Source organism: Streptomyces sp. NPDC013187 (assembly GCF_042899705.1).
Classification (GTDB): Bacteria; Actinomycetota; Actinomycetes; order Streptomycetales; family Streptomycetaceae; genus Streptomyces; species Streptomyces hawaiiensis_A.
This window is the reverse complement of record NZ_JBIBAF010000012.1, coordinates 247,956-292,059: the sequence shown is the minus strand read 5'-3', so window position 1 is coordinate 292,059 and position 44,104 is coordinate 247,956. Positions and strand designations below refer to the sequence as shown.

Here is a 44,104-nt window from a genome sequence, read left to right as displayed (position 1 = left end):
CTCCGCCTTGCATCTGCACGCACCACGCCCCGCTCGGGTCGGCCGAGAGGCGCTGTCACTCCCGGCCGACCCGATCCAAACGACAGGCCCTAGCGCCGGTGGGTTCCGATGGTGACGACTCCCTTCGTAGGGGCGCCGGCCTTGTTGTCGTAGAGGACGTCGCCGGTGGACTTCTTCCAGATCTTGATGCGGAAGGTGTCCGGGCCGTCGGTGGCGGTGACTCTGAAGGTGTAGCCGCTCTTCCCGCCGACCGTGCCGGTGCCCTGGTAGACGGCCCGGGAGCCACTCACCACGAGCCAGTCGGAGCCGGTGGAGCGGAAGGTGAGCTTGGCCTGACCGAAGACGAACGTGGCCTTGCCTGCCGGGACGGTGGCTCCCTTCCGGTACTGGGCGGCCACGGTGAACGCCGCCTTCCCGGTCAGCCCCGGCCCGGCCGGGTAGGCACCGGCCGGCGAGGTGATCGTGCCGGCGCCGGCCACGGGACCGGCCGCCCGGTCGTAGACGATCAGTTCCGGGAGTGTGGTGCCGTCCGTGCCGCCGTCGTCGTCGGTGACCGTGACGACCGGGCGGTGGATGCCCGCCTTGTCGTAGACGTGTGCGGCCCGGCAGCCGGAGTCGGTGACCGTGCCGGTCGTCGGCCGGCTGCCGTCCTTCCAGTCGACCTCGCAGGTGTGGCGGTCGCTCGTCCCCGCGTCGCCGAAGGACGCGGTGACGGCGGCGGCCTTGCCCACCGACAGGGGCGAGCCGGGGCCCTTGGCGGAAGTGATCGACGGGTCGGCATTGGAGACCTTGACGGTCGCGGTGTCGCTGCCGCGCCCGCCGGTCAGGGTGACCTGGAAGGTGCCGTCGTCGGTGCAGGTGAGGGTCGTGCGGGCCGCGGCGGGGTCCTTGACCGTGCACGGGGCGCCGTCCTGGACGGTCCACTTCGGGTTGCCCGCCCCGGAGACGCTGCCCGCGAGTGTGATCGCCTCGCCCTCGGTGCCGGTGGCGTCCGGACCGGCGTGGGCGACGGTGACCGGGTCGATGCCGCTCAGGGTCGGGACGACCTTCTCGATCAGGCCGTCGGAGCCGAACTCCAGCTTGTCGATGGTGGTTTCGCGGTGGGTGCCGTCACCCCCGGGGATGGCGAAGCGGTGGTAGGCGATGTACCAGTCGTCGGTGCCCGGGACGTGGACGACGGAGTGGTGGCCCGGGCCCTTGATGCCCAGGGACAGGTCCTTCTCCAGGATGACGCCCTGCTTGGTCCACGGGCCGGTGGGCGAGGGGCCGGTCGCGTAGGCGACGCGGTAGTTCTCGTCCCGGGTGTCGTTCTCCGACCACATGAAGTAGTACGTGCCCTTGCGCTTGATGACGAAGGTGCCCTCGTTGTAGCCGCTCGGGGTGATGTCCTCGACCTTCGCGGTGTCGATGGAGGTCATGTCGTCGCCCAGCGGGACGACGTAGGCGCGGCCGTTGCCCCAGTAGAGGTACTGCTTGCCGTCGTCGTCGGTGAAGACCGCCGGGTCGATCATCTGGCCGCGGAAGTCACCGGCCTTCAGCAGCGGCTTGCCCAGGGCGTCCTTGAACGGCCCGGTGGGCGAGTCGGACACCGCGACGCCGATGTTCGCGTCGGCGCAGAAGTAGAAGTAGTACTTCCCGTCCTTCTCGGTCATGGCCGGTGCCCAGGCCCTGCTGTCCGCCCAGCCGACGTCCGGCCCCAGGTCGAGGATGACGCCGTGGTCCTTCCAGTGGACCAGGTCCTTCGAGGACCAGGCCTTGAACTGTGTGCCGCTCCAGCCCTCGAAGCCGTCGGTCGTCGGGTAGAGGTAGAAGGTGTCGCCGAAGCGCACGATGTTCGGGTCGGCGTTCAGACCCGGCAGGACCGGGGTCTTCATGATCAGCGCCGAGACCTTCCAGGTGCGCTTCTTGCCGTCCGATCCGGTGACCTCGTACGTCACCGGCTTGGTGAAGTCGTGCACGCTGCCGGAGGCGGGGCTGATGGTCGCGCCCTCGGCGAGCGTGAACTCCGGTGCCAGGGCGGTGAGATCGGTGCCCGCCTTCATCGGCAGGGTGATCGTGCCGGCCGCGTTGTCGACGAGCGCGTCGACCTTGAGCGCCGGGTGCGTCACCTTGGCGACGCCCGCGGTGTTGCCGCTGAGTCGCATGACCTCGGTGCCGGTGAGGGCACGGTCGTAGATACGGAAGTCGTCGACCTCGCCGCCGAAGTAGGGGTCGGCCGCGTACAGGGAGCGGCCGATGTAGCCGCTGTGGTCCTTGGCCGCGTCGTACAGTTCGGACGGTTTGATGGTGGTCGTGGTGCGGGCCGCCTCGATGCCGTCGGCGTAGAGGATCATCGTGCCGGTGGCACCGTCCAGCGTCACCGTGACGTGGCGCCATTGGCCGGGCGTGAGCTGCGAGCCGGCCGTCAGCTTCGACTCCGCCGACCAACTCGCCTTGGTGATGGCCGAGTAGAGGCTGGAGCCGCCGTTGGACGGGGTGGCGAACAGGTACTTGTCGCTGTCGGGTCCGAGCCCGAACAGCCACTGGAAGCTGCTGCCGCCCTTCCACTTGGCGTACGTCGACACCGTCACGCTGCCGGCGTTCTTCAGCACGCCGTTCGGGATCTTCACGTAGGGCGAGTCGGAGCCGCCGGACATCTTGAACGAGCCGCCGTCGACACCGGTGCCGAAGTCGGGCGTGCGGACGTACGTGCCGTGGTGGCCGTGCCCGCTGGAGTCGCGGGCGATGCTGCCGCCCGTCTCGTCGAAGTCGTAGTGCAGCAGGAGGTCGGCCGGGACGTCCGGTCCTTCCTCGGACACGGTGACCTCGGCCCGGACCGGGATCGCGGCGCCGCCGGGCAGGCTGCCGGTGACGGTGAAGGTGCCGGGCTGGGCGTACTTGGACGCCGGGACGTCCTCCCAGTCGACGGAGACGGGCCGCTTGACGCCGTCGGCGTACTCGGCGATCACCGTGGCCGGCAGGACCGGGGCGTCACCGACCCGGGTCTTCACCGACACGTCCTCGACGCTCTTCACGATCTGGTCGGGCTGGTAGGCGCGCAGCAGCCGGTCGTACTCGGCCTGGGTCACCGGCAGCACGGTGCCGTGGCGGGGCTTGGCGGGCAGGTCGTAGCCGGTGGAGGGGGTCCAGGTGCCGGAGTCGAGGTCGGTCGTCTCGAAGGGGATGTAGCCGCGGCCGCCGAACTCGTCCAGGAACGCGTACCACTTGTCCTCGGTGTTGGACTTGAACACCAGCGGTCCCTCGGCGGCGTTCATCGCGCCCTTGCCGATGCCCTCGGCGACCGGGGTCCAGGACGGGTCGAGGATCGAGTCGCTCTTCTCCTGGAAGATGAACTTGCTGTTGGGGGTGGAGGAGCTGTTGTTCCGCTCGTCCTTGGAGAGGCGGTAGTACGTGCCGTCGTGGCGGATCATCGTGGAGTCGATGACCGAGTAGCCGCGGTCGATCCAGACCTTGGGCTCGCTGAAGGTGTGGAAGTCGCGGGTGGTGGCGTACATCATGCGGTTGTACGTGTCGCCGGAGTGGTCGGCGTTGTCGTACAGCTTCGACGCCCAGAAGACGACGTACTCGCCGCGCTCGGCGTCGTAGAACGCCTCCGGCGCCCAGGTGTTGCCCGCGCTGTCGGGTGAGACCTTGACCAGGCGCTGGTTCGTCCAGTGCACCAGGTCCGTGGACTCCCAGACCATGATGGACTTGCTGCCGGTGCGCTGGGAGGCGTCCCAGTCGCCGTTGCCGTAGATCCGGAGGTCGGTGGCGATCTGGTAGAACTTGTCGCCCTCCGGGGAGCGGATGATGAACGGGTCGCGCAGGCCCTTCTCGCCCAGCGTGGAGGTGAGGACCGGCTTGCCGTCGTTCAGCTCGCGCCAGTGCAGCGGGTCGTCGCCCTTGCTGAGGGCTGCGTAGAGCTGTTCGCCGTCCGAGGTGCCCTCGCCGGTGAAGTAGCTGAACATATAGCCTTTGAGGGCCGCTTCGGCGGGCAGTTCCGGCACCTTGGCCGTCATGACGCGGGTCGCCTTCGCCTCGCCCTTGGTGACGGTGGCGGTCAGCTCGACGGTGGTGGCGCCGTCGCCGTGCGCGGGGCGGTGGACCTCGCCGCCCGCGGAGACGACGTCCGGCTTCGCGGAGGACCAGGTGACGGTCGTGGCGTACTTGCCGCTCTTGGGCAGGGTGAGGTTGCCGCGGGCGTCGTCGAGGTTGTGGACCGTGAGCGCCTCGGCGGCCTCCCGGGTGGCGGCGGCGTCGTCGAGCGCGGGCCGGACCGTGACGTCGAAGGTCTTGGTGCCGGTCACGGTGCCCTTCTTCAGGGTCGCCGTGAGGGTGGCGCGGCCGTCCGGTGAGCCTGCCTCGGGGCGGGTCACCTTGCCGGTGCCGGACACCACGGTCGGGTTGTCGCTGGTCCAGGTGATGGAGGAGCCGCCGGCCGGGCCGGTCTTCGGCAGGTCCAGGTCGGAGGTGACGCCGCTGGTGTCGCCGAGGCTCAAGGCCTCCTTGTCGGCGGCGACGCCCTGCGTGGCGACGGGGAGGGAGAGCTGCTCGGCCTCCGAGCCGTCCAGGGCCCGGTCGTACACACGGAAGTCGCGGATCCGGCCCTTGAAGAGCTTGTCGCCGTCGTAGACGGACTTGCCGATGTAGTTGGCCTTGGTGATGCCGGATCCGATGGCGCCGGGTGTGGTGGTGACCGAGGTGTTGCGGCCCACCTCGACGCCGTCCTCGTAGAGCACGCCCGTGGAGCCGGTCTGGGCGTAGGTGACGTGCTTCCACACTCCGCGGGTCAGGTTGTGGGAGTCGGAGGGCTTGGTGGTCTGCTCGGTCGACCAGTTGCCCGTCGCGACGGAGGTGCGGAAGGAGTTGCCCGTGGTGAACAGGTAGCCGTTGCCGCTGCCCGCGCTGGTGTTGCCGAAGCCGTAGAGGAAGTAGGGCGTGCTCTGGGCGGGGTCGATCAGTACGTCCATGGAGACGGTGATCGCGTTCATGCCCTTCATGACGTCGTCCGGCACCTTGATGTAGGTGTCCGACCCGTTGAAGGCGAGCCCCTGGCCGGACGCCGACCAGTCGGCGGTGCCGCTGACCGTGCCGTCGCGGCCGTTGCCGGAGGCGTCGGTCACGGTGGAGCCGGTACCGGCGTCGAGCTTGTACCACAGGGCCAGGCCCTCGGTGAGGTCCGCCGCTTCGGGCGCCGGTGCCTCCGGGGCCGCCTGGGCGGAGACGGCGGGGCCGGCGAGGGCGAGCAGCATCGACGCGGCGGTCAGTCCGGCGAGGGGTCCCGCCCAACGTCTCGCTCGGCTGCGAAGTCGTGCGACGTGCGTCATGTCTTGTGGGGTCCTCTGCTGAGGCATGGCTGATGACGGGCAGGGCGGAGCGGTGAGCACGGAGATGACGAGGCGACGGCAACTCTGTGCCGCGAGCCTGGTGTTACACGCAGGTGAACGCGTGTTGCGTGAGTCTCAGCCGACGGCCGGGGCAGCGTCAAGAGGTTCCGAACAATGTCCGACAGGTCGAACAGCTCTCCCGGAGGGACTCACCGTCGGCCACGGCGGCCGGCGCGGCGTTGTCAGTGGCGGGTGGCAGCATCGGGCCCATGACGGACACCACGGCATTCGACTGGCGGTCGTTCCTGCTCAGGTGGAGTGGGGAGTGGGCGGATTCCCTGCCGGAGGACGAGACGCGGGGAGCCGACGACGAGGCGGCGCGGCAGGCACGGTGGCTTGGGTTCCCACCCGCGTCCGAGGAGCGGATCGCCGTCATGGAGAAGCGCCTGGGCCGGCGGATGCCTCCGTCGTACCGGGAGTTCCTCGCGGTCACCGACGGGTGGCGGCACGCGGGCGGGTTCGTGTGGCTGCTGGCGGGGACCGAGTCCGCGCACTGGCACGCCAACGCGTCCGGACTCGCGTACATGTTCGACGAGTATCTGGATGAGGGTGCCGGGCCCGAGGAGCGGCTCGAGGCCGACATCTGGCGGCGCGGGCTGCAGCTCGACGTCGAGTCCGACGCCACCTACGTCCTCATGGACCCCGAGGACGTGGACGAGCACGGCGAGTGGGCCGTGTACACATGGGCGAGCTGGCGTGCCATGCCGCCCGAGCGGCACGCGAGCTTCGCCGCCTTCATGCGGGACGTGTACCGGGAGTTCCACAGCCTGCGGTCGCACGGGGGCGCGGAGGAGCCGGTGTTCGTGAACGACACGACACGCACGCTGGACGCGCGACTGGAGGAAGCCCGGATCGAGGCGCTGGGCGGCGGCTGGGAGCGGGCTGTGACGACACTGGACGAGGCCAAGGGGTACGGCAGACCGCGGGCCGCCGGGCTGGGCGACCAGATCCGCCGCCTGCTCGGGCAGACCTACATGGTCGACTTCGACGGCCTGGCGACGGATCCGCGGTATGCGTCCGAGCTACTGCCGGCACTGATCGCGGAGCACGCGGCGCACTCCCACCGGGGCGACGCCGGCCTGACGTTCGCTCTGCGGGGCGCCGACGAGGAGTTGCTGTCACTGGCTTACGCGATGCTCGACCGGATGCGCGGCGGCACGTACCGATACACGGCGCCCGGACCGTTCGGGGAGGCGGTCGAGCGGGCCCGCGAGTCGGCGCGGTGGGGAGACACCGACGGGGCGTGGCGGACCCTGATCGACGCGATGCCCCTGTGGGAGCCGCTGGGACCGGATCACCTCGCGCCCCTGGGCTGGGTGGCCGACCCCGTGCTGGGGCCGCTGCTGACCCCGGAGCGGGGCCGGGAGCTGCTGTCCACGCCGAGGGGCGGGCAGTCGGGTGACACGCCGAGTCCGTCGGCCGGGCTGGACCCGGGCGGCCTGGCGTGGCTCGCGGATCCCGACCCCGGCAACAACCGCACGTCCTACCGGTTCGTCCTGGTGGAGGGGGTGGAGCCCGAGGAGTTGCCCGGACGTCTCGCGAAACAGGACGGGGACGGGGACGGGGACGGCAGCGTGCTGAGCGCGCCCATGACCTGCTGGGAGGCACGCCAGGCGTGGCTGCACGACCGCAGGGAGTTCTCCTCCTACGACGACAGGGCTCTCATGGCGATCGGCCGGGCCGGCGCCGGTTGGAGCTTCGCCTTCGACGGCGACCCGGCCCCGTTCGACCGCCGGCGGTTCGTCTCCCCGGCCGTGGCCGCCGCCGCGGGAACCCGCGCTGTGGTGGTGTGGAGCGGCCTGAGGACAAGGCACGGGGAGCCGTTCTTCCACCTTTCGGTGGCGCGGGACGGCGCCGAGCAGTACTCCTTCACGTACGCGGACGGAGAGGTCCGGTCGAGCGGGAGGATACCGGCGGCGCTGGACCCGAGCCGGTTCTTCGGTGACCCCGAGGGCGGGGCCGGAGTGGAGCGGTCGCTGCTGGAGGCGGTGGCCGAGGAGTTCGGCGCCCGTCTGCCGCGCCATGCCCTCGTGAACGGACGGCTGCACACGTTCGTCACCCGTTCGTGGACGCGACCGCCCCGGGACGGAGAGACATACTCGGTGATCCGGGTGGGCTGAGGAGACGCTTCACCGGCAGCATCCGGCGAGAGGGCGGCTGCCGAGGGCGCTCAGTCGTCGCCCCTCGTGGCCACAACGGCCCAGACGCGGTGCGGGACTTGGATCACCTTCCCGGGGAACCGCTCGCCCAGCACACTGCCGAGGGCGTCGTCGAAGCGTTCCACCTCGTCCGGCGGCAGGCTGGCGCCGACCCCGGCACTGGCCCGGATCCGGCCCCGCTACGCCTCGGGCGGGTACGGCACGGCCAGATCGAAGGAGAAGGTCTCGATGCCGGTGAAGCCCGCGGTGGCCAGGTCGGTCAGCCAGCGCGGGTACAGGCCGGTGCCGCCGCCCAACGTCCAGGCCGGGTTGAAGGACAGGATCAGCTCCTCGGTCGCCTCGACCACGTTGCCCGGCAGGGGCAGCCAGTCGAAGTGGGCGATGACCGCCCGGCCACCGGGACGCAGCAGCCGCGTGATCTCGGCCGCGGCCTTCGGCGCGTCGAACCAGTGCCAGCACTGGCCGGCCGCCACCACGTCGTACGACGCGTCCGGCAGCCCCGTCGACTCCGCCGTGCCCACCCGGTAGTCGGTGTGCACCCCCGCTTCCCCGTCGAGCTCCCGGGCCTGTTCGAGCAGCGGTGCCGCCGGGTCCACCCCGGTCACCCGAGCCCCCGCCTGCGCGAACAGCCGGGCCAGGGCACCGGTGCCGGTGCCGATGTCGAGTACGTCCTTGCCGGGGAAGGCGATGCCGTGCCGGTACAGGTGCGTGATGATCTGCGGTGGGAATCCGGCGCGGTGGCGGCCGTAGTCCTGTGCGGTGAGCCCGAAGTCAGGACGGGAACTGCTGGTCATGGCGGGCTCCTGCAAGGCTGTGCGTCGACGGGCGCCGCCCACCCTGTCATCCCCGACCGGTGGTCGAGAAGAGAAGAGGAGATCGCCGAGGACCGGCGGGCGGACCTGTCTCTCCCCTCGATCCGCCGCCGCCCGCCTTCGCTCTTCGACCTGCCCGGAGCGGGCGGCGGGCCCGGCGCGGGCGGGCGGGCGGGCGGGCGAAGGGGCCAACGCGGTGTTCCTCCGGCTGTGTCGGGCGCCCGGGTCGCAGCGGTTCGGCCATGCTGGGGCAGGTCGCGTCCCCTCTCCACGACAAGGAGCCCCGTATGCCCACGGATCCGCTCGGACGTTTCCTGGCAGCTCTGGCCCCGGAGCACCGCGAAGCGGTCGGTGCCAGGCCACGCCAGGAGCAGGAACGCCTCGCCGCGGCCTGGGAACGGGAACTGGAAGCGGACGACGAGCTCGACACCCTCGACGAACTGTCGCCGGCGGCGGCGGAGGCCGAGGCAGCCCGCCGCGTCCTGGAACGCGGGAGCGACTAGAGCGCACAGGTACGGGGCGCCCGGCGGCCCGCACCGGCGGAATCTCTTCCACGAAGCGCGAGGAGCCCGCTCGCGGACCGTCGCCGCCCTGCGAGAGGCAGCCGGACACGACGGCTTCCGCGGCGCGTGCGGTGGGCGTCGCGCCGGGCAGGTACCGGCCTTCGGGGGAATTCCGGGTCCGCTCCGCGGTTCGGCGGCCGGTGGGTGGTACGGGCATGAGATGTCGACGCCCTCCGATCCACCCGACTCGTCGCTGCCGCGCCTGGACGACGCCGGGTCGCGCGTGCCGGGCGTGCTGCGGACCGCGGCCGCGTACGCGTGGCGGCTCATCGCGGTCGGCATCGTCGTCCGGGTCGCCTTCTCCGTGCTCGGGCAGTTCCACCGGGTCGCCGTCGCCGTCTTCCTCGGCCTCGTCATCACGGCGGTGCTCCGTCCGGCGGCCGGTCTGCTGGCCCGTTTCATGCCCCGGCCGCTCGCGGTGGCCGCCGCGCTCATCGGCGGCATCGTCCTGGTCCTCGGGGCGCTGGCCCTGGTGGGTGAGACCGTCGCGGACCAGCGGACCGGCCTGGAGAAGGAGTTCGTGGCGGGGATCGACCGGATCGAACGACGACTGGAGGAGCCACCCTTCAGGCTTCCCGCGGACGCGTTCGACGATCTCCAGTCCCGCATCGGCAAACTCCTGTCGGACCACCGTTCCACCCTCATCAGTACGGCGCTCAGCGGCGCGAGCCGGCTGGTGGAGGTGCTGACCGTGCTCGCACTGGCCCTGTTCTGCGCGGTCTTCTTCACACACTCCGGCGACAAGCAGTGGCAGTGGTTGTGCGACCAGCTCCCCGACCGGGCCCGGCAGCGGTTCGCGGTCGCGGCCGACGCCGCCTGGCGGACCTTCACCGGTTACACGCACGGCATCCTGCTGGTGGCGGCGACCAACGCGGTCCTCGTGGGCATCGCCCTGTCCGCCCTCGGGGTGCCGCTGGCGGTGCCGTTGGCCCTCCTGGAGTTCCTGGCGGCGTTCATCCCGCTGATCGGTTCGCCGATCGCCCTGGCGATCGCGGCGGTCGTCGCGCTGGCGTCGAAGGGGCTGATCGTCGCCCTGGTGGTCGTGGCGCTGATCGTGGTCATCGGCCAGATCGAGGGCCATGTGCTGCACCCCGTCGTGATGAGCTGGGCGGTGCGACTGCACCCGGTGGTGGTCGCCCTGGCGGTGGTCGGCGGGGCGGTCGCGGCGGGGGTGATCGGTGCGGTGGTGGCCGTACCGCTGGTGGCCGTGGTGTGGTCCGTGCACCAGGCACTGCGGGGCGGTACGGGCGAGGCTGCCTGAGTGCCTCGCGGGGTGCCGTGTGTCCCACCGCGTGTTTCCACGAGATCCCGAGGTGAGCGGCCAGGGCTCAGGCAGGGTCCGAGAGCCGTCGCATCAGGCGGTGTTCCTCGTCCGCGAGTTCATGCATCAGCTTCGACGCGCGCTCGACGGGGGCCCGGTCCATGGTGGTTCCCGCCTCACGGAGGAGTTCCGCCACACGGGTCCACTTCCTCGACACCACGCGGTATGCGTCGGAGAGGTCGTGGTACTCCCCCGCACCCGTGAGTTCGGCGGTCTCGGCCAGGAAGTCCGCCCACAGGGTGCGGAAGAAACCGCCGCCTGTCCCGCCCTCCTCCATGATCGTGGAGATCTCGACGAGCGCCTCCTCCGGGGATTCGAGGTCGTCGATCCAGCCGGGCATGATGTCGGCCGCTTTGTGCATTCCCTTGAATCCCAGATTGGAGATCGGTGGGTTCAGGAAGCCTTCCGCTGTGGCCCTGACGGACCGGCGGGCGACCTCGCCGAGGTCGGGCAGCGGGCCCTGCGGAGGAGCGATGGTGAAGGAGAGGTTGCGTGAGCTCATCGGGCCCCGGGCGCCGCGCGCACGCGCCAGGGACGCGCCGGAGGCCCACTTCAGCCCCAGCGGCCTGGTCTCGACGAGGGCGAACCGGTCGTCCTCGTAGCCGACGCAGGCGACGTAGTGCGCCGCGAACCGGTAGTCGTCCGTGGAGTAGTCGAGGTCGTAGCGGTCGAGCTTGAGACCGACCACGGTCCCCGAGTCGAGCTCCCGGAGCAGTTGTTCGCGGGCCCGCCTTTCCGAGGAGGTCTCCCTGACGGTCAGTCGAAGACCGAGCGCTTCGGTGAGATGGGCGGTCAGTCGATCCGGCCTGATCCGGCCGCCCAGGAACGGCGTGGGCATCTGCTTGGTACGCCAGTAGGTGAAGGACAGACCTCTGCCGAGGCCGAAGACGAGCGACTCCGACAAGTCGATCTCGTGCTGCCGGAGAAGGTTGACCAGGGATGTCGATTCGCAATGATGACCGACGTACGGCTGTGCTTCGAGAAGTGACACGACTGACTTCTCCCTCTGTGGACGGTTGCTGTGACATGCCGGCCCGCCGACTCACCTGTGGGCCTTCTTGCCGAGCGCCATCAGGGAAGCCCGCGTTTCCGGATCCATCTTCTCGATCGCGTACCGGAAGGTATCGCGGGCCATTTCGGTGTGCCAGGTGCGCAGGAATGCGGCCACCTCGTCCTGATGGACCTCGGCGGTGACCTTGAGCAGCCATCCGCAGCCCTTCTGCACGTACACGTCCTCGTCGTGCATGAGCCGGACGCAGTTGTCGAAGACGTGCGACAGGGGAAGTTCGAACACCGTCCGCCCCACCGCGCGCCGGACGAACTTCACGACGGCCACGTTCGCGGCGCGTCTCGCCCACGGCGACCGGGACGCGACCCAGCGCCGCGTCTGCGGGATCCGGTCGAGGTGCCCGCGGAAGAACGGGTACAGCAGCTTCAGGCAGAGGTCGTCGCACTGCGCCCAGTCGGAGACATACGTTTCGAGCCAGTACTCACAGCGGTCGAGGAGTTCTTCGCCCAGCCCGGTTCTCGCGACCTTGTGCAGCAGCGCGAAACCCAGCAGGACCTCCTCGTGGTGCGAGGCACGTGACAGCACCTCTTCCGTCAGGGCCAGACGCGTCGCCGGGGGAATGCCGGGCCGCTCACGGAAGTAGTCGGTCGCGACCTGGACGACGGAGGCGTTGCTCACCCCCAGGGCACGGATCTCCTGCGGGAAGTACCGCTGTGTTCCGGCCGCGAAGTCCGCGTCGCCCCGCACGGCCAGGGACGCCAGGAGGTCCCCGGCGGCGGCTGCCACGTCCATCACCTCGATGCCTCCATTGCCTCGTCCCCTCCATGTCCTCGCCCCCACCCAGCACCTCGCCCCACCCAGCACCTCGATCCGGCGGGAGAGAGACAGGGATCCCGGGCGTGGGCGGGGCATCCCTCGGCCGCGTGGCCGCCGGTCGTCCCCGTATCATCGCGCGGTGGGCACTGGGGTGGGGATCACGGCGCCGTTCGGCCGGCTGCTGCGCGCGTTACGGCAGAGTCGCCGGCTGACGATCGAGGAGCTGGCCGAGGCGTCGGGGATCTCGGGGCGGGCCATCGGAGACATGGAGCGGGGCCGGAGCCGGCGTCCGCACCGGGGCACCATCACCGCGCTCGCCCAGGGCCTGGACCTGGACGAGGCGGCGCGCTCCGACCTCCTCGCCGCCGCGCGTGCGGCCCGGCCCGGGGCGCGGCCCGCCGAGCCGGTCAGGGCCTCGCCCCACACGCTGCCGAGAGGCGTGCGGGACTTCGTCGGCCGGCAGGCGGAACTCGCCGAGCTGCGCGCTCTCGCGCGGGAGGCCGCCGAGGGCGCCGTGGTCACGCCCCCGGTGGCCGTGGTGTCCGGCCCGCCCGGAAGTGGCAAGACCTCGCTGGCGATTCGGCTGGCCGAGGAGCCGTCGTCACCCTGCCCCGACGGGGCGTTCCTGGTGGACATGCGAGGTCTGGACGAGCGGCCGCTGTCCGCGGAACAGGCCGCGGCCGGGCTGCTGGGCTCGTGGGGCGTCGGGGACGCCGAGCTGGCCCGGCTGACCGCCGAAGAGCGTCTGGCCCGCTACCACGACGTCGCCGCAGGGCTGTGCGCGGTCCTGGTGCTGGACAACGCGGGCGGTGAGGCCCAGGTCAGGCCGTTGCTGCCGCGTGCGGGGCGGCTGCTCGTGGTGGTGACGAGCCGACGCACCCTCGCCGGTCTGGAGGGCGTACGACGGGTCACGCTCGGGGCGCTGAGTCCGCTGGAGTCCGCCGCCCTGCTGCGTGCCGTCGTGGGTGCCGGGCGGGTGGACGCCGAGCCGGGGGCCGCTGACGTCGTGACCGAGCTGTGCGGGCATCTGCCGCTGGCGCTGCGGGTGGCCGCCAACTGGGCCGCCACCCGCACCAACTGGAGCCTCGAGCGCCTCGCCGGCCGGCTCGCGGACGAGGACCGCCGGCTCGACGCGCTCAGCGCGGGCGACCTGAAGGTCAACTCCGCCTTCGCGTTGTCCTGCTCCCGTCTCGCCCCCGAGGCCGCCCGGATGTTCCGGCTGCTGTCGCTGCTGCCGGCCGGTGACTTCAGCGCCGCCCCGGCCGCCGTGCTCGCGGACGTCCCGCTGCCCGGCACCGAGGATCTCCTGGAGGAACTGCTGGAGGCGGGTCTGCTCATGACGTCACGTCAGGGCCGCTACCGCCTGCACGACCTGCTGCGCCTGTACGCGGCGGCCAGGCACCGCTCGGAGGACGGACAGGAGGGGTCGCTCGCCGCGCGGACCCGGCTGCGCCACTGGCTGCTCGACACGGCCGTCCTCGCGGGCCGCTGGTACGAGCCGGACTACGGGATGCCGCCCGCGGATCCCGGCCGGCTGGTCGCTCTGGAGGACCGCGAGCAGGCGGCGCGCTGGATCAGGGCCGAGGGCGACGCCTGGCTCGCCGCGTACCGCGAGGCCGCGGCACAGGCCGAGCACGCGCGGGTGGCCGAGGTCGCGGAGGCCATGCACTGGTTCTCCGACCACTGGGTGTCCTTCGGTCACTGGGTCGAAATCTACGAGCGGGCCGCCACGGCCGGGGCGGCCCTCGGGAACGCCGCGCTGGAGGCGACCCACCGCAACTACCTCGCCTGGGCGTACTGGGCCTGCGCACGCCGGCACGACGATGCGGTGGAGGCGGCCACGAGCGCGCTGCGTCTCGCCCGGGCGGCCGGGGACGTCCTCCAGCACGCATGGGCCCACGCGTATCTCGGCTGGCTGTGGGACGCCGCCGACGACCTGTCGCTCGCGGCCGACCACTATCTGCGCGCCGCGGAGCTGTTCACGGCGGCTGACGACGTCAACGGGTACCTCCAGGTCTCCTGCGGGATGATCCGGGTGCTGCGCGGGGCGGGACGTGCGCAGGCTGCCGTGGAGACCTGCGGGGACATCATGGACGCGCTCGCGGATCCCCGCCACCGGGACCGGATTCCTCCCAACGTGAGGGAGTTCACCGTCCTGACGGCCCTCTACGCGGTGTCCTTCGTCCATCTCGACGAGGAGCGGTGGGAGGAGGCCGCCGAAGCGCTGCGGGCCGTCCGTGGGCAGTTCGACGCCCGCGGATGGCACAAGCAGGCGGGCAAGGTCCACCTGCATCTGGCTCATGCGCTGGCCCGTCTCGGCGAGCGGGACGAGGCCGCCGCCGAGTACCGTGCCGTGCTCGCGATGGAGGGCCACGCCCCCGCGGACGTGCGGGACGAGGCGTTCGCGGGGCTTGCCGCACTGGCCGCGGGCAGGCCTGCGCCGCTCACCCGGTTCACGCAGTGACGGGCCTCAGCCTCTGCGGCACGTCCTGGAGAGGGACCTGGACGACATTCATGGGCACCGAACCGGTCCGCCGGGACGTTGCCGCTCCCCCGCGTCCGGCGCCCCGTCGCCTCCCCCTTCGCCGGACAGGCCGTGCAGCTGCCACTCGCGGGGCGTCGTCCCGTAGGCCGCTCGGAAGGCACGGCTGAAGTGGCTGGGGCTCGTGAAGCCCCAGCGCCTGGCGACGGCCGCGACACCGTGGCCCCGGGCCGGGGAGCGCAGGAGATCGCGGCGGCACCGCTCCAGCCGCTGCGTCCGGATCCACTCCCCCACCGTCACGCCCTCCGACTGGAACAGCTTGTGCAGATAGCGGACCGACATGAAGTGCGCCGCGGCGATCCCGGGCGGTGCCAGGCCGGGATCGCCGAGGTGACGGGAGATGTGGTCCTTGACGCGCACGAGGGTGGCCGCGGCGGTCTCCGGTGCCTGGGGGACGAAGCGGCCACTCCGCTCGTTGATCAGCAGCGCCAGCAGGTCGAGCGCCGTGGCGGCGAACTGGCGGCCGGCGAAGGCGTCGAGATGCCCCGCTTCGCGTGCCAGACGCGCGAAATAGGTGCCCACCAGGGCGGCGCTGCCCTCCCGGCCGGAGAACGCCGTGGCGGTCAGCGCCCGCAGATCCGCGTCACGCACCCGGAGGTCCTCCCGCGGGAAGTGGAAGGAGGTGAAGCAGAACGCGTTCTGCACCTTCTTCCGGAACATCCTGGAGGAGTCGGAGAGGGAGAAGTCGCCCGGCCCGATGCGGGCCTCCCGCCCGTCCTGCTCCTTGAGGGCGCTGCCCCGCCGCTGCAGGGTGAGGATGAGGAACTCCTTGCCGTCCTGGGCGATCAGCCGCCTGCTGCGGGTCACGACCTGCGGGCCGGCCTGCACCTGCGAGACCCCTAAGGAACCCAGCCGCTGGCTGACGATGCTGCCGGGCGACGGATCGTCCTCGAGGAGTCGCACGTCGAGCGGGACGAAGGTCCGGGACACCGCGTCGTGCCAGCGCTCCCTCCGGTCGGCCGCCGGCAGTGACGCGGTGGACAGGACGACGGACACGTGGATTCCCCCCTGGACATCAGCGAAGGCCGGCAGGCGGGACCCGCTGCCGGCCTTGACGATGTCACCACGCCGCCCCGGGGCGGTCCAGGAAGAATCGGAGGAAGAATCCGATCACTTGGCCAGGAAGGCGAGCAGTGCCGAGTTGACCTCCTCGGCGTGGGTCCAGAGCAGACCGTGCGGTGCTCCCTCGATCTCCACGTAGTCCGCGGCCGGAAGGGCCTTGTGGAACGGGCGCGCCGTCCCCTCCACGGGCAGGATGCGGTCGCCCGTGCCGTGCAGGATCAGGGCCGGCACGTCGATCGCCGGGATGTCGGCACGGAAGTCGGTGTACCAGGTCGCGGGCGCGGCGGACGCGGCGAAGAAGCCGCCGCCCGCGGCGACGTCCCAGCTGTGCCGGACGGCCTCCTCGCTGATCCGCGTGCCGAGGTTCTCGTCGAGGTTGTAGAAGTCCTTGTAGAAGTCCGTGTAGTAGGCGTAGCGGTCGGCCTTCACCGCGGCGACGACCCCGTCGAAGAACTCCTTCGGGGCGACGCCCTCCGGGTTGTCGTCGGACTTCAGCAGGCAGGGCTCCAGGGAGGCGAGGAAGACGACCTTGGCGACCCGGTCCGTACCGTAGCGGGACACGTACCGGGCCACCTCGCCGGTGCCCATCGAGAACCCGACGAGGACGGCGCCCTGCAGGTCGAGGGTCTCCATCACGGTGTTCAGGTCGGCCGCGAAGGTGTCGTAGTCGTAGCCGGTGGTCGGCTGGGCGGACTGCCCGAAACCGCGCCGGTCGTAGGTGATCACGCGGTAGCCGGCGTCGAGCAGGACGGCGCTCTGCCGCTCCCAGGAGTGCCCGTCGAGCGGGAAGCCGTGGATGAGGACGACCGGCTGCCCGGAACCGTGGTCCTCGTAGTACAGGTCGATGGCGGTGGAGTTCTCCTGGCCCACGGTGATGTACGGCATGTGCTGCTTCCTCGTTTCCGAGCGGCTGGTGCAAGGGACACGGCCACGCTAGGCCGGGCGCAAAGGCTCCGATTGCCCGACAGCGCACCGGTGTTTGACCTGGCGCGCACACGCGGGCCGTGATCCATAACCGGGTGCCCTTCTGCACCCGGCGTGACACCATCGGCGCCATGGAGAGGTTGATGACACCTGATCAGATCTCCGTCCGTACGTCCCGCGCTCTGGCCGCCGCCGTCGGTGCGGGGAGAGATCTGGGGCTCGATGTGGGCGACGCGAGGGTGATCTACGACGTGTTCTCCGTCGTCGTGCACCTGGCTCCGTCACCGGTGGTGGTCAGGGTGCCGACCGTCCTGCCGTCGTACGCCGACGCCGACTCCCAGGCTGCGCGGCAGCGACAGGAGCTGGACGTGGTGGGGTGGCTCGCGGATCAGGGGCACCCGGTGATTCCGCCGAGTCCGCTCGTGCCGCGGGAGCCCGTGCGGCGCGACGGGTTCTCGATGACGTTCTGGCAGTTCGTCGAGCTGGACCAGAGCTCCGAGCCCGACTACGTGCACCACGCCGGGCTGGTCGCCGATCTGCACGCCGCGCTGCGCGAGTATCCGGGCGAACTGCCGTTTCTCACGGCGGCCGAACCGCGGTTCGTCACCGACGGCCTTGCCGCGCTGGAAGGGCGCCCCGATCTTCTGGAGCCGGCCGATCTCGACCGGGCCCGGCGCGAGTGGGAGGTGCTGGAGCCGGTGGTCGCCTCACGCGCGGGGTTCGAGGCGGTGTTCCCCGGGATCGAGTTCCAGCCGATCCACGGTGACGCCCCGGCCGCCAACATCGTCTCCGGCCCGGGCGGTGTGCTGTACTCCGACTTCGAACTGACCACGCTCGGACCGGTCGAGTGGGACCTGTCGGCCTTCGGCCCCGAGTGCGAGGCCGCGTACGACGCGGCCGCCGGGGACCTCGGTCTGCGGCAGCTGGACCGGGATGTCCTGCGGGTCGTCAACGCGGTGGGCATGTCCCGCGCGGTGGCCTGTCTCGCGCTCGCGCCGCAGTTGCCCCTGCTGGTCGAAGCGCTGGGGCCGGCCGTCGAGCAGTGGCGGTCGATGCCGTTCGCCGGAGGGCTGGGCGGCTGAGGTCGGCGGCCCGCACCGGTTACGTCACCCGGGCAGCGGCCGGTCGTCGACGACGTGCTTCATGACGAGGGTGGAGTTGAGGCGCTGGACGCCCGGGAGCCGGGCGAGCTGCTGGTCGTAGAGCTGCTGGAAGGCGGTCAGGTCGGTCGCGGCGACGCGCAGGAGGTAGTCGGGGTCGCCGAACAGGCGCTGGGCCTGGAGCACGTGCGGGACGGCGGCCACCGCCTCTTCGAACGCGGAGACCGTGTCGGCGTCCTCCAGGCGCATGGTGACGAAGACGAGGGCTTCGAAGTTCAGGCCCACGGCGGCCGGGTCCACCACCGCGCGATAGCCGCGGATGGCACCGTCGCGTTCGAGATCGCGCAGCCTGCGGTGGCAGGGCGAGACGCTCAGTCGCACGCGCGCCGCCAGCTCGGTGACCGTGAGACGGCCGTCCAACTGCAGCTCGGTAAGAATTTTCCGGTCCATGGCATCCATGGAGAAGATTCTGCCCCAGATCATGCGATCAAGGAGAAAAGAAAGGAACACTTTCGGGCAGATCGGGCCTAGCCTTCCTCTCGCACCACAGCACGTGAGAGGGAACGATCGATGGACACGACCACGCTGGCGGCCTTCCTGGCAGTGGATCTCCTGCTGGTATTCACCCCCGGCGCGGACTGGGCGTACGCGATCACCGCCGGTCTGCGGGACCGGTCGGTCGTGCCGGCCGTCGCCGGACTGGTCGCCGGATACGCGGGCTACACCCTGCTCGCCGTGGCGGGACTGGTGGTGATCGTGGCGAGCTCGGGGACGCTGCTCACCGCGCTGACCTTGGCCGGGGCCGGCTATCTGGTGTGGCTCGGCTGGGGGGTGCTGCGGCAGCCGGCTGCCCTGACGGCCGGCGCGGAGGAAGCGGGCACCGAGGGGTCCTCCCGCACGCGGGTCCTGCTCAGGGGGATCGGGATCAGCGGCCTCAACCCCAAGGCCCTGCTGCTCTACTTCTCCCTGTTCCCGCAGTTCATCGACCCCGCGGGGGCCTGGCCGGTCGCGGGCCAGACCGGCCTGCTCGGCTCCCTGCACATGACCGCCTGCGCCGTCGTCTACCTCACCGTCGGAGTCCTCGCCCGCACCGTCCTGAGGACCAGGCCCTCCGCGGCCCGGGCCGTGACCCGGGTGTCCGGCGCGATGATGATCGCCATCGGCGGGTTCCTGCTGGTGGAACGCCTGGCCGGCTGAGGGGCCCGCGCGGCTCCCGGCCGGGGAGGAGGGAGTTCACCGCACCTCCGGTCCGCCGAATTCGCTCATCGCGTCGAGGATCCAGCGCCCCAGGTAGTCGGCGAACGAGGAGCGCGGCAGCAGGTGGTACGTCGGCGCGTCGTCGGTCTGCCGGAGCAGGACGGCGACGGGACCCACCGTGGTCGACACCGCCCGGCCCGGGCCGAAGGACCGGGGATGCAGGTCCAGCGGGCAGCCCTTCTCCAGCACCTGCCGGGCGGACGGTCCGCTGAGCTCCAGCGTCGCGCGGTTCGCGGAGACGTCCACGACCGACCCGGGATCCTGCCCCAGCGCCTCCCGCAACGCGGCGGTCTCATCGGACCGGGACAGCACGAGCCACTCGTCGGGGCCCAGCCAGACGACCGTGCGGTGACCGGAGGCGGTGGTGTCACCGCACCGGCGCGGGAGCTTCGCCCCCAGGGCCGTCTCGATCCGGCCGGCCGCTGCGGAGGAGGGGTCCACGCGCACGTTCACCATGCCGAGGAACGGCAACTCCCGCAGCGTGACGCCGCGGGCGCCGGTGACGGTGGCAGCGCGCATCCGGTCCGCAAGATGCGCCAGTGGGCTGCTGCGCAGGGCCGTGGTACCGGTGTCAGCCATCTCGCTTGGTCCCTTCGGGGTCGTAGAGGACGCAGTCGGCCACCTCGACGGGCACCAGGTCCTCGCCCACCGGGGCGAGCAGGGTCTCGCCGATCCGGTCCCGCCCGCCGGCGACTAGGGCGAGGGCGAAGGGGCGGCCGAGCGCCGGGCTGTGGTAGCTGGAGGTGACGTGGCCGAGCATCGGCACCGGCGTGGTCGTCAAGGACACGTCCGGCGCCACGAGTTGAGTGCCCTCGGGCAGCCGGGTCGTGCGGTCGCACGGCAGCAGACCGACCAGATGCTTGCGGTCGGTGCGCGCGGTGTCGGCGCGGGAGAAGGACCGCTTGCCGATGAAGTCCTTCTGCCGGGAGACCACCCAGGACATGCCGGCGTCCTGCGGGGTGACGGTGCCGTCGGTGTCCTGCCCGACGATGATGTAGCCCTTCTCGGCCCGCAGCACGTGCATGGTCTCGGTGCCGTACGGGGTGATGCCGTACCGTTGCCCGGCCTCGTGCACCCGCTCCCAGACGGCCAGGCCGTACCACCCCGAGACGTTGATCTCGTAGGCCAGTTCGCCGGAGAAGGAGATCCGGCAGATGCGGGCCGGGATCCCGCAGGCCAGGGTCGTCTCGCGGAAGGCCATGAAGGGGAACGCCTCGGCGGACAGGTCGACGCCGGGCGCGAGCCGGGCCACGACCTCCCGGGACTTCGGGCCGACGACGGCGACCGTGGACCACTGTTCGGTCACGGAGGTGCAGTACACGTCGAGTTCGGGCCATTCGGTCTGGAGCCACTCCTCCAGCCAGTCCAGGACTCCGGCCGCTCCCCCGGTCGTGGTGGTCATGAAGTAGCGGTCGTCGTCCAGACGCAAGGTCACACCGTCGTCGAAGATCATGCCGTCGGGCTTGCACATCACGCCGTAGCGGGCCGTGCCGGGCTTCAGCTTCTTGAAGGCGTTGGTGTAGACGCGGTTGAGGAACTCGCCCGCGTCCGCGCCCCGGATCTCGATCTTGCCGAGGGTGGAGGCGTCCATGAAGGCCACCCCCTCACGGGCCGCACGGCACTCGCGGGCCACGGCGGCGTCCATGTCCTCACCGGGCCGCGGGTAGTACCGCGGGCGCTTCCACTGCCCGACGTCCTCGAACTCCGCGCCGTGTGCCACGTGCCAGCTGTGGATGGGGGTGGTGCGCTCGGGGCCGAACAGGTCGCCGCGTTCCCGCCCGGCCAGGGCGGCGAAGGCGACCGGCGTGTACGGCGCCCGGTAGGCCGTGGTGCCGATCTCGCCCGGTGAACCGCCGAGCGCCTCGGCGATGACGCCGATCGCGTTGACGCCCGAGGTCTTGCCCTGGTCGTTGGCGGTGCCGAGGGAGGTGTAGCGCTTGACGTGTTCGACGCCGCGCATGCCGGCTCCGGTGGACCGCCGGATGTCGGCGACGGTGACGTCACGCTGGAGGTCGACGAAGTGGCTGTCCCAGGTGCCGGGTTCGCCGCCGAGGCCGGGCACGAGCCACAGGGCGCGCGCCGGACCGCCCGGGGGCCGCGCACCCGCGGGCGGTACGGCGACCGGAAACCCGGCCTCCGTCGCGGCCAGCGCGCCCGCCCGCGCCCCTTCGGCACGGCAGCCGTCGAGGTCGTACGTCCCGCGTGCCGCACCGACGACCTGCTGGTCGCGCACGACACCGTCGGGCACGAAGGCGACCAGTTCCTCGTCCCAGCGCAGCCGGCCCTGCCGCTGGCTGTGCAGGTGCACCACCGGGCTCCATCCGCCGGAGACGGCGAGCAGATCGCAGTCGAACGACCACTGCTCTCCGGCGAGCCGGCCCTCGGCGTCGAGCGCCTGCACGGTGACGCCGGTGAGGCGGCCGGAGCCCGCCGTGCCGACGACCGTGCCGCCCGTCAGCACGCGCACCCCGGTCGTCCCCGCGATCTCGGCGGCGCGCCGGGACAGTTCGGGCCGGGCGTCCACGACGGCGGCGATGCCGATCCCGGCCGTGTGCAGATCGGCGACCGTGTCGTAGGCGCTGTCGTTGGTCGTGCTCACGACGACCCGGGAACCGGGTGCCACGGCGTACCGGTTGAGGTACGTCCGCACCGCCGAGGAGAGCATCACCCCCGGCCGGTCGTTGCCGGCGAAGACCAGTGGGCGCTCGTGCGCTCCGGTCGCCAGCACCACCTGTCGGGCGCGGATGTGCCAGAGCCGCTGGCGTGAGACGCCTTCGGGGGCGGCGGGACCCAGGTGGTCGGTACGGCGCTGAAGGGCGAGCACGTAGTTGTCGTCGTAGGAGCCGAAAGCGGTGGTGCGGGGCAGGACGACGACCTCGGGCGCGGCGTCCAGGGCCGCCCGGACGCCGGCGATCCACTCGGTGTCGCGGAAGAGCGAACCACCGGGCTCGGGCCGCTCGTCGACGAGGATCACCCGCGCGCCGGAACCGGCCGCCGCGGCGGCCGCCGAGAGCCCCGCGGGTCCCGCGCCCACGACCAGGACGTCGGTGTGGACGTACTTCTTGTCGTAGAGGGCCGGGTCGGGGGCCGCATCGAGGCGGCCCATCCCGGAGAGCGTGGTGGCGACCAGGCCGTCGTACAGCTCGACGGTCGTGGCCGGCAGCATGCCCTCCGAACAGGGGCCGTCCAGCTGTACAAGGGCGTTGGGCTCCTCGACGCCCGCGGCGACGATGCCGCGCGGGCGGCCGCGGTAGAGCGACGGAGCGACCTCGACGAGCCCGTTCGCCAGCATCGCCGAAGCAAGGGTGTCGCCGGGGTGCCCGGTCAGCTCCCGCCCGTCGACGGTGAAGCGCAGCACGGTGCCGCGGTCGACTCGGCCGCCCTGCGGGAGCCGGAAGCGCTGGTCGGTCATCGGGTCCCTCCGGGGCGCGGCTCGTCGAGCCGGTAGCTGGTCAGCACCTCGTGGGTGGCGGTGTCGCGCAGGACGTTGAACCAGCGGCGGCAGCCGGTGGCGTGCGTCCAGCGTTCGGCGAAGGGACCTTTGGGGTTGTCGCGGTAGAAGACGTAGGCGGCCCACTGCTCGTCGGTGAGGTCGGCCGGGGCCTCGGGGTGGGGGACGTGGGCCTGTCCGCCGTAGTGGTACTCGGTCTCGTCCCGTGGGCCGCACCACGGGCAGGTGATCAGCAGCACGGTGGTGTCCTCCTCAGTGCGCCACGGCCGCTGCGCCGTGTTCGTCGATCAGGGCGCCCGTGGTGAAGCGTTCCAGGGCGAAGGGGGCGTTCAGCGGATGCGGCTCTCCCGTGGCGAGGGTGTGCGCGAAGGTCCAGCCGGCGGCCGGGGTGGCCTTGAAACCGCCGGTGCCCCAGCCACAGTTGACGTACAGGCCCTCGACGGGGGTGCGGCCGATGATCGGGGAGGCGTCCGGGGTGACGTCGACGATCCCGCCCCAAGTGCGCAGGACGTGCGCGCGGGCGAAGACGGGGAACAGCTCGACGGCGGCGGCCATCTGCCGCTCGATGACGTGGAAGGAGCCGCGCTGCCCATAGCCGTTGTAGGAGTCGACACCCGCGCCCATCACCAGCTCGCCCTTGTGGGCCTGGGAGACGTAGACGTGCACGTGGTTGGACATGACGACCGTCGGGTGCACCGGCTCGTGCAGCTCCGAGACCAGCGCCTGCAGAGGGTGTGACTGCACCGGCAGTCGTACGCCCGCCCGTTCGGCCAGCACGCTGCTGTGCCCGGCCGCCGCGAGCCCGACCCGGCCGGTGTGGATACGGCCCCGGCTGGTCTCGACGCCGACGACCCGGTCGCCGTCCTTGAGGAAGCCGGTGACCTCGCAGCCCTGGACCAGGTCCACGCCCAGCTCGTCGGCGCGGCGGGCCAGCGCCCAGGCGACGTGGTCGTGCTTGGCGATGCCGGCCCGGGGCTGGAAGGTGGCGCCGAGGACGGGATGGCGGGTGCGGGGCGAGACGTTGAGGACGGGGCAGACCTTGGCGGCCTGGTCCGGTTCGAGCCACTCGGCGTCGACTCCGTTGAGCCGGTTGGCGTTCACCCGGCGCATGCCCTCGCGGACGTCCTGGAGGGTGTGGGCGAGGTTGAGGACACCGCGCTGGCTGAACAGGAAGTCGTAGTCGAGCTCCTCCGGGAGCCGCTCCCACAGCTTGAGCGCGTGCTCGTAGATCGCGGCGCTCTCGTCCCAGAGGTAGTTGGAGCGGATGATCGTGGTGTTGCGGGCCATGTTGCCGCCGGCCAGCCAGCCCTTCTCCAGGACCGCGACGTCGGTGATGCCGTGGTTCTTCGCCAGGTAGTAGGCGGTGGCCAGGCCGTGGCCGCCCGCGCCGACGATGACGACGTCGTACGAGGAGCGCGGCTCGGGATCGCGCCAGAGGAAGTCCGGGTGCTCCGGCAGCGGCTGTGCGGTCATGCCGGGGCTCCGTCCGCGTAGAGGGGGAAGGCGGTGGCGAGTGCGCCGACCCGCTCGCGCAGGCCGTCGTCCGGCCGTTCGCCCTTCAGGGCCTCGGCGACGATGTCGGCGACCTCCCGGAACTCCGTCGCGCCGAAGCCGCGCGTGGCCAGGGCGGGGGTGCCGATGCGCAGGCCCGACGACACCATCGGCGGACGGGGGTCGAACGGCACGGCGTTGCGGTTGACGGTGATGCCGACGCGGTGCAGCCGGTCCTCGGCCTGCCGCCCGTCGAGCGCGGAGTTCCGCAGGTCGACGAGGACCAGGTGGACCTCGGTACCACCGGTCAGGACGGTGATCCCGGCCTCCGCCACGTCGTCGGCCAGCAGCCGCCCGGCGAGGACGCGGGCGCCGTGCAGGGTGCGTTGCTGGCGCTCCCTGAACTCCTCTCCCGCCGCCACCTTGAAGGCCACCGCCTTCGCCGCGATCACGTGCTGCAGCGGGCCGCCCTGCTGACCGGGGAAGACCGCGGAGTTGATCTGCTTGGCGAGACCGGACCGGCTGAGGATCACGCCGCCGCGGGGGCCGCCGAGGGTCTTGTGGGTGGTGGTCGTGACGACGTCGGCGTACGGCACGGGGTTCGGATGCAGCCCCGCGGCGACCAGACCGGCGAAGTGCGCCATGTCGACCAGGAGGTACGCGCCCACCGCGTCGGCGATCCGGCGGAACGCCGCGAAGTCCAGCTGTCGCGGGTAGGCCGACCAGCCGGCGACGATCATCTTCGGCCGGTGGGCGAGGGTGAGCCGCTCGACCTCGTCCATGTCGATGCGCAGGTCGGATGCGCGCACGTGGTAGGGCACGACGTCGTACAGCGTGCCGGAGCAGTTGAGCCGCATGCCATGGGTCAGGTGGCCGCCGTGGGCCAGGTCGAGGCCGAGGATCGTGTCGCCCGGCTCCAGCAGCGCGAACATCGCCGCCGCGTTGGCCTGGGCCCCCGAGTGCGGCTGGACGTTCGCGGCCTCGGCCCCGAACAGCCCCTTCACCCGGTCGACGGCGAGCCGCTCGACGACGTCGACGTGTTCGCAGCCGCCGTAGTAGCGGCGGCCCGGGTAGCCCTCGGCGTACTTGTTGGTGAGGACGGAGCCCTGGGCCTCCAGCACCGCGGCCGGGGCGAAGTTCTCCGAGGCGATCATCTCCAGCGTCGACCGCTGCCGGTGCAGTTCGGCCCGTACGGCGGTGGCGACGTCCGGGTCCAGTTCGCTGAGCGGGAGGGCGAGGGGGGACGCGAGTGTGCTGGTCGACGGGCTGGTTGCCATAAGTGCACCATCCTGGGAGCCAACTAATGCGCAACTGATATATCAGGCTCTGCGGTACGGTATGGGAGCTCGCCGGACAGGTCAAGGGGGCATTAATGCAGCAGCTGGCGACCGAGCCCACCAGCGGGAACTCCCGGAGCACAGAGCCCGGCGGCGAGGAGTTGTCCCTCGCCGAGCGTGCCTACCGTGCCATCCGCGACCGGCTCGTGATGCTCGAGATCCGGCCGGGCGCGCCGATCCACGAGGAGCAGCTGGCGCAGTCCCTCGGCGTCGGACGGACTCCGGTGCGCGAGGCGCTGAAGCGGCTCCAGTACGAGCGTCTGATCACGACGTACCCCCGCCGCGGCACCTTCGCCACCGAGGTCAACATCACCGACCTCGCCCATATCTCCGAGGTGCGCCAGCAGCTGGAACCCCTGGCCGCCGCCCAGGCCGCGCGCCGCGCCACGGCGGTGGACCGGGAGGTCCTGACGGCGCTGCGGCGTGAGCTGGAGAGCGTGGGCCCCGCCCGGCAGGACTCCGGCGGGCTGATGCACCTGGACCTCCAGGTCCACCGCGCGGTCTACGCCGCCGCGCACAACCCCTATCTGGAGGACACCCTCGTCCGGCACGACAACCTCGCCACCCGCATCTGGTGCCTGTTCCTCGACCGCCTGGCGGACATGGCGGGTCACGTCGAGGAGCACGGGCCGCTGATCGAGGCGATCGTCGCGGGTGAGCCGGAGCGGGCGGCGCGCCTCGCCCGGCAACACGTCGAGGGTTTCGAGCAGGCGATCCGCGCGGCGATCTGACCGTACGCGTCGGTCACAGTGGCGCCTCCCGGCAGACGAGCCTCAGCGAGCCCGCAGCGGGACAATCGGGTGCAGGGACCGAGTAGGCAGGTGCGGTACATCCGGAGGCACCGTGCAGGGACGCGTACCGGAGGACCTGGCGGTCGTCGTCGACGCCGGCGGGGTGATCATGGTGTGGAGCGACGGTGCCCGCCGCCTGCTCGGACACGAACCCGCCGAACTCGTGGGCAGGCCCGTCACCGACCTGCTCACCAGCGACCTCCCCGCATCCACGCGGCGGCACGTGGCCGAGGGCCGGCCGTGGTCCGGCGAGGTGGCGCTGCGGCACCGGGACGGCAACCGGGTCGTGGTCCGGCTGCGGGGAACGCCGTTGCGGGACGCGGAGGGACGGCGGCTCTGGCTCGTGACCGGCAGCGTGCCGGCGTACCCGCGGGCCGCGCACGGGCCCCTGCCCCTGTGGGACCTCACGCTCGCCCAGCTCCCCGTGCCGGTGGCGGTCTACGACCGGGATGCCCGGCTGGTCGGCGCCAACGACATCATGACGGAGGTGATGGGCAGGTCCGAGGAGGAGATGAAGGGCCTGACCCTCTGGGAGATCGAGCCGAACCCGCCCTTCGACACCTATGACCGCCTTCAGCGGGAGGTCCTGCGCACCGGCGAGATGATCTTCCACGAGGAGCACGCCAAGGCCCCGGGCGAGACCCGGCCGCACGCCTGGTCCATGTTCCTGTCACCGCTGAAGGACGAGACCGGCACGGTCCAGGGCATGTCGGCCACCGTGTTCGACACCACGGAGCAGTCCTGGGCCCGACGGCGGCTGGCGGTGATCAACGAGGCGAGTCTGCGGATCGGGAGCACCCTGGACGTGACCCGGACGGCCGAGGAGATGGCGGAGGTGGCCGTCACCGCGGGGTTCGCGGACTTCGTCACCGTGGATCTGCTGGAGTCCGTGGCCCGGGGCGACGAGCCGGGGCCGCTGCCGCCGGACACGCCGGTCATGCTGTGCCGCAGCGCGCAGCGGTCGGTGCTGGAAGGCTGCCCGGAGTCGGTGGTGGCGCCGGGCGGTGTGATCCGCTACCCGGTGGGGACGCTTCCGCTGCGGACCCTCGCCGCCGAGCGGGGCGCCCGGCACCAGCCGGGGGACCCCGATCTCATGGAGTGGCTCGAGTCCTCCCCCGCCCGCGCCGAGACCGTGTCCAGGTACCTGATCCACTCGGTGATGATGGTGCCGCTGCGCGCCCGGGGCGTGACCCTGGGCATGGTGCACTTCCTGCGCCACCGGAACCCTGACGCGTTCAGCGAGGACGACCTGCTGCTCGCGGAGGACATCGTCGCCCGGGCCGCTGTGAGCGTGGACAACGCCCGCCGCTTCACGCGGGAACGCCGCACGGCGCTGGCGCTGCAGCGCAGCCTGCTGCCCGAGCGGCTTCCGGAGCTGGCGGCGGTGGACATCGCCTACCGCTATCTGCCGACCGGGTCCGGTGCGGACATCGGAGGCGACTGGTTCGACGTGATCCCGCTGTCCGGCACCCGCGTCGCTCTGGTGGTGGGCGACGTGGTCGGCCACGGCATCCACGCGTCGGCCACGATGGGCCGCCTGCGGACCGCGGTACGCACGCTCGCCGATGTCGATCTCGCCCCCGACGAGCTGCTCACCCAGCTGGACGACCTCGTCATCCGGCTCGACCGGGAGGAGGGCCCGCAGGCGCGCGGGGCGGAGGAGACGCCGGGGCAGGTCGGCGCCACCTGCCTGTACGCCGTGTACGACCCGGTGTCCCGCGGCTGCACCATGGCCCGCGCCGGGCATCCGCCGCCCGCGCTGGTCACGCCCGACGGTGGTGTGCGGTTCCTGGACCTGCCGGCCGGGCCGCCGCTGGGCCTGGGCGGCCTGCCGTTCGAGGCCTCCGAGATCCAGCTGGAGGAGAACAGCCTGCTCGCCCTCTACACCGACGGCCTGCTCGAGGCGCCCGGGCATGACATCGGCGTCGGTACCGCCCTGCTGAGAGAGGCACTGAGCAGCCCCATGGGCGAGTTGGAGGAGACCTGCGAGCAGGTGCTGCGCACGCTGCTGACCGGCCGGCCCGACGACGACGTCGTGCTGATGCTGGCGCGGACGACCATGCTCGACGCCGGGAAGGTCCGCACCTGGCAGCTGCCGCCGGACCCCGTGGCCGTGGCCCGGGCGCGCAGGATGGCGGGTGAGCAGCTGGCCGAATGGGGGCTCACGGAGGCGGAGTTCGCTACGGAACTCATCGTCAGCGAACTGGTCACCAACGCGCTGCGGTACGGCGGCGCCCCCATCGAGCTGCGGCTGATCCGCGACGCGACCCTCATCTGCGAGGTGTCCGACGGCAGCAGCACCGCGCCGCATCTACGCCGGGCCCGGGTCTTCGACGAGGGCGGGCGGGGACTGCTGCTCGTCGCCCAGCTCGCCGAGCGGTGGGGCAGCCGCCAGACGGCCACGGGCAAGACCATCTGGGCGGAACAGCCCCTGCCCGCCGGGGTGTGAACCGGGCTACCGCGTGTCGACGATGCCGCCGGTCACCGCGATGACCTCGCCGACGGTGTAACTGGAGTCGGCGTCGGAGGCGAGGTAGACGTACGTCGGCGCGATCTCCTCGGGCTGGGCCGCGCGTTCCAGCGGCGCCTCGCTGCCGATGTGGGCGAGCCCGTCCGGCGGCATGTGCGGATCCGCTTCGTTGAGAGGCGTCCAGGTCGGGCCCGGAGCGACCACGTTGGCGCGCACCCCCCGCTTGGCCAGGTGCACGGCGACGGACTTCGTCAGCGTGATCAGCGCGGCCTTGGACGCCGCGTAGTCGATCATCGTGGTGCTGCCCTTGAGGGCCTCCTCGGTCGCGGTGGCGATGACCGCGTCGCCCGGCTCCAGATGCGGCAGGGCGGCCATGAGCAGGTGGAAGTACGCGTAGACGTTCGTCTTGAACGTCAGGTCGAAGTCGTCAGCCGTCAACTGCTCCAGTTCCAGTTTGCTGTTGAGGTAGGCCGCGTTGCTCACCAGGATGTTCAGGCCCCCGAGTTCCGCCACCGTCCGTTCGACGGCCGCTCGGCAGAACTCCGGGTCGGTGAGGTCGCCGGGCAGCAGCAGACAGCGCCTGCCCTGCTCCTCCACCTCCCCGCGCACGCGCTCGGCGTCCACCTGCTCCTCGGGCAGGTGGACGACGGCGACGTCGGCACCCTCGCGCGCGTACAGCAGGGCGACGGCCCGGCCGATGCCGGAGTCGCCGCCTGTGATCAGCGCGGTCTTCCCCTCCAGCTTCCCGCTCGCCCGGTACCGGCTCGCCCGGTAGCGCGGCTTGCTGCGCATCTCGGCCTCCCGGCCGGGCCGCTGCTGCTTGTCGGAGTCGTAGGGCGGGTCCGGCTCGGACACGACCTGGGGTGCGGACTTTTCCTGCTCGGGCTGCACAACTTCCCCTTTGCCGGTGTCGTCCACGGCGTGGCTCGGCTCACCGGCCACGCCGTCCTTGCCCGCCCCGCGTTCCCACCACGGCGGCAGGCATGCCCCTTGCCGTCCGGAACGGGGCGCGGTGTCCGGAGCGGCATGCCGGCAGACACGAGGGGTACTCCGACGATCTTGCAAGACGGCCTTCGGGCCGTACGCCGTCGGAAGGAGAGCCGTGTCTGACGAGACGGTGAAGAACGTCTTCGTGATCGGGCTCGACGAGGCCAACCTGCCCACACTTCAGCAGGTCCCGGGAGCCGAGCAGCTGCGTTTTCACCCGCTGCTGACGATCGAGGAGCTCCAGGTCGGCGAGGTGGACCTGCCCACGCTGCTCGACAAGGCCCAGGGCGTGCTCGACGCGTTCGACGGCAGCATCGACGCGATCGTGGGCTACTGGGACTTCCCGGTCAGCACCCTCGTCCCGATGCTGAGCGAGCGTTACGGCACCCGCAGCACCAGCCTGGAATCGGTGGTCAAGTGCGAGCACAAGTACTGGAGCCGGCTGGAGCAGCAGAAGGTCACCGACCGGCACCCGCGCTTCGGCCAGGTCGACCTGTCGGCCGAGCCGCCGCGCCCGCCGGAGGACGTGACCTTCCCGATGTGGCTCAAGCCCGCCCTCTCGTACTCCTCGGAGCTCGCCTTCGGAGTCGATGACGAGGAGGAGTTCCACAAGGCCGTCTCCGAGATCCGCGACGGCATATCCCGCATCGGCCGCCCCTTCGAGCACATCCTCGAACGCATCGACCTGCCGCCGGAGATGAACGGCGTGGGCGGCCGGGTGTGCCTGGCGGAGGAGTCGATGTCCGGCGTCCAGGTGGCCGTCGAGGGCTACGTCCACCAGGGCGAGGTGACGGTCTACGGGGTCCTGGACTCCATCCAGTACCCGGACTCCCCCTGCTTCCTGCGCCACCAGTACCCCTCGACGCTGCCGCCGCCGGTCATCGCGCAGCTGCACGACGTCAGCGAGCGCGTGATGCGGCAGATCGGCATGGACTCGGCCACCTTCAGCATCGAGTACTTCTACGACCCGCGGACCCAGGAGATCAACCTGCTGGAGATCAACCCGCGGCACTCCCAGTCGCACGCGGAGCTGTTCCAGTACGTGGACGGCGTGCCCAACCACCACTGCATGGTCCGTCTCGCCCTCGGCGAGGACCCGCACATGCCGCACCGCGAGGGCGAGTACGCCATGGCCGCGAAGTGGTACCACCGCTGGTTCACCGACGGTGTGGTGCGCCGGGTGCCGGGCCCCGAGGAGATCGCCCGCATCGAGCGGGAGACCCCGGGCGTGCGCATCGAGGTGATCCCCGAGCAGGGCGACAGGCTCTCGGAGCTGCCCGGACAGGACAGCTACAGCTACGAGCTGGCGCACATCTACACCGGCGGGGCCGACGAGGCGGAGCTGCGGGAGAAGTTCGACCACTGCGTGGCCGCCCTGGGTCTGGCCTTCGAGGACGCCCCGGCCGAGACCGACGCCGCGCGAAAGTGAGGAGCACGTCACTTCCATGCGTTACGTGACCAACCTGCCGTACGAGACGAAGGAAGAAGAGCACGTCACGATCCCGATGTCCGACGGGGTCCGGCTCTCCGCCCACATCTGGCGCCCCACCTCCTCCGATCAGGAGCCGGTGCCGGCGGTGCTGGAGTACATCCCGTACCGCAAGCGCGATCTGACGGCCGTACGGGACTCGATCCACCACCCCTACCTCGCCGGGCACGGCTATGCCTGTGTCCGCGTCGACCTGCGCGGCACCGGTGACTCGGAGGGTGTGCTGCGCGACGAGTACCTGGAACGGGAGCAGGCCGACGCCGAGGAGGTCCTGGCCTGGCTGGCGGAGCAGCCCTGGTGCGACGGCGGCACCGGCATGATGGGCATCTCCTGGGGCGCGTTCGCGGCGCTGCAGGTGGCGGCCCGCCGGCCGCCGAGCCTGAAGGCCATCGCCATCGCGTCCTTCACGGACGACCGGCACTCCGACGACATGCACTACATGGGCGGCGCCCTGCTGTCGGACAACCTGGCCGAGGCGGGCACCATGTTCGCCTACGGCACCTGCCCGCCCGACCCGGCCGTGGTCGGCGAGCGCTGGCGCGAGATGTGGCACGAGCGGCTGGAGAACACCGAGCCCTGGGTGCTGGAGTGGCTGCGGCACCAGCGCCGCGACGACTACTGGCGGCACGCCTCGGTGTGCGAGGACTACACCAGCGTGCAGTGTCCGGTCCTGGCCTCCAGCGGCTGGGCGGACGGCTACTCCAACGCCGTGACCCGGCTGCTCGGCAACCTGGACGTGCCCCGCAAGGGCCTGATCGGCCCCTGGTCGCACAAGTTCCCCCACCTCGGGGAGCCCGGCCCCGCGATCGGCTACCTCCAGGAGCTCGTGCGGTGGTGGGACCACTGGCTCAAGGGCGCCGACAACGGCGTCATGGACGGGCCGATGCTCCAGGCATGGATGCAGGACAGCGTGCCGCCCTCCACCTCGTACGAGGAGCGGCCGGGCCGCTGGGTGGGCGAGCCGGACTGGCCGTCCCCGCACATCCGGCCCGTCACGCACCCGCTCACCCGGCACACGATCGGGCCCGCGCGGGACGCGACCGCGGAGGCGCCGGAGGGCGGTGCGGCGATGACCGTGCGCTCCCCGTTGTCCGTCGGCCAGTTCGCGGGCAAGTGGGCCTCCTACAACGCTCCCCCGGACCTGCCCTACGACCAGCGGGAGGAGGACGGCGGCTCCCTCGTGTTCGACACCGAGCCGTTGACCGAGCCGCTGGAGATCCTCGGCTCGCCGAGCGTGGAACTCGACCTGTCGGTCAGCGAGCCGGTCGCCATGGTGGCCGCGCGGCTGTCCGACGTGAGCCCCGACGGCTCCGCGACGCGTGTCTCGTACGGCATCCTGAACCTGACCCGCCGTGACAGCACGGAGTCGCCGGAGCCCTTGGAGCCGGGGCGGCGCTACCGGGCGACCATCCCGCTGAACGGTGTGGCGCAGGCGTTCCCGCCCGGCCACCGCATCCGGCTGTCCCTGTCGACGTCCTACTGGCCGCTGGCCTGGCCGGCACCGAAGCCGGCCCTGCTCAGCGTCCACGAGCACTCCAGCACGCTCACTCTGCCGGTGCGGCCGGTGGAGGAGCCCGACGAGGTGCCGTCGTCGCCCTTCGGTGAGCCCGAGGGCACTCCCCCGCTCGCCATGACCCAGGTGACGCCCCCGGAGGAGCGCTGGGACGTCAAGCGGGACCTGATCGGCTACCACTCCGAGCTGGACATCGTGAAGGACCGGGGCACGGTCCGCTTCGAGGACATCGGCCTGGAGTCCGGCCGCCGCGCCCACGAGCGCTACACGGCGGTCGCCGACGACTTCACCTCGGTCGGCGGCGAGACCACGTGGACCATGCGGTTCGGGCGGGACGACTGGGACGTACGGGTGGTCACCCACACCCGGCTCACGTGCGACGAGACGGACTTCTTCGTCGACGCGACCCTCGACGCGTACGAGTCCGACCGCCGGGTCTTCTCCCGCACCTGGAACGAGAAGGTCCCCCGCGACCTGCTGTAGTCGGCGTCACCGCAGCAAGGTGGCGCACCAGCGGAAGTGCCCGTCGTGCGGGCCCGCGCCGAAGAGGTCGTACGTGATGAGGGCGTAGGCCTTCCGGTAGAGGATCAGGTCCTGTTCGGCATGGCCCAGTTCCCGGGCGAAGAGACGGGTCAGCTCGGCGGTGTGGTGGGCGGCGTGAGGTCCGTACATGTCCCAGACGGCGGCCGTGACCGCGGCCTCGAAGGCGGGGTCGCCGGCGGTGGTGCAGAATCCGAAGTCGAGGACGGCGACCGGGCGCCCGGCCTCGTCCATGTGGATGTTGGGCGGCACCAGGTCGCCGTGGATGACGCTGTCGGCCCGGCCGGGCAGCGCCCGCAGCTCGGCGGCCGTGCGGGACACGACGTCCGCAAGTCCGGGCACGTGCGCGGTGAGGGCGTCGTGGTTCCGGCCGGCGGCCCGTTCCACGAGGGCGGCGAGCGCGTCGGGGAAGCGGGAGTGGCCCTGCCAGAGCGGCCGGTCGTCCCCCTGGATCACCAGGCGCCGCATGGCCTCGCTTCCCGGGACGGAGGCCAGTGCGCGCAGGACGGTGAGCAGGGCGTCGCTCTCCCGGCGGGGCAGGTCACGGGCGGGCGGCTCGCCGCCGTCGTGGTCCGAGCGCAACGGGCGTCCCCCGAGCTCGCGTTCGTAGCTGACGAGCACCCCGTCGTGCTCCTCGACGTCGAGGATCTCCGGAGTGCCGAAGGGCAGGGGATGCGCTGCGATGTCGGCGTACAGCCGTCGGGTCAGGCCGAAGTCCTCGGGAGGGCGCCCGTCCCACACCTTGGCCACGATCCCGTCCCGGAGCCGGTAGACGGTCCCTTCCATGCCGGCGGCGAGCCGCCGTGCACGGGGATACCCACGTCGGTCGAAGTACCGGACCCAGCGGTCGGACCGGTGCGTGTCGGTTTCGGTCACGACCGGCATTCAACCAGCGCCCCCGGTAGGGTCCCCGCGCCGGTCCGCAGGCCGTCGCTGCCTCTCCCGCCTCATGGTCCTGGCCGGTGCGGCGGCGGATACTGGAGGACTCGCGACAAGGACCGGTTCCCGACCCACGCCGCCGCAAGGAGGACCACATGTCCGTGCGCACAGGACGCGTCGAACTCACCCCCGCCGCCGAAGAACTGCTGCGGCGGCTGACCGGGACGCACGGGCCGGTGATGTTCCACCAGTCCGGCGGCTGCTGCGACGGCAGCGCCCCGATGTGCTACCCGCGGGGCGAGTTCCGCGTGGGCGCCTCGGACGTCCTGCTGGGGCACGTGGCCGGGGACACGCCGTTCTGGATGAGCGCGGACCAGTTCACGTACTGGTCGCACACCCATCTCACCGTGGACGTGGTCCCCGGCCGCGGCAGCGGCTTCTCGCTGGAGGCCCCGGAGGGCGTCCGCTTCCTGCTGCGCTCCCGCCTCCTCACCGACGGGGAGCTGCGCCGCCTCGCATCGGAACCGCCCCTGCCGAACGGGGCGGACCACACCGCTTGAGCCCTTCCGCACGGACCGGCCGTCCGCGTCTGCCGCCCGATCCCCGGGGCAGCGCCTAGGGTGGCCCCATGTACACGTCCCGGGTCTCCGGCCACGTCGACGCTCCTCGTCCCGCCGTCTACCGGGCGCTGGTGAGCGCGGAGGCGATCGCACGCTGGCGGGTGCCGACCGGCATGAGCGGCGAGGTGCACGAGTTCGACGCCCGTGAGGGCGGCAGGTTCCGTGTCTCGCTCACCTACGAAGCACCGGACGCCTCGGGGAAGTCGGCCGCGCACACCGACACGTACCACGGCCACTTCGCGCGGCTGGTGCCGGACGAGCAGGTGGTGGAGGTGCTGGAGTTCGAGACCACCGACCCCGCGCTGGGCGGAACCATGACGCTGACGACCACGCTCACCGACGCGAAGGGCGGCGGCACCGATGTGCTGATGGTGCACGAGGGCATTCCCGACGCCGTGCCCGCCGCGGACAACGAGACGGGCACGCGCACGGCCCTGGCGAACCTGGCCCGGCTCGTGGAGGGTGACGGCTCCTTCTGAGCGGCGGGAGCACCCGGAGTCGGCGCACACCGACGGCGGCGCCCGCCCGAGCCCTCGTCGAGGGAGGGCGCCGAGGCGGCGGCCGTACGCGGGCCGGCCGGCTGTCACGGCCGGGTGTGGACCGAGGGTCGAGCAGAGGTGCACTTCGGCGGTGGCCGGGCGGGAAGTCCCGCACCAGCGGACCCACCGCCCCCATCTGGACGCCCTCACAGAGCCTCCCCTAGGGTGCTGCGGCAAGCGCTTTCTAGCCTGCTCATGCCAATCCCCTGTGCGCAGCCCCGCCGACGGCCGGACGAGGAACCGTCGCGGGGCCGGCGCGGAAAGGCAGTACCCAGTGCCGCAGAGACCTTCGCTCCCGTCCGTCACCCGCAAGTCCTTCTTACGAGGCATGGCCGCCGCAGGCGCCGCTCCCATGCTTCCCGTCGTCACCGCCGAGGCCGCCTCCGCGGCCCGCCGCCCGGACTTCCCCCTGCTCCAGGACGGCACTGCCGTGGACGTGTTCGTGGACACGGCGGACGACCACGCCGTCATCCGCGCGGCCGGCGACCTCCAGGCGGACGTGGAGCGCGTCGGCGGCGTACGGCCGAGGCTCCTGCACACCGTGCCGCCGCGTGCCGAACTCCTGATCCTGGTGGGGACGATCGGCGCGAGCCCCGTGATCGACGGGCTCATCGGGCGGGGACGCCTGGACGTGTCCCGGGTGAAGGGCCGCTGGGAGGCGTCCGTCACCCAGGTCGTCGACCGCCCGCTGCCCGGCGTGGGACGTGCCCTGGTCATCGCCGGAAGCGACCGCCGCGGCACGGTCTACGGCGTCTACGACACCTCGGAACGCATCGGCGTGTCGCCCTGGTACTGGTGGGCCGACGTCCCCGTGGTCCGGCGCGACACGGTGACGGTCCCTGCGGGCCCCTTCGTCCGCCGGGAACCCGCCGTCCGCTACCGGGGCGTCTTCATCAACGACGAGCAGAACCTCACCACCTGGTCGCACCGCACCCAGGAGCCGGACAAGAACATCGGCCCGAGAACCTACGAGCGGGTCTTCGAGCTGCTGCTCCGCCTCAAGGCCAACTACCTCTGGCCCGCGATGCACCCCTACTCCGACTTCTTCAACAAACACCGCGAGAACCCCGAACTGGCCGACCGCTACGGCATCGTGGTGGGCTCCAGCCACCCCGAAGCCATGCTGCGCAACGGCGTCCACGAATGGCAGCCCTGGGCCGAGGAACACCGGGACGAAGACGGCACGCTCCCCCTCTACGACTACACGGTCAACCCCTCCGTCATCTCCGACTACTGGCGGGCGCGGGCCCGCCAGAACGCCGCCTACGAGAGCAGCTGGACCATCGGCATGCGGGGCCTGCACGACTCCGCGCTCGAGACGAAGCACGCCACCACCGTCCCGGAGAAGGTCGTGGTGATGAACGACATCATCGCCGACCAGCGCCGCATCCTGGCCGAGGAGGTGGGACCGGCGGCCGAGCCGCAGATCTTCATTCCTTACAAGGAGGTTCTGGAGCTGTACAACGCGGGCGTCCAGGTCCCCGAGGACGTGACACTGATCTGGCCGGACGACAACCACGGCAACATGCGCCAGCTCCCGAACGAGGCCGAGCGCCGACGCCCCGGCGGCAACGGCATCTACTACCACCTCTCCTACTGGGGGCGCCCGCGGAGCTATCTATGGCTGGACACCACCCAGTTGAGCAAGGTGTGGCAGGAGCTGCGCCGGGTCCACGAGCATCAGGTGGACCGCATGTGGATCTTCAACGTCGGTGACATCAAGTCGATCGAGACGGGACTCTCCTTCTGCCTGGACATGGCCTGGGACGTGGACCGCTGGGGTCCCGGCGACGTCGAGGACTTCCTCGTGGAGTGGGCGGGCCGCCAGTTCGGCCGGCGGTACGGCTCGGAGATCGCCGCCCTTCGCACGGAGTACTACCGCCTGGCGGCGGAGCGACGCCCGGAGTTCATCGACCGGGCGGTCTTCTCGACGGTGCATCACGGCGACGAGGCGGGCCGCCGCATGACGGCCTACGAGGACCTGCTGGAACGCGCGCGCCGACTCGGCGCGAAGTTGCCCGAGGCCTGTCGGGACGCCTACTACGAGCTGGTCGAATACCCGGTCCACGGCGCGTACTTGATGAACCTGAAGTACTACTGGGCGGACCGCAACGCGCTCGCCGTCCGCCAGGGCCGCGGGGCGGGCACCAACCGTTTCGCGGACCTGGCCGACGCGGCCCACGCCGAGGAGCAGGCGATCACCCGGCGCTACAACACCGAGATCGCGGGCGGGAAGTGGGACGGCATCGTCAACCCCTACCCCTCGGAGATCCCGAAGGCGCCGGGCCGCCCGGCCGTGACCCGGCTCCCCCGCCAGGAGACGTCGGGCCTGGGCCTGGCCTCCGAGGGCAACGAGACGGGCACCGACCGCCCGCTGTCCTTCTCCTCATACACCCGGGACCGCCGCTTCGTGGACGTCTTCAACACCGGCTTCCTGCCGTTGGAATGGCGGGCCGAGCCGAGCGCCCCATGGGTCCGGCTGAGCACGACCGGCGGCGAACTCACCGACCAGATCAGGGTGTGGGCCGAGATCGACTGGGCGCGGACGCCGGAGGGCACCCACCGTCCGACGCTCACCTTCACCGGTGCCGGCCGGAGCATCCAGGTGCCACTGCTGGTGGTCAACGACGGGGAACGGGCGCACCGGCGCGCCCGAGGCTTCGTCGAGGCCCACGGTTATGTGTCGATCGACGCCGCGCACTTCGACCGCGAGGTGCCGCGCGGCGGGGCGCGATGGCGGACCGTACGGGGGCTGGGCCGCCGCACGGCCGCCGTCGAGGCGGTCCCGACGACGGCACCGCCGATCACCGAGAACCTCACCTCCCGGTCGCCGGAGCTGCGTTACCGGGTCCGCTTCTCCACGGCCGGTTCGTTCCCGGTGACGGTCTTCCGCCTGCCCTCCCTCGACGAACGCGGCGAGCGGCGCGTCGCGGTCGCCCTCGACGACCGGCCCCCGACCGTCCTGTCGGGCCAGGCGATCGCCACCGGCAACCGGGGCGACGCCTGGGCCCGCAATGTGGAGGAGGGAATCGAGAAGCTGACGACCCGGCTGACGGTGTCCGCGCCCGGTGAGCACGTGCTGAGGGTGTTCATGGTGGATCCGGGGATCGCCGTGGACCAGATCGTGATCGACACGGGTGGGGTGGGGGGTGGATATCTGGCGCCGCCGGAGAGTCACCGCGGATAGTCCACCGGCCGAGCGGTACGGGCGGAGCCACCTTCAGGCTCCGCCGATCCGGGAGCTGTGCATTTCGCATCGAAGGTTCGGCGAGGGAAAGGCGAGGGAAAAGGGGCCACTCAAGACGCTCAAGTGACAGGCGAGAAGCATCAGCCGTGCTGACATGCATCGACAATGATTCGCCCAGCGCTTCCCCGTGCACCCGTGCGCCCCCTCGGAGAAAGGGTTCACCAGGTCGGCGGGCAGCCTTGACTGGGCAGTACATGGTGCAAGTACCAGGTCGGTGAAACTTCACCGACTTATCTGGTCGACTGAGGCAGGTGGTTCTCGATGAGCGGCCTCGTTCCCGAAGCCGAGCGCACATGGACGGTCGGTACTGCTCCAGGCATATTCCCATTCATCAGTCACGGTATCGCCTTGGCCCGTCGGCCGCTGGCGTTTCTGAATTCTTTGCCCGCACACGGTGATCTCGTCGAGTTGCGGCTGGGCCCTCAGCGCGCCTGGATGGTGTGCCACCCGGAGTTGGTCCACCAGGTCCTCATGGACCCGGGCACCTTCGACAAGGGCGGCCCGCTTTACGACAGGCTCGGAAAGCTGATGGGCGACGGGCTCGTCACGTGCCGCCAGGACACACACCGGCGCAAACGCAGGCTGCTGCAACCCGACTTCCGCCCGTCACGTATCGCCCGGTACACGGACCTGATCGTCGACGAGGCCGAGGCGGCGTGCCAGGACTGGCGGGCGGGTCGGGAAGTCCCCGTCAGCGCGGCCATGATGGCACTGACGACCCGCGCCATCAGTCGCGTCCTCCTCTCCGACTCACTCGACGCGACCACGACGGCGGAGGTGCGGGACTGTCTGACCGTCATCGTCCGCGGCCTGTTCGTCCGCACGATCGTGCCGGTCGACGGGCTCTTCCGTATCCCGACGCCCGCGAACCGCCGTTATCGGCGGGCGGTCGAGCGCATGCACGCGATCATCGCCACGGCCATCGCCGGGCGCGGCGGGAGCGCTCCCCGCGACGACGTCCTGGGAACGCTGCTGTCGGCTGGACGCGAGGACGGCACGCCGTCCTCGACGGCGCAGGAGGTGCACGACCACTTGGTCACACTGCTGCTCACGGGGGTCGAGGCGCCCGCGCTGTGCCTCACCGACGCCTTCGGTCTGCTGGCCCGCCATCCGGAGGCCGAGGGCCGGCTGCACGCGGAGGTCGATGCCGTGCTAGACGGACGAGCGCGCCCCGGCCCCGATGATCTGCCGCGACTCGTCTACACCCGGAGCGTGATCTCCGAGACACTGCGGCACACCTCGCCCGGCTGGCTCTTCACCCGGATCACCACCGCGGAGACGGAGTTGGCCGGCCGCCGGCTGCCCCGGGGCGCCACCGTGCTGTACAGCCCCTACCTCCTGCACCACTCCCCTGGCACGTTCCCCGACCCGGAGCGTTTCCTCCCCGAGCGCTGGCTGCCGGGCCGGGCCACCGCCGAGCAGCGCCGCGCGACCATGCCGTTCTCCGCGGGCAGCCGCAAGTGTCTCGGGGACGCGTTCTCCATGGCGGAGACCACTCTGGCGCTCGCGACCATCGCCGGCCGCTGGCGTCTGCACCATCTCCCGGGCCGCGACGAGCGCCAGCGCCCGGCGATCACTCTCGGACAGCGATCGCTCGTGATGTCCTGCGAGCCACGCTCCCGCAGGTCCCGTCCCGCACATGCGGACATCGTGGAAGTGCCGGGTTCACCAAGGGCAGGTGGCGACAATGCCGATCACGCATGAGGAGATCACCGTCGGCGATCGGGACGAGGACGCGGCGTCCAATCTGGTGGAGCTGATCGACACCCATCTGCACATGCCCTTTCCGTTTCGGCGCAACGACCACGAGGCCGAGGCGGCGGCAGGCGTCGACGCCTGGCTCGCCGAGTACGGGCTGACCGCCGAGCCCGAGGTGGCGACGATGATCGCCCGCACGCGCCCCGCGGAGCTCGCGTCCTTCAACGGCCCGGCCATGGACTCCGGCCTGCTCCGGATCGCGGCCAATCAGATCGCCTACCAGTTCGTCTTCGACGACCAGGCGGAGGAGGTCGGCCGGGAGGCACCGGCCCGGCTGCTGCCGATGCTCTGCGAAAGCGTCGGGATCCTGCGCGACGGTCAGGCGCCCACCACGCCCCTCGGCGCCGCACTGGCCGATCTCCACGAGCAGGTGCGGGAACGCTGCACCCCCGCGCAGGCGGCGCGCTGGGCGGCCAGGAGCCGTGAGTACGTCCACGGCCTGCTGTACGAGGCCGTGGCACAGGCACACCCCCTTCCGCCCCGGACCGGCCTGTGCAGTTCCATACGGTCGCTGACCGCGGGCGTCGAACCGTTCTTCCCACTGTGCGAGGCCGCGCAGCCCTGCGAGCTCACGCAGGAGGAACTCGACCATCCCGTGATGCGGCGCCTCAGCCGACTGTCGGCCGATGCGGCGGTCTGGATACCCGACCTCTTCTCCGCGGTGAAGGAACGACGCACGGGCGGGATGATCAATCTGGCACTCGCCTACGAACGCGCGCACCGCTGTTCGCTGCCCGCGGCGGTGCTGCTCGCCATCCGGCAGATCAACGGCACGATCGTCGAGGTCGAGAAGCTCTACGCGGACATCGAACCGGCACTGAGCCCAGCGGGTGCCGGCTACGTGGACGGCATGATCGGCTGGATCCGCGGCTGCTACTACTGGTCTCGTACGGTGCCGCGCTATGCGGACGCGGCGGTCGCACCTGTTCCGGCATGAGAGCCCCGGCCGACGATCCCCGGGAGAAATGACCGAGGGACATTACCCGAAGGGAGGAAGCTCCGAACCGCCCCCTGACACGATTCATCCTTTCCAGTTGCACTGACCATCAAATCAGTCCAATCCCGCACCCACATGGGCATACGCTCGTCGCGTCTCTCCGATGGCCGACGACAGGAAGCGGTGCGGCACATGGAGCAGGAGTTTCGGCAACCGACCTCCGCAAACCGGCCGTTGCTGGAGCGGCGACGCGAACTGCGCGCACTGGAAGCCGCCTTGGCGGAGCTTCGCTACGCCGTCGACGGGGTTCCGCGAGCTCGGAGCAGCGGGCTCCTCGCCTTCACCGGCTCTGCCGGACTGGGCAAGACAGCCCTCGTCAACCAGGCCCGTGCCCGGGCCGCGGCGCACGGTTTCACCGTGTTCTCGGGCCGGGGCGGCGAGAAGGACCAGCAGCTGGCGTTCCACGTGGTGCGCCAGCTCGTCCAGCCGTCACTGGCGAGGATGGACTCGGACAAGCTCCGCAGCGCTCTGGGCAGCTGGTACGACATCGTCTCGGCGGCGCTCGGCCTCGAGGCGAAGGGCGCCGCCCGGACTCCGGACCCGCTCTGCGTACGCGAGGGTCTCGACTGGGTCATGACCCGCCTGGTCGTCAGGAAGGCACCCGTCGTCCTGCTCCTGGACGACCTGCACTGGGCCGACACCGAGTCCCTCGGATGGCTCGCCTCCTTCGCCCCGAGAGCCGAGGACCTCCCCCTGCTGGTCGTGGCCGCCTACCGGCCCGACGAACTCCCGCCCGAGGGCGACGCGTTCCGGACGCTCGCAAGCCGGCACGGCAGGCGTCCGTTCGCCTTAGACCGGCTCAGCGCGGACAGCGTCACCCGGATCATCAGGAACGAGCTCGGGAAGGACGCCGAGGACAGGTTCTGCAAGGAGTGCTGGGAGGTCACCGGCGGGAGCCCCTTCGAAGCGGTGGAACTCGCCATCCGGCTCGGCGATCACCAGCTCAAGGGCACCGAGCGGGACCTGCCCGCCATGCGCGAGTTCGCCGCGACGGTGAAGGGGCCCGGGCTCTACGAGCGGCTCCAGCGACTCGACACGAAGACGGTCCGTTTCGCTCAGACCGCGGCCGTCCTGGGCTCACCCTTCGCACCGCAACTCGCCGCGTCCATCGCGGTGCTCGGCGAGGAGGACGCGGCGGAGGCGACCGCGAATCTGCGCGCCGCCCGCATCCTGGCCGACGGGCAGGGTCCGAAGGGCGAGCTGGAATTCGTCCACCCGTTGATCGCCACGTCCATCTACCGTCACATCCGCTCCGGTTTCCGGGTCCTCCTGCACAACCTCGCCGCGGAGTCGCTGCGAGCCGCACGCCCCACCGCGGCCGCGCGACACCTGCTGGAAGTGCCGTGCGAGGGCAAGCCCGACGCCGTGGCATGTCTGCGCGAGGCCGCTCGCGAGAGTCTCCGAGCCGGGGCCACCGATACCGCGCGAAGGCTGCTGACCCGAGCGCTGCGAGAGCCGCCCCTGCCCGAGGACCGGGCCGCGATCCTGTACGAACTGGCCTGCTGCACTTTCCTGATCGAGCCGACCACCACCGTGCGCCACCTCCGGGAGGCCTTGACGGAGCCGGACATCGACCCCGATCTGCACGCGTCGATCGTCTACACGCTGACTCAGGCACTGGCTCACACCGACCAGCTGGCGGAGGCCGCGACGGTGGCCGCCGAGGAGGCACGGAAGGCCGCCGACCCGCGCGTGAAACTCCGCATGCAGGCGGATCACTTCGTGTGGAGCATGGTCCGCACCGACGAGGTGGACTCACCCGCCCGCTCCCGCACGCTGACCCGGCTGGCCGGACAACTGCCCGGTCGCAGCCTGGAGGAGCGCTGCATCATGGGCCTGCGGGCCTGGGACTCCATGAAACGCGGCGAACCACGGGAGACCTCGCTCACCTACGCCGAGAAGGCTCTGGACGGCGGGATGAGCTGGACCGACGACAACCGGGGCTTCGAGGTGCCCGTGTCGGTCGCCATGGTGTTCATGTACGGCGACCAGCCGCGGCGTGCGGAGGAGCTGTTCAACAAGGGCATCGCCGAGTGTGTGAGCAAGGGCTGGCGGGGGTCCCACCTGGCCCTGGGGCAGACCCTGGCCGGTTACATCCGCTACCGCCGTGGCTGTCTCGCCGAAGCCGAGGACCTGGTCCGGGAAGGGCTGCGTATCGCCGAGAAGGTGGACGGGGCGGTGCCCGCCCAGTGGTTCGCCGTCGGCGTGCTCATCCAGACACTGCTGGCCCGCGGGCGGATCACCGAGGCGCGTCAGCTCGCCGACGAGTTCGCGTACGGCGCCGTGACTCCGAACGCCGTCATCTATCCCGACCCCCGGACCGTGTACGCGGAACTGCTCCTGGCCGAGGGACGGCAAGCGGACGCGATCGCGCTGCTCACCGCCGTCGGGGCCTGGCTGGACAAGCGGGCCTGGCGCAACCCCGCCTGGTGCTCATGGCAGCTCGGCCTCGCGTCCGCACTGGCCCCCACGGCCCCCGACGAGGCGATCCGCCACGCCCAGGAGGCCGTGAAGCGCGCCCGCGACTTCGGCGCCGCCTCCGTCATCGGGCAGTCGCTGCACACCCTCGCCGAGGTCACCGGTGGACCGGCCGCACTCGACCTCTACGACCAGGCCGTCGACCACCTGGAACGCTCCCCGGCCGCCTACGAGCTGGCCCGTGCCCTGGTCGGTCACGGGGCCGCGCTGTCACGTAACGGCCGGTTGCAGAAGGCCGCCGACCGGCTCTACCAAGGGCTTGAAGGGGCGGTGCACTGCGGTGCCGAGGCCCTGGCAGCGCGGGCGAGGGAGGAGCTGTCCGCGGCGGGCATGCGCCCGCTCCCCCTCCGCTACGCCCAGACCGACATGCTCACGGCCCAGGAACGCAAGGCCGCCGAGATGACCGCCCAGGGCCACCCGGCATCGGTGGTCGCGAAGCAGCTCCGCATCACCGAGCAGGGGGTGCGACAGCAGATGTCCTCCGTCTACCGCAAGCTCGGTACGGACGCGGCCGGTCTCGTGGCGGCTCTGGAGGCCTGCCCCAGCCTGGAGCGGTGACGGCGCCACGCCTCCTGGCCGCGACGGG

The 44,104-nt window shown here is 71.4% G+C and carries 30 protein-coding genes; 16 read left to right on the top strand and 14 right to left on the bottom strand.

Going from position 1 to position 44,104, the window contains the following annotated elements:
• Positions 1–89: 89 nt before the first annotated feature.
• Positions 90–5,306: a family 43 glycosylhydrolase gene (locus tag ACFY5B_RS26570; protein WP_389973431.1), complete on the bottom strand. Its 5,217-nt coding sequence runs from the start codon at positions 5,304–5,306 to the stop codon at positions 90–92.
• Between the two features lie 269 nt (positions 5,307–5,575).
• Here ACFY5B_RS26570 and ACFY5B_RS26565 point away from each other — a divergent pair, with 269 nt between their 5' ends.
• The gene (locus tag ACFY5B_RS26565) at positions 5,576–7,486 is read left to right on the top strand and encodes an SMI1/KNR4 family protein (protein WP_389973428.1); all 1,911 of its coding nucleotides are present in this window, start codon (positions 5,576–5,578) and stop codon (positions 7,484–7,486) included.
• A 218-nt stretch (positions 7,487–7,704) separates the two neighbouring features.
• On the opposite strand, the gene ACFY5B_RS26560 is transcribed toward ACFY5B_RS26565, so the two are convergent.
• Positions 7,705–8,319: a class I SAM-dependent methyltransferase gene (locus tag ACFY5B_RS26560; RefSeq protein WP_389973424.1), complete on the bottom strand. Its 615-nt coding sequence runs from the start codon at positions 8,317–8,319 to the stop codon at positions 7,705–7,707.
• A gap of 305 nt (positions 8,320–8,624) precedes the next feature.
• Between ACFY5B_RS26560 and ACFY5B_RS26555 the strand changes: the two genes are divergently transcribed.
• Positions 8,625–8,840, top strand: coding sequence for a hypothetical protein (locus tag ACFY5B_RS26555; RefSeq protein ID WP_389973421.1), 216 nt, complete (start codon positions 8,625–8,627; stop codon positions 8,838–8,840).
• Positions 8,841–9,060: 220 nt separating this feature from the next.
• A complete protein-coding gene (locus ACFY5B_RS26550; RefSeq protein ID WP_389973414.1) occupies positions 9,061–10,161 on the top strand; it encodes an AI-2E family transporter in 1,101 nt (366 codons plus the stop codon).
• 67 nt (positions 10,162–10,228) lie between these two features.
• Here the strand turns inward: ACFY5B_RS26550 and ACFY5B_RS26545 are convergent, their stop codons facing one another.
• Positions 10,229–11,212, bottom strand: coding sequence for a BtrH N-terminal domain-containing protein (locus tag ACFY5B_RS26545; protein ID WP_389973411.1), 984 nt, complete (start codon positions 11,210–11,212; stop codon positions 10,229–10,231).
• 51 nt (positions 11,213–11,263) lie between these two features.
• Complete coding sequence (locus ACFY5B_RS26540) at positions 11,264–12,022, bottom strand: DNA alkylation repair protein (RefSeq protein WP_389973409.1); 759 nt, start codon at positions 12,020–12,022, stop codon at positions 11,264–11,266.
• 163 nt (positions 12,023–12,185) lie between these two features.
• Between ACFY5B_RS26540 and ACFY5B_RS26535 the strand changes: the two genes are divergently transcribed.
• On the top strand, positions 12,186–14,510 hold the full coding sequence (locus tag ACFY5B_RS26535) for a helix-turn-helix domain-containing protein (RefSeq protein WP_389973406.1): 2,325 nt from the start codon (positions 12,186–12,188) through the stop codon (positions 14,508–14,510).
• A 48-nt stretch (positions 14,511–14,558) separates the two neighbouring features.
• Here the strand turns inward: ACFY5B_RS26535 and ACFY5B_RS26530 are convergent, their stop codons facing one another.
• Positions 14,559–15,584: a helix-turn-helix domain-containing protein gene (locus tag ACFY5B_RS26530; protein WP_389973403.1), complete on the bottom strand. Its 1,026-nt coding sequence runs from the start codon at positions 15,582–15,584 to the stop codon at positions 14,559–14,561.
• Between the two features lie 114 nt (positions 15,585–15,698).
• Positions 15,699–16,535: an alpha/beta fold hydrolase gene (locus ACFY5B_RS26525; protein WP_389973401.1), complete on the bottom strand. Its 837-nt coding sequence runs from the start codon at positions 16,533–16,535 to the stop codon at positions 15,699–15,701.
• Positions 16,536–16,717: 182 nt separating this feature from the next.
• Here ACFY5B_RS26525 and ACFY5B_RS26520 point away from each other — a divergent pair, with 182 nt between their 5' ends.
• Positions 16,718–17,656, top strand: a complete 939-nt coding sequence (locus ACFY5B_RS26520; protein WP_389973398.1) for an aminoglycoside phosphotransferase family protein — start codon at positions 16,718–16,720, stop codon at positions 17,654–17,656.
• A 24-nt stretch (positions 17,657–17,680) separates the two neighbouring features.
• Here ACFY5B_RS26520 and ACFY5B_RS26515 read toward each other — a convergent pair whose 3' ends face one another.
• A complete protein-coding gene (locus ACFY5B_RS26515; RefSeq protein WP_344464719.1) occupies positions 17,681–18,133 on the bottom strand; it encodes an Lrp/AsnC family transcriptional regulator in 453 nt (150 codons plus the stop codon).
• 111 nt (positions 18,134–18,244) lie between these two features.
• Between ACFY5B_RS26515 and ACFY5B_RS26510 the strand changes: the two genes are divergently transcribed.
• The gene (locus ACFY5B_RS26510; protein WP_389973395.1) at positions 18,245–18,871 is read left to right on the top strand and encodes a LysE family translocator; all 627 of its coding nucleotides are present in this window, start codon (positions 18,245–18,247) and stop codon (positions 18,869–18,871) included.
• Between the two features lie 36 nt (positions 18,872–18,907).
• On the opposite strand, the gene ACFY5B_RS26505 is transcribed toward ACFY5B_RS26510, so the two are convergent.
• From ACFY5B_RS26505 to glyA, 5 genes are read right to left on the bottom strand one after another with little or no spacing between them, the layout of a single operon-like run.
• Positions 18,908–19,510 (bottom strand): sarcosine oxidase subunit gamma, encoded by a 603-nt coding sequence (locus tag ACFY5B_RS26505; RefSeq protein ID WP_389973392.1) that lies wholly within the window; start codon positions 19,508–19,510, stop codon positions 18,908–18,910.
• Complete coding sequence (locus ACFY5B_RS26500; protein ID WP_389973389.1) at positions 19,503–22,343, bottom strand: sarcosine oxidase subunit alpha family protein; 2,841 nt, start codon at positions 22,341–22,343, stop codon at positions 19,503–19,505. The genes ACFY5B_RS26505 and ACFY5B_RS26500 overlap by 8 nt, the downstream gene beginning before the upstream one ends.
• Positions 22,340–22,621: a sarcosine oxidase subunit delta gene (locus ACFY5B_RS26495; RefSeq protein ID WP_389973387.1), complete on the bottom strand. Its 282-nt coding sequence runs from the start codon at positions 22,619–22,621 to the stop codon at positions 22,340–22,342. Before ACFY5B_RS26495 ends, ACFY5B_RS26500 begins: the two co-directional genes overlap by 4 nt.
• Positions 22,622–22,634: 13 nt before the next feature.
• Positions 22,635–23,855: a sarcosine oxidase subunit beta family protein gene (locus tag ACFY5B_RS26490; RefSeq protein ID WP_389973384.1), complete on the bottom strand. Its 1,221-nt coding sequence runs from the start codon at positions 23,853–23,855 to the stop codon at positions 22,635–22,637.
• Positions 23,852–25,150: a serine hydroxymethyltransferase gene (gene glyA, locus ACFY5B_RS26485; protein WP_389973382.1), complete on the bottom strand. Its 1,299-nt coding sequence runs from the start codon at positions 25,148–25,150 to the stop codon at positions 23,852–23,854. Before glyA ends, ACFY5B_RS26490 begins: the two co-directional genes overlap by 4 nt.
• Positions 25,151–25,245: 95 nt before the next feature.
• Here glyA and ACFY5B_RS26480 point away from each other — a divergent pair, with 95 nt between their 5' ends.
• Together ACFY5B_RS26480 and ACFY5B_RS26475 are read left to right on the top strand one after the other, a co-directional pair.
• Positions 25,246–25,941, top strand: a complete 696-nt coding sequence (locus ACFY5B_RS26480; protein ID WP_389973379.1) for a GntR family transcriptional regulator — start codon at positions 25,246–25,248, stop codon at positions 25,939–25,941.
• Between the two features lie 112 nt (positions 25,942–26,053).
• On the top strand, positions 26,054–28,450 hold the full coding sequence (locus tag ACFY5B_RS26475; RefSeq protein WP_389973376.1) for a SpoIIE family protein phosphatase: 2,397 nt from the start codon (positions 26,054–26,056) through the stop codon (positions 28,448–28,450).
• A 6-nt stretch (positions 28,451–28,456) separates the two neighbouring features.
• On the opposite strand, the gene ACFY5B_RS26470 is transcribed toward ACFY5B_RS26475, so the two are convergent.
• On the bottom strand, positions 28,457–29,362 hold the full coding sequence (locus ACFY5B_RS26470; protein WP_389973468.1) for an SDR family oxidoreductase: 906 nt from the start codon (positions 29,360–29,362) through the stop codon (positions 28,457–28,459).
• A gap of 211 nt (positions 29,363–29,573) precedes the next feature.
• On the opposite strand from ACFY5B_RS26470, the gene ACFY5B_RS26465 reads away from it, so the two are divergent.
• Positions 29,574–30,887 (top strand): acetyl-CoA carboxylase biotin carboxylase subunit family protein, encoded by a 1,314-nt coding sequence (locus ACFY5B_RS26465; protein ID WP_389973373.1) that lies wholly within the window; start codon positions 29,574–29,576, stop codon positions 30,885–30,887.
• A gap of 16 nt (positions 30,888–30,903) precedes the next feature.
• Positions 30,904–32,943: a CocE/NonD family hydrolase gene (locus tag ACFY5B_RS26460; protein WP_389973370.1), complete on the top strand. Its 2,040-nt coding sequence runs from the start codon at positions 30,904–30,906 to the stop codon at positions 32,941–32,943.
• A gap of 6 nt (positions 32,944–32,949) precedes the next feature.
• Here the strand turns inward: ACFY5B_RS26460 and ACFY5B_RS26455 are convergent, their stop codons facing one another.
• On the bottom strand, positions 32,950–33,876 hold the full coding sequence (locus tag ACFY5B_RS26455; protein ID WP_389973367.1) for a phosphotransferase family protein: 927 nt from the start codon (positions 33,874–33,876) through the stop codon (positions 32,950–32,952).
• Positions 33,877–34,034: 158 nt separating this feature from the next.
• On the opposite strand from ACFY5B_RS26455, the gene ACFY5B_RS26450 reads away from it, so the two are divergent.
• From ACFY5B_RS26450 to ACFY5B_RS26425, 6 genes are all read left to right on the top strand, one after another.
• On the top strand, positions 34,035–34,439 hold the full coding sequence (locus ACFY5B_RS26450) for a DUF779 domain-containing protein (RefSeq protein ID WP_389973364.1): 405 nt from the start codon (positions 34,035–34,037) through the stop codon (positions 34,437–34,439).
• A gap of 68 nt (positions 34,440–34,507) precedes the next feature.
• Positions 34,508–34,978 (top strand): SRPBCC domain-containing protein, encoded by a 471-nt coding sequence (locus ACFY5B_RS26445; protein WP_389973361.1) that lies wholly within the window; start codon positions 34,508–34,510, stop codon positions 34,976–34,978.
• A 388-nt stretch (positions 34,979–35,366) separates the two neighbouring features.
• Positions 35,367–38,225 carry a glycosyl hydrolase 115 family protein gene (locus tag ACFY5B_RS26440; protein ID WP_389973358.1) on the top strand — a complete coding sequence of 953 codons (2,859 nt, stop codon included), beginning with the start codon at positions 35,367–35,369 and terminating at the stop codon, positions 38,223–38,225.
• Between the two features lie 441 nt (positions 38,226–38,666).
• A complete protein-coding gene (locus ACFY5B_RS26435) occupies positions 38,667–39,989 on the top strand; it encodes a cytochrome P450 (RefSeq protein WP_389973355.1) in 1,323 nt (440 codons plus the stop codon).
• On the top strand, positions 39,973–40,980 hold the full coding sequence (locus ACFY5B_RS26430) for a (-)-alpha-amorphene synthase (RefSeq protein WP_389973352.1): 1,008 nt from the start codon (positions 39,973–39,975) through the stop codon (positions 40,978–40,980). The genes ACFY5B_RS26435 and ACFY5B_RS26430 overlap by 17 nt, the downstream gene beginning before the upstream one ends.
• 192 nt (positions 40,981–41,172) lie before the next feature.
• Positions 41,173–44,076 carry an ATP-binding protein gene (locus ACFY5B_RS26425; RefSeq protein WP_389973349.1) on the top strand — a complete coding sequence of 968 codons (2,904 nt, stop codon included), beginning with the start codon at positions 41,173–41,175 and terminating at the stop codon, positions 44,074–44,076.
• Positions 44,077–44,104: the final 28 nt, after the last annotated feature.

Coding starts and splice junctions, on each gene's coding strand:
- ACFY5B_RS26570 (WP_389973431.1), bottom strand. CDS start 5,306: ATGACGCACGTCGCACGACTTCGCAGCCGAGCGAGACGTTGGGCGGGA.
- ACFY5B_RS26565 (WP_389973428.1), top strand. CDS start 5,576: ATGACGGACACCACGGCATTCGACTGGCGGTCGTTCCTGCTCAGGTGG.
- ACFY5B_RS26560 (WP_389973424.1), bottom strand. CDS start 8,319: ATGACCAGCAGTTCCCGTCCTGACTTCGGGCTCACCGCACAGGACTAC.
- ACFY5B_RS26555 (WP_389973421.1), top strand. CDS start 8,625: ATGCCCACGGATCCGCTCGGACGTTTCCTGGCAGCTCTGGCCCCGGAG.
- ACFY5B_RS26550 (WP_389973414.1), top strand. CDS start 9,061: ATGTCGACGCCCTCCGATCCACCCGACTCGTCGCTGCCGCGCCTGGAC.
- ACFY5B_RS26540 (WP_389973409.1), bottom strand. CDS start 12,022: ATGGACGTGGCAGCCGCCGCCGGGGACCTCCTGGCGTCCCTGGCCGTG.
- ACFY5B_RS26525 (WP_389973401.1), bottom strand. CDS start 16,535: ATGCCGTACATCACCGTGGGCCAGGAGAACTCCACCGCCATCGACCTG.
- ACFY5B_RS26520 (WP_389973398.1), top strand. CDS start 16,718: ATGACACCTGATCAGATCTCCGTCCGTACGTCCCGCGCTCTGGCCGCC.
- ACFY5B_RS26515 (WP_344464719.1), bottom strand. CDS start 18,133: ATGGATGCCATGGACCGGAAAATTCTTACCGAGCTGCAGTTGGACGGC.
- ACFY5B_RS26510 (WP_389973395.1), top strand. CDS start 18,245: ATGGACACGACCACGCTGGCGGCCTTCCTGGCAGTGGATCTCCTGCTG.
- ACFY5B_RS26505 (WP_389973392.1), bottom strand. CDS start 19,510: ATGGCTGACACCGGTACCACGGCCCTGCGCAGCAGCCCACTGGCGCAT.
- ACFY5B_RS26500 (WP_389973389.1), bottom strand. CDS start 22,343: ATGACCGACCAGCGCTTCCGGCTCCCGCAGGGCGGCCGAGTCGACCGC.
- ACFY5B_RS26490 (WP_389973384.1), bottom strand. CDS start 23,855: ATGACCGCACAGCCGCTGCCGGAGCACCCGGACTTCCTCTGGCGCGAT.
- glyA (WP_389973382.1), bottom strand. CDS start 25,150: ATGGCAACCAGCCCGTCGACCAGCACACTCGCGTCCCCCCTCGCCCTC.
- ACFY5B_RS26480 (WP_389973379.1), top strand. CDS start 25,246: ATGCAGCAGCTGGCGACCGAGCCCACCAGCGGGAACTCCCGGAGCACA.
- ACFY5B_RS26460 (WP_389973370.1), top strand. CDS start 30,904: ATGCGTTACGTGACCAACCTGCCGTACGAGACGAAGGAAGAAGAGCAC.
- ACFY5B_RS26450 (WP_389973364.1), top strand. CDS start 34,035: ATGTCCGTGCGCACAGGACGCGTCGAACTCACCCCCGCCGCCGAAGAA.
- ACFY5B_RS26445 (WP_389973361.1), top strand. CDS start 34,508: ATGTACACGTCCCGGGTCTCCGGCCACGTCGACGCTCCTCGTCCCGCC.
- ACFY5B_RS26440 (WP_389973358.1), top strand. CDS start 35,367: ATGGCCGCCGCAGGCGCCGCTCCCATGCTTCCCGTCGTCACCGCCGAG.
- ACFY5B_RS26430 (WP_389973352.1), top strand. CDS start 39,973: ATGCCGATCACGCATGAGGAGATCACCGTCGGCGATCGGGACGAGGAC.
- ACFY5B_RS26425 (WP_389973349.1), top strand. CDS start 41,173: ATGGAGCAGGAGTTTCGGCAACCGACCTCCGCAAACCGGCCGTTGCTG.